This is a genomic window from Furfurilactobacillus entadae, from assembly GCF_045862745.1.
In the GTDB taxonomy this organism is placed as follows: domain Bacteria; phylum Bacillota; class Bacilli; order Lactobacillales; family Lactobacillaceae; genus Furfurilactobacillus; species Furfurilactobacillus entadae.
Genome location: NZ_BQXN01000001.1, coordinates 1 through 40,605 on the forward strand (window position 1 = coordinate 1; position 40,605 = coordinate 40,605).

47 protein-coding genes, 4 pseudogenes and 1 other annotated feature are annotated in these 40,605 nt (G+C 45.0%); of the genes and pseudogenes, 37 read left to right on the forward strand and 14 right to left on the reverse strand.

From position 1 onward, the window contains the following. Both ACKTR5_RS00005 and ACKTR5_RS00010 read right to left on the reverse strand, forming a co-directional pair. A pseudogene (locus ACKTR5_RS00005) lies at positions 1 to 198 on the reverse strand (hypothetical protein); the annotation flags it as partial. Between the two features lie 61 nt (positions 199 to 259). Continuing rightward, positions 260 to 532 (reverse strand): LPXTG cell wall anchor domain-containing protein, encoded by a 273-nt coding sequence (locus ACKTR5_RS00010; protein WP_407878163.1) that lies wholly within the window; start codon positions 530 to 532, stop codon positions 260 to 262. A 284-nt stretch (positions 533 to 816) separates the two neighbouring features. On the opposite strand from ACKTR5_RS00010, the gene ACKTR5_RS00015 reads away from it, so the two are divergent. Together ACKTR5_RS00015 and ACKTR5_RS00020 are read left to right on the forward strand one after the other, a co-directional pair. After that, positions 817 to 1,404: a hypothetical protein gene (locus tag ACKTR5_RS00015; protein ID WP_407878164.1), complete on the forward strand. Its 588-nt coding sequence runs from the start codon at positions 817 to 819 to the stop codon at positions 1,402 to 1,404. A 40-nt stretch (positions 1,405 to 1,444) separates the two neighbouring features. Continuing rightward, the gene (locus tag ACKTR5_RS00020; RefSeq protein WP_407878165.1) at positions 1,445 to 2,212 is read left to right on the forward strand and encodes an SDR family NAD(P)-dependent oxidoreductase; all 768 of its coding nucleotides are present in this window, start codon (positions 1,445 to 1,447) and stop codon (positions 2,210 to 2,212) included. Positions 2,213 to 2,518: 306 nt separating this feature from the next. On the opposite strand, the pseudogene ACKTR5_RS00025 reads toward ACKTR5_RS00020, so the two are convergent. Further along, positions 2,519 to 2,685: pseudogene (locus ACKTR5_RS00025) on the reverse strand (DinB/UmuC family translesion DNA polymerase); the annotation flags it as partial. Positions 2,686 to 2,868: 183 nt separating this feature from the next. Here ACKTR5_RS00025 and ACKTR5_RS00030 point away from each other — a divergent pair. Next, positions 2,869 to 3,828: a phage tail tip lysozyme gene (locus ACKTR5_RS00030; RefSeq protein ID WP_407878464.1), complete on the forward strand. Its 960-nt coding sequence runs from the start codon at positions 2,869 to 2,871 to the stop codon at positions 3,826 to 3,828. Positions 3,829 to 3,837: 9 nt separating this feature from the next. Next, complete coding sequence (locus ACKTR5_RS00035; protein ID WP_407878166.1) at positions 3,838 to 4,422, forward strand: hypothetical protein; 585 nt, start codon at positions 3,838 to 3,840, stop codon at positions 4,420 to 4,422. A 92-nt stretch (positions 4,423 to 4,514) separates the two neighbouring features. Here ACKTR5_RS00035 and ACKTR5_RS00040 read toward each other — a convergent pair. Further along, positions 4,515 to 4,778 (reverse strand): annotated as a pseudogene (locus ACKTR5_RS00040) (IS3 family transposase); the annotation flags it as partial. On the opposite strand from ACKTR5_RS00040, the gene ACKTR5_RS00045 reads away from it, so the two are divergent. The 17 genes from ACKTR5_RS00045 to guaA all read left to right on the forward strand — a co-directional run bounded on the left by ACKTR5_RS00045 (position 4,764) and on the right by guaA (position 24,181). Further along, positions 4,764 to 5,789: a DUF5105 domain-containing protein gene (locus tag ACKTR5_RS00045; protein ID WP_407878167.1), complete on the forward strand. Its 1,026-nt coding sequence runs from the start codon at positions 4,764 to 4,766 to the stop codon at positions 5,787 to 5,789. The pseudogene ACKTR5_RS00040 and the gene ACKTR5_RS00045 overlap by 15 nt on opposite strands. Positions 5,790 to 5,813: 24 nt before the next feature. Further along, positions 5,814 to 6,545, forward strand: a complete 732-nt coding sequence (locus tag ACKTR5_RS00050; RefSeq protein WP_407878168.1) for a flotillin family protein — start codon at positions 5,814 to 5,816, stop codon at positions 6,543 to 6,545. Between the two features lie 138 nt (positions 6,546 to 6,683). Then, positions 6,684 to 7,184 carry a flotillin family protein gene (locus ACKTR5_RS00055; protein WP_407878169.1) on the forward strand — a complete coding sequence of 167 codons (501 nt, stop codon included), beginning with the start codon at positions 6,684 to 6,686 and terminating at the stop codon, positions 7,182 to 7,184. 139 nt (positions 7,185 to 7,323) lie between these two features. Beyond that, on the forward strand, positions 7,324 to 10,017 hold the full coding sequence (polA, locus tag ACKTR5_RS00060) for a DNA polymerase I (protein WP_407878170.1): 2,694 nt from the start codon (positions 7,324 to 7,326) through the stop codon (positions 10,015 to 10,017). 29 nt (positions 10,018 to 10,046) lie between these two features. Further along, the gene (gene mutM, locus ACKTR5_RS00065) at positions 10,047 to 10,904 is read left to right on the forward strand and encodes a DNA-formamidopyrimidine glycosylase (RefSeq protein ID WP_407878171.1); all 858 of its coding nucleotides are present in this window, start codon (positions 10,047 to 10,049) and stop codon (positions 10,902 to 10,904) included. Continuing rightward, a complete protein-coding gene (gene coaE / locus ACKTR5_RS00070) occupies positions 10,901 to 11,506 on the forward strand; it encodes a dephospho-CoA kinase (RefSeq protein ID WP_407878172.1) in 606 nt (201 codons plus the stop codon). Before mutM ends, coaE begins: the two co-directional genes overlap by 4 nt. A 27-nt stretch (positions 11,507 to 11,533) precedes the next feature. Beyond that, positions 11,534 to 12,010, forward strand: a complete 477-nt coding sequence (gene nrdR, locus ACKTR5_RS00075) for a transcriptional regulator NrdR (RefSeq protein WP_407878173.1) — start codon at positions 11,534 to 11,536, stop codon at positions 12,008 to 12,010. 19 nt (positions 12,011 to 12,029) lie between these two features. Further along, positions 12,030 to 13,409 carry a DnaD domain protein gene (locus ACKTR5_RS00080; protein WP_407878174.1) on the forward strand — a complete coding sequence of 460 codons (1,380 nt, stop codon included), beginning with the start codon at positions 12,030 to 12,032 and terminating at the stop codon, positions 13,407 to 13,409. Positions 13,410 to 13,411: 2 nt separating this feature from the next. After that, a complete protein-coding gene (gene dnaI / locus ACKTR5_RS00085) occupies positions 13,412 to 14,347 on the forward strand; it encodes a primosomal protein DnaI (RefSeq protein WP_407878175.1) in 936 nt (311 codons plus the stop codon). A gap of 317 nt (positions 14,348 to 14,664) precedes the next feature. Further along, complete coding sequence (locus tag ACKTR5_RS00090; protein WP_407878466.1) at positions 14,665 to 15,954, forward strand: NCS2 family permease; 1,290 nt, start codon at positions 14,665 to 14,667, stop codon at positions 15,952 to 15,954. 360 nt (positions 15,955 to 16,314) lie between these two features. Beyond that, positions 16,315 to 18,264: a threonine--tRNA ligase gene (gene thrS, locus ACKTR5_RS00095; protein ID WP_407878176.1), complete on the forward strand. Its 1,950-nt coding sequence runs from the start codon at positions 16,315 to 16,317 to the stop codon at positions 18,262 to 18,264. Between the two features lie 259 nt (positions 18,265 to 18,523). Then, positions 18,524 to 19,834, forward strand: coding sequence for a uracil-xanthine permease family protein (locus ACKTR5_RS00100; protein WP_407878177.1), 1,311 nt, complete (start codon positions 18,524 to 18,526; stop codon positions 19,832 to 19,834). 43 nt (positions 19,835 to 19,877) lie between these two features. Beyond that, positions 19,878 to 20,001 (forward strand) — a sequence feature (ribosomal protein L20 leader region). Between the two features lie 59 nt (positions 20,002 to 20,060). Beyond that, positions 20,061 to 20,561, forward strand: a complete 501-nt coding sequence (gene infC, locus ACKTR5_RS00105) for a translation initiation factor IF-3 (protein ID WP_407878468.1) — start codon at positions 20,061 to 20,063, stop codon at positions 20,559 to 20,561. A 26-nt stretch (positions 20,562 to 20,587) separates the two neighbouring features. Next, positions 20,588 to 20,785, forward strand: a complete 198-nt coding sequence (gene rpmI, locus ACKTR5_RS00110) for a 50S ribosomal protein L35 (RefSeq protein ID WP_017261696.1) — start codon at positions 20,588 to 20,590, stop codon at positions 20,783 to 20,785. A gap of 49 nt (positions 20,786 to 20,834) precedes the next feature. Then, a complete protein-coding gene (gene rplT, locus ACKTR5_RS00115; RefSeq protein ID WP_407878470.1) occupies positions 20,835 to 21,191 on the forward strand; it encodes a 50S ribosomal protein L20 in 357 nt (118 codons plus the stop codon). Between the two features lie 255 nt (positions 21,192 to 21,446). After that, complete coding sequence (gene guaB, locus ACKTR5_RS00120) at positions 21,447 to 22,595, forward strand: IMP dehydrogenase (RefSeq protein ID WP_407878178.1); 1,149 nt, start codon at positions 21,447 to 21,449, stop codon at positions 22,593 to 22,595. 26 nt (positions 22,596 to 22,621) lie between these two features. After that, on the forward strand, positions 22,622 to 24,181 hold the full coding sequence (gene guaA / locus ACKTR5_RS00125; RefSeq protein ID WP_407878179.1) for a glutamine-hydrolyzing GMP synthase: 1,560 nt from the start codon (positions 22,622 to 22,624) through the stop codon (positions 24,179 to 24,181). Positions 24,182 to 24,323: 142 nt separating this feature from the next. Here guaA and ACKTR5_RS00130 read toward each other — a convergent pair whose 3' ends face one another. The 3 genes from ACKTR5_RS00130 to ACKTR5_RS00140 form a co-directional block, all read right to left on the reverse strand. After that, positions 24,324 to 25,238 carry a beta-1,6-N-acetylglucosaminyltransferase gene (locus ACKTR5_RS00130; protein WP_407878180.1) on the reverse strand — a complete coding sequence of 305 codons (915 nt, stop codon included), beginning with the start codon at positions 25,236 to 25,238 and terminating at the stop codon, positions 24,324 to 24,326. A gap of 161 nt (positions 25,239 to 25,399) precedes the next feature. Continuing rightward, a complete protein-coding gene (locus ACKTR5_RS00135; protein WP_407878181.1) occupies positions 25,400 to 25,822 on the reverse strand; it encodes an ImmA/IrrE family metallo-endopeptidase in 423 nt (140 codons plus the stop codon). A gap of 11 nt (positions 25,823 to 25,833) precedes the next feature. Continuing rightward, a complete protein-coding gene (locus ACKTR5_RS00140; protein WP_407878182.1) occupies positions 25,834 to 26,193 on the reverse strand; it encodes a helix-turn-helix domain-containing protein in 360 nt (119 codons plus the stop codon). A gap of 233 nt (positions 26,194 to 26,426) precedes the next feature. On the opposite strand from ACKTR5_RS00140, the gene ACKTR5_RS00145 reads away from it, so the two are divergent. The 11 genes and pseudogenes from ACKTR5_RS00145 to ACKTR5_RS00195 all read left to right on the forward strand — a co-directional run bounded on the left by ACKTR5_RS00145 (position 26,427) and on the right by ACKTR5_RS00195 (position 32,829). Next, complete coding sequence (locus tag ACKTR5_RS00145) at positions 26,427 to 26,942, forward strand: ArpU family phage packaging/lysis transcriptional regulator (protein WP_407878183.1); 516 nt, start codon at positions 26,427 to 26,429, stop codon at positions 26,940 to 26,942. 188 nt (positions 26,943 to 27,130) lie between these two features. After that, positions 27,131 to 27,328 (forward strand): hypothetical protein, encoded by a 198-nt coding sequence (locus tag ACKTR5_RS00150; protein WP_407878184.1) that lies wholly within the window; start codon positions 27,131 to 27,133, stop codon positions 27,326 to 27,328. A 9-nt stretch (positions 27,329 to 27,337) separates the two neighbouring features. Further along, entirely contained in the window at positions 27,338 to 27,478 is a 141-nt protein-coding gene (locus ACKTR5_RS00155; RefSeq protein ID WP_407878185.1) for a hypothetical protein, read from the forward strand. A 74-nt stretch (positions 27,479 to 27,552) separates the two neighbouring features. Next, positions 27,553 to 28,092: a terminase small subunit gene (locus ACKTR5_RS00160; RefSeq protein ID WP_407878186.1), complete on the forward strand. Its 540-nt coding sequence runs from the start codon at positions 27,553 to 27,555 to the stop codon at positions 28,090 to 28,092. After that, complete coding sequence (locus ACKTR5_RS00165; RefSeq protein WP_407878187.1) at positions 28,076 to 28,231, forward strand: hypothetical protein; 156 nt, start codon at positions 28,076 to 28,078, stop codon at positions 28,229 to 28,231. Before ACKTR5_RS00160 ends, ACKTR5_RS00165 begins: the two co-directional genes overlap by 17 nt. Further along, the gene (locus ACKTR5_RS00170; protein ID WP_407878188.1) at positions 28,228 to 29,346 is read left to right on the forward strand and encodes a PBSX family phage terminase large subunit; all 1,119 of its coding nucleotides are present in this window, start codon (positions 28,228 to 28,230) and stop codon (positions 29,344 to 29,346) included. Before ACKTR5_RS00165 ends, ACKTR5_RS00170 begins: the two co-directional genes overlap by 4 nt. Positions 29,347 to 29,507: 161 nt before the next feature. Continuing rightward, a pseudogene (locus ACKTR5_RS00175) lies at positions 29,508 to 30,805 on the forward strand (phage portal protein). Between the two features lie 75 nt (positions 30,806 to 30,880). Next, positions 30,881 to 31,174 carry a hypothetical protein gene (locus tag ACKTR5_RS00180; protein ID WP_407878189.1) on the forward strand — a complete coding sequence of 98 codons (294 nt, stop codon included), beginning with the start codon at positions 30,881 to 30,883 and terminating at the stop codon, positions 31,172 to 31,174. A 63-nt stretch (positions 31,175 to 31,237) separates the two neighbouring features. Continuing rightward, entirely contained in the window at positions 31,238 to 31,417 is a 180-nt protein-coding gene (locus ACKTR5_RS00185; RefSeq protein WP_407878190.1) for a hypothetical protein, read from the forward strand. A gap of 238 nt (positions 31,418 to 31,655) precedes the next feature. Next, complete coding sequence (locus ACKTR5_RS00190; protein ID WP_407878191.1) at positions 31,656 to 31,874, forward strand: IS3 family transposase; 219 nt, start codon at positions 31,656 to 31,658, stop codon at positions 31,872 to 31,874. A 190-nt stretch (positions 31,875 to 32,064) separates the two neighbouring features. Continuing rightward, positions 32,065 to 32,829, forward strand: coding sequence for a sulfite exporter TauE/SafE family protein (locus ACKTR5_RS00195; protein WP_407878192.1), 765 nt, complete (start codon positions 32,065 to 32,067; stop codon positions 32,827 to 32,829). A 652-nt stretch (positions 32,830 to 33,481) separates the two neighbouring features. On the opposite strand, the gene ACKTR5_RS00200 is transcribed toward ACKTR5_RS00195, so the two are convergent. The 6 genes from ACKTR5_RS00200 to ACKTR5_RS00225 form a co-directional block, all read right to left on the reverse strand. Continuing rightward, positions 33,482 to 33,808 carry a type 1 glutamine amidotransferase domain-containing protein gene (locus ACKTR5_RS00200; RefSeq protein WP_407878193.1) on the reverse strand — a complete coding sequence of 109 codons (327 nt, stop codon included), beginning with the start codon at positions 33,806 to 33,808 and terminating at the stop codon, positions 33,482 to 33,484. Between the two features lie 391 nt (positions 33,809 to 34,199). Further along, positions 34,200 to 34,739 carry a MucBP domain-containing protein gene (locus ACKTR5_RS00205; protein ID WP_407878472.1) on the reverse strand — a complete coding sequence of 180 codons (540 nt, stop codon included), beginning with the start codon at positions 34,737 to 34,739 and terminating at the stop codon, positions 34,200 to 34,202. A 121-nt stretch (positions 34,740 to 34,860) separates the two neighbouring features. After that, positions 34,861 to 35,070, reverse strand: coding sequence for a hypothetical protein (locus tag ACKTR5_RS00210; RefSeq protein WP_407878194.1), 210 nt, complete (start codon positions 35,068 to 35,070; stop codon positions 34,861 to 34,863). A 46-nt stretch (positions 35,071 to 35,116) separates the two neighbouring features. Further along, on the reverse strand, positions 35,117 to 35,362 hold the full coding sequence (locus ACKTR5_RS00215; protein WP_407878195.1) for a hypothetical protein: 246 nt from the start codon (positions 35,360 to 35,362) through the stop codon (positions 35,117 to 35,119). A gap of 465 nt (positions 35,363 to 35,827) precedes the next feature. Beyond that, positions 35,828 to 36,142, reverse strand: a complete 315-nt coding sequence (locus ACKTR5_RS00220; protein ID WP_407878473.1) for a ribonuclease G — start codon at positions 36,140 to 36,142, stop codon at positions 35,828 to 35,830. Positions 36,143 to 36,352: 210 nt separating this feature from the next. Further along, the gene (locus ACKTR5_RS00225; protein WP_407878197.1) at positions 36,353 to 36,721 is read right to left on the reverse strand and encodes a transporter; all 369 of its coding nucleotides are present in this window, start codon (positions 36,719 to 36,721) and stop codon (positions 36,353 to 36,355) included. A gap of 283 nt (positions 36,722 to 37,004) precedes the next feature. On the opposite strand from ACKTR5_RS00225, the gene ACKTR5_RS00230 reads away from it, so the two are divergent. The 5 genes from ACKTR5_RS00230 to ACKTR5_RS00250 all read left to right on the forward strand — a co-directional run bounded on the left by ACKTR5_RS00230 (position 37,005) and on the right by ACKTR5_RS00250 (position 40,197). Next, positions 37,005 to 37,598 (forward strand): SGNH/GDSL hydrolase family protein, encoded by a 594-nt coding sequence (locus tag ACKTR5_RS00230; RefSeq protein ID WP_407878198.1) that lies wholly within the window; start codon positions 37,005 to 37,007, stop codon positions 37,596 to 37,598. Positions 37,599 to 37,786: 188 nt separating this feature from the next. After that, complete coding sequence (gene larD, locus ACKTR5_RS00235) at positions 37,787 to 38,509, forward strand: D/L-lactic acid transporter LarD (protein WP_407878199.1); 723 nt, start codon at positions 37,787 to 37,789, stop codon at positions 38,507 to 38,509. Positions 38,510 to 38,632: 123 nt separating this feature from the next. Further along, positions 38,633 to 39,166: a hypothetical protein gene (locus tag ACKTR5_RS00240; protein WP_407878200.1), complete on the forward strand. Its 534-nt coding sequence runs from the start codon at positions 38,633 to 38,635 to the stop codon at positions 39,164 to 39,166. 178 nt (positions 39,167 to 39,344) lie between these two features. Continuing rightward, a complete protein-coding gene (locus ACKTR5_RS00245) occupies positions 39,345 to 39,821 on the forward strand; it encodes a nucleoside 2-deoxyribosyltransferase (RefSeq protein WP_407878475.1) in 477 nt (158 codons plus the stop codon). 154 nt (positions 39,822 to 39,975) lie between these two features. Further along, on the forward strand, positions 39,976 to 40,197 hold the full coding sequence (locus ACKTR5_RS00250; protein ID WP_407878201.1) for a DUF5960 family protein: 222 nt from the start codon (positions 39,976 to 39,978) through the stop codon (positions 40,195 to 40,197). Positions 40,198 to 40,300: 103 nt separating this feature from the next. On the opposite strand, the gene ACKTR5_RS00255 is transcribed toward ACKTR5_RS00250, so the two are convergent. Then, on the reverse strand, positions 40,301 to 40,605 hold a 305-nt coding region (locus tag ACKTR5_RS00255), incomplete at its 5' end, for a transposase (protein ID WP_407878202.1).

The window sequence follows — 40,605 nt, forward strand, 5'->3', positions numbered from 1 at the left end:
AAGATCAACACGGAACTTACCAGTAACTTTAGGTGGATTGAGCAATCCTTGGCGGCCAAATTCTTCATAGATAGCAACTAAGACACTGAATAGCTGTCCGGCAATGTGATATCTGTTTCGAACAGCAAGTTTTGAATCCGTTCCTGTTAGATACGGTTCAACAGCAATGATTTTAGTTTCAATAGAAATTTTAGTCATAAGAAAACCCCGAAAGTTTGTTTCAACTTTCGGGGTAAAGGTCAAGGTCGCTGCTTTTTTCTTAGTGATTACGCTTTTTAATTACGAATAAGGTTGTGACACCAGCTAAAATGATAATGCCAATGATACTAGTGGTGTATCCAATTGTGCTGGTGCTTGGCAAGCTAGCGTGATGAGTAGTGTTGTTTTTGCTGTTTTGTTGTGCTGAGGTGTTTGATGAACCGTTGCTTGAGGAACTCTCTTTAACCGGTGTAGCAACAATTGAGTGACCATTACTACTTTGTGAATTTGACTGACTAGCAGACGACGATTGGTCGTTAGAGGCTAACCCCAAAGCACAAGCAGCTTGAGCAAGGAACCTTAGAATATATTATACAAATATTACATAAGAAATTGCAGAGTGGCTGATGCAAATTCAAAGTATAAATTGTTGCTTCTTTTTTTAGAAAAAATATGATGTAGTTAATAAAAAGAGGGAGTGAAATGCGGATTACGAAGAGCTGGCTGGTTTTGATTAATTTAGGGATTTTTATTAGAAATTATTGCTTTTGATGCTTTTTTCGGAAAAGCGTAAGCAAATTGCGATTGTACGACAAAAATTGGATTGAGGTGCTTATTATGACTAAAAATGTTTTAGTAAATGGTACGGAAACAAATTTGACATTACCGAATGGTTTTAAAGTGGTTAGTATAGACTATGAGCAACGTAATCAAGAACAAGTAAAAATAATTCGTTATCAAGAAAACGATAAGATTCAATATGATAATGCACACGTTACGCTTGTTTTTGGCAGTGATGAACGATTAATCAGTTATAACAATGTTGCTGTTAACAATAGAAATATTGATACACTTCCTAGTGAATCTGAGGCTCTTAAGATTGCCAGTCAAACATTCAAAAAGATTGATCCACAATATGCAGCCGGGTTAACTTTTATGCGAATTGATCATCTAACAAGATATTTTACAAATGCACAAGGAAATAGAATCGACATTCCTATCGACTGGGTGAAATTTGCACATACGAATGGATCTTATAACTGGGTTTCAGTTGGTCCAGATGGAGTTATTATTGAATTCGAGCGAGAATCATATTGGGATTACTCTGATGGTCGAAGAGCCACAGAGGCATGGAACTATGATGATTGGGTTAAAGCTCGCCGCGGAGAAGGACCTCAATTACCTGCTCCTCAAGCTTTAGCCTGAGTTAGTATATTTTATCTACCATTAGAAATGAAGGAATATTATGAGACTTGTTAATAAACATATTGTGGTCACTGGAGGAACAACAGGCATTGGCTTTGCACTCTCAAAAGCGCTACTGGATAAAGGCAACGACGTGCTGGCTATTGCCTCTAGCGAAGGTAGTATCAAGAAGGCTTTAGCAAAAGAACCTCGCTTAAAATTTTATCAGGCTGACCTGAGCTCCTCTGAGGCACGAGTTAAAATGATGCAACACATGGATACTATTTTTCCAGGTTTTGATGTTCTGATAAACAATGCAGGGATTCAACGTTGGATCAATCTAAAAAACGCTTCTCAAGACTGGAGCTTTTACAGACAAGAACTAAAGCTTGATTTCGATGCACCGGTTCACTTATCAATGTTGGCAATTAGTGCGTTTAAGACAATTTCGGAAGCTGCTATTATTAATATTTCTTCTGGATTGGCTATTACTCCAGGAAGCTGGGTACCTTTATATACGGCGGGAAAGTTTGGAGTGCATGGGTTTACACAATCATTACGCTTGCAGCTAGAGGACACACACATCAAAGTGTTTGAGGTTTTCCCTCCGTCTGTTAACACAGGTTTAGGGGGGCTAGGCAATCATAATCAAGGAGTACTCGTAGACGAGTTTGTTCCTGCGGTAATTGAGAAAATTGAAAGAGATCAATTTGATGTAACGTATGGAACTTCTCATGATCGTTATAATTTAACGCAAGAAGATAAAGATAAGATCACTTTGACTAATTGGCATCGCTTTAAAAATAATCCAAAATTCTTAAAATCATAACTGTTGAATAATAATTGTCTTATCTAATGAGTGTTGGCGATCTTCTAGCGTTGGATCGTAATAAGTTAGGCTCAGGGAAAGAAATTTGAAACTTTACACAAAAAGCGCCGTGCAAGACTCTGAATGGTCTCTTGCGTGACGCTTTTTCATTATATAAAAAATGACATAGGACGTATTCATTTTCATACTTGAATAAGGGATTGCAAGTAGAAGCTTGGGCGTCATTTGCAGAAAGCAAAAATGGTCACTTTACAAATTCTATGCTAAAAGAAGTTGGTTACTAGTCTTGAATCGTAATCGTCATTTTGCTTCAGCAGCGGCATAAGAGAATCCGATCCCAGGGACAAGCAGCCGGCTATTTTTTGGTGATTACGCAAGCGGGCAGGGACCTATTCACCAATCTCTTTAATAACCGTACGAATTTCGCCCTCCTGGTGATAATCACGGGGGAGAACCTGCGAATTATCAATACTCGACGATTTAAAGCGCACCTGTTATTAAGCGGTGGGAGCGCCGTCACGATTGTTGGTGCGTTGGTGCTGGTGTTGTTAGTTAGTTTGAATGTCTTTATTGCCATGATTTCGAGTTCTAGCAGTTCAAATGATTGTGATACAACGGCGGCTTCTGGTGGTACCGCCGCCGGCGTGACCACCGACATGGCCGCTAACGCGAAGACCATCTATGACTATCTGACCCAGCATGGGGCCAATAGCGCGGGGAGTGCCGGGGCGCTTGGAAATATGCAAAGTGAGTCCGGGATTCAGTTTCATCGATTAGAGCGTGACGTGTCAGAAGCGGTCGGTTTAGGTAATCCTGCGGTTGGTTTGGGGATAATGCAGTGGACGGCGACTCGCCATACCAACCTACTGAATTTTGCTAAGGATCACAATAAGAGTTGGGACGACCCAAATGTGCAGTTGGACTTCATGTGGAGTGAAGTCCAAGGCAACGCCACGTATAAGAAAATCTTGGCAGAGACGGACGTCGATCAAGCCGCCAATGATTGGTTGACCAAGGTTGAAGTTCCGGAGAATTTAAACCAGCCCATTCGGGCTCAGCAAGCTGAGTACTGGTACGCCAAACTGGCTGGGAGTGATCCAGTTACCAGTGGGACCATTGATGCCGGAAATACTGCCAATACCAGCACTAGTATAGACAATGATGGTTGTGATGCCGGTGGTGATCAAAATGATGCGGCCGCTAAAGGTGATGATTATCCGAAACAGTACAAAGACGCCGAAAAGGACTCAACAACTGATTCACTTAGTTATTACAACCGTGAGTGCACCTCGTTTGTGGCCTGGCGATTAAAGCACCAAGGCATCGCGGACAATCTGATTGAAAATAACGGTAATGGTGGTGAATGGGCCGCTAATGCCCGTAAAAAAGGCATGCAAGTGGACCACTCCCCTAGCGTGGGTTGTGTCGCTGAATTTGAGACTGGTGATCCCCGGGATCCCGGACACGTGGCCATTGTAGCCGCCGTCAAAGGCTCAAAGGTTGATCTGGAAGAATATAACTGGGCGACGGCTTCGACACCAGATGGTGACGGTAGTTACCATACCCGCACCATCGATGCTAAAGACGCGTCCAACTATTTACATTTCAAGAAATGAGGCAAAAAAATGAATCAAACCAGCAGTAAACAAGCTTGGCAGTTGGGGATCCTCGTGGTGGTCGCCCTGGGCCTTGGTTTTGTGGGTGGCAACCTATTTACAAAACATGTTCAGCACCCGCGGGTGGTCACTAAGACAGTGACGCGAAAACAAATCGTCCACGAACCCGCAAAGGCCCAGACATCAAGAGACGTGACGGTGCCTGAGGCAACCTTAACTGACCGCGCTACTAAATTAGTTAATGCGGCGTATAGCTACAGTACAAACAGTTATGCGGATCGCCCAAAAGCAGTTGGGCAGTATGGTAATCAAGTGGTCGTAACGGCGTTTACTGGACCTGCAGATCAGCGTAAGCAAAACGCCAAGGTTCAACAAACAACCAGCATCAACTCCACGGTGCAGGACGTGCATGTCTATCAGGGGGCAAAAGACGCTAATGGCAATCTAACCGCGAAGGTCTTTACGACGTACACGGTCACCTCTTCGCAATTTGACAATGGTGAACGTAAAGCTACATCAGTGTATGACTTAACGTTTAACGTTAAACAGCAGAAATTTACCCAAGCCAAATTTAACGGATCATTGGCGAAATAAGGCAAATGCTCCAAAAAAAGCAGGTCGCAATCATTTAATGATTTGACGTTTACCCAAAAAGTTGGAACTAAATAGTTTTGTTAATTAGGCAGTTAATTGCGCTCGAAATCGAGTGGTGATTGACCGCCTAATTTTATTTGAATTCGCTTTTGATTGTAATAATTAATCCAGGAATTGATTGCTTTGGTTAGCTCTGAGGCGTTTGCGTATTGCTGTAAACTACCGATTTCAACTTTTGATTTATCAAAGACAGTCTCACATGCTGCATTGTCTAAACAAGTCGCTCGTCGAGACATACTTTGCCGGATATGCATTTGTTTGAGTAGCTTTCTCCATGCTCGATGCTGGTATTGCCAGCGTTAATCCTGGCGACACTGCTCACAGCTTGTTCGTCAGGCTCAAAAGCTGGTCAGGCGTCTCAATCAAACGGGGACGCAGTTACGGTTCAATCGGGGACCTATGTAAAACCAGATCAGGAAGCAGCGCCAACCAAAGGCCATGGTTACTTAGCCTTAAAAGTTAAGATTAAGAACAACGGTCAAAAGCAAACGTTGATGGATACCGACATGGTGTTACGTGATTCAAAAAATAATAAAGTTAAGACCACGATGGTTTTGGGTGACGGTAACGAATTTTCAACAATTTCTGATGAAAAAATTGCCCACGGTGACTCAACCACCGGTTACATTGTTTTCAACATTGATAAAAGTCAGAAATACACGCTTGAAGTAACGCCACAAACGGAGAGTGATAAGGACGAACCATCCACGAAGGTGGCAATTGATCCAAAGAAGTATTCTGATAAAACGGATCAGCCACGTCAAGCATTAGACGCATACATTTCAGAAGTCTTCTTAAATAAAAAGAATTTAAACTATGACAAATTAGTGGCCAATAACGCGACGACTGACAAGCAACAGTACCAAAGCGCAACCCGGAAATTCCTAGAAGAATCATTTGATGATTCAACAACAGATGAAGCTGCTAACAAGATGATCAGCGAAATTCAGGACGTTAAGAGTAAGAAATCACGGGTAAAATATGCAGTCAAGTCGGTCACACCGACAAGTGCTGAAATCACAGTCACACCGATTGTTCTTAAGCTAACATCATTGTCAGATGTTGTTAACGACGTTGAAGACTCAGCACAGGATGCTGCTGACGAAGATGATGATCCAGATGATGTTGATTTAGGGGCAAAGAACGCCGTTTATGAAAAGTTCCCAGAATTATTGGCAAAACTGCCAATCCGCCAAACCGATGATGTTGATATTAAGATGACGAAGGTTGACGGAAAGTGGAAGTTTGATACATCCGATGATGAATTTAAGTTACTGATAGGTGATTACACCGGCGAAGCTTATTAATGAGCGCCGACGAGGAGAAAGAGGATGGAAATTTTATTAGGCGGCCTGGGGATTCTAATTATCCTGATTATCGTTATCTTGTTAATTAGCTACCGAAAGGCTGGCCCCAATGAAGTGCTGGTGATTACCGGTGGTGCACTCCGCGGACCGTTTGTTCAGGGCAATGAGATTACCCACTCACGGGTTAAAATTGTGAAGGGTGGCGGGGTCTTCGTCATTCCCATTATTCAACAAGCACAAGTGCAAACGTTGGACACGTTTAACATTGATGTCACGGTCGATAACATTATGACGAGTAGCATGGTTCCCGTTAATGCGAGTGCCAATGCGGTGTTGCGGGTTAGCTCAGACCCGGAACTGATTGCGGTCGCTGCGGAAAAGACACTGGGATTAGACGCGCAGGAACGCGATGCCCAAATGACCGAAATTGTTAAGGGTAGCCTGCGTGAGGTCCTAAGTGCGTTAACGCCGAAAGAGGCCAATAACCGTTCGGACTTCCAAAACAAGGTTCGTGATTCGATTGTTTCAACGTTTGAAACGCTCGGACTAGAAATTACGAATTTGCAGATCACCAGTATTAATGATAATAACGGCTATTATGAAAATTTGGCCGCTCAAGAAATTGCGGATAAGCAGGCCAGAGCTGAAAAGGCAAAGGCTGAGGCGGACCGGGTAGCTCGTTTAGCCCGCGCCGAAAACGATCAGGAGGCTAAAAAGGCCGAGCTACAAGCAGATCAGGCGATTGCCGAAAATTAACGAAATACTGATATCGCAAAGGCGCAGTATAACGCGCAGTATAACGCGCAGGTTCAGGCTGAAAAGGCGAAGGCAGACCAAGCGTATGCATTAAACCAAGCTCAGGCAGAGCAAGCGGTTAAGGAAGCACAAATTATTGTGCGGCAAAAGGAACTAGAGGGAACTCAGGTTGCTGAGCAGGAAGCCAAGGCGAAGGTGATTCGGAGTCAGGCAACGGCGGATGCGTTCGCTACGGAAACGCAGGCAGAAGCCAATGCTAAACAGATTCGCATTGAAGGAACTGCACGTGCTGAGGCACAAACACGGTTAGCGGCGGCCTTTGCGGATCATGGCCAAGAGTTATTGGCACAAGCAGTCATTGAGCACTTGCCAACGATGGCTGGTCAATTTGCCACTGCCATCGGGAACATTGATCAGTTGACAGTGTTTGATGGTGCGGACGGCGTGACCAACCAGGCGAATGCCGGGTTGGCGGAAACACTGACGTTTATCAAACAGGCAACTGGTGTCGATATTACAGATGTGATCAACCAGCGCGCCAAAGGCATGACAACGGTCACCGGTAAATTGCCAGTGGAACTGCAACAAGCGGCAGACAAGCTTGTTAAACCGCTGAAGGGTAACGAGCAACACGAGTAAAATTCAATGATGTTCAAAGAGAGGACTGGTTATTAGAACCGGTCCTCTTTTTATATGGGACTAAATGTGGCTGAAAATGGTGTCTGACGGCGTTTTTTGGTAAAATAGAATCATTAAAATAACGGAAAGAGACGGCCTTATGAGTGAACAATTAGAATTATCAACCACGAAGAAATTACTATTGATTGATGGAAACAGTGTGGCCTTTCGGGCGTTCTTTGCGCTCCACCAACAGCTGGATCGGTTCACCAATCATGATGGCCTGCATACAAATGCACTCTATGCGTTTAAAACGATGCTTGATAAGGTTATCAAAGCGGTCAATCCAGATAAGGCATTGGTTGCGTTTGATGCCGGAAAGACGACTTTTCGGACCGGGAAATTTGCCGATTACAAGGGCGGTCGCTCAAAAACACCGGAAGAATTATCGGAACAATTTCCTTATCTACGCGATCTATTAACGGGTTACGGGATTAAAAGTTATGATTTGAAAGATTGGGAAGCCGACGACATTATCGGGACCATGGCTCGTGAAGGTGAGCAGGCCGGTTACCAAGTGATCATTGTGACCGGGGACCGTGATTTGACCCAGCTGGCGACAGCCCAAACAACGGTGGCCATTACCCAAAAAGGGGTAAGTGAAATTGAATACTATACCCCCGCTCATGTTCAGGAAAAGTATGGTTTGGAACCACAGCAAATCATCGATATGAAGGGGCTAACGGGTGACACGTCAGATAATTATCCTGGGGTGACTAAGGTCGGCGAAAAGACAGCCCTAAAGTTGCTTAGTCAGTACGACAGTATTGAGGGCATCTATGAGCACATGGATGAGATTAAGCAAAGCAAAATGAAGGAACACTTGATTGAGGATCACGATCAAGCGTTACTTAGTAAGGATTTAGCAACCATTCGGACAGATGCGCCGATTGCCATTCATCTGGATGAAATTGATTATGTCGGTCCAGATATCGAAAAATTAATTGCGTTTTATCAGAAAATGGATTTCAAAAACTTCCTCAACCAACTTCAAAATGCGGGGCTTGATCCCGATTTGGATGAAGGGTCTACACTGCAACCCGTTAAATGGACTGAGTTAACCAGTGCCAACCTCGAGTTAGTCGATCAGTTTACGGATGAAGTCAGCTTTTTCCTTGAAATGCCAGATGAGAATTATCATTTGAGTTCGTTTGCAGGGTTTGGATTAAGTGACGGGAACCAAACACTTGTTAGTCGTGAAGTGGACCTTTTGCAAACGCCTGAACTCAAAACGTTGATGAGTCAGGTGGCCCTTAAAAAGAATGTGTTTAATGCAAAAGCCCAGTATGTCGGCCTGGCTCGTCTTGGCGTTGACTTACAGGGTGTTGATTTTGACTTGTTACTCGTGTCTTACTTGTTAGATACAAATGATAATTCAAATGACTTGGGCAGCTTAGCACAGCAACACGGGTACACCCAGGTTGAAACAGACGAAGTTGTGTACGGTAAAGGGGCAAAACGGGCGTTACCAGATGATGATCAGGTCTTTTATGACCATCTCGCCCGCAAGACACTTGCCATTCAAAACTTACATGATCAGTTGTTCCATGAACTGGATGACAACGAACAGCGTGATTTGTACACGAACATTGAATTGCCGCTGACGTTTGTGTTGGCTGACATGGAACTGGCCGGTGTCTATGTTGATACGGATCAGTTGATTAACATGCGTGAGAAGTTCAAGGAACAACTGGCGACACTCCAACAAAGCATCTACAATGCGGCCGGTGAAGAATTCAACATTAATTCCACCAAGCAGTTAGGTGAGATCCTGTTTGAAAAGATGAAGTTACCGGTCATCAAGAAAACCAAAACGGGTTACTCAACGTCAGTGGATGTGTTGAAACAACTAGCCCCACAAGCACCAATTGTGGAAGATATTTTGGCATACCGTGGCTTGGCTAAATTGCAGTCCACGTACATTGAAGGACTGCTAAAAGTGGTTCACAGCCGTGATCACAAGGTGCATACCCGTTATTTACAAACACTAACGCAAACAGGGCGGCTCTCTTCAGTTGATCCTAATTTACAAAACATTCCAATTCAAACGCAACAGGGCCGGGAAATCAGAAAGGCGTTTGTACCGAGTCACGAAGGCTGGGAAATCTTTTCTTCAGATTATTCGCAAATTGAATTGCGGGTGTTGGCACACATTACCGGTGACGCCAACTTACAGGAAGCGTTCCGCGAGGATGAAGATATTCATGCAGCGACGGCTCGCCGAATCTTTGGTCTTACGAACAATGATGAGGTCACGCCACTGATGCGGCGTCAGGCTAAGGCCACCAACTTCGGAATTGTGTACGGGATCAGTGACTTTGGTTTGGCCCAAAACCTTGGTTTATCCCGAAATGAGGCCAAGCAATTTATTGACACGTACTTCCGGGAATATCCTGATGTTAAACGTTACACTGAGGAAATTGTGGAACGGGCGAAGGATCAAGGCTACGTGGAGACGATTACGCACCGGCGGCGGTACCTTCCTGAAATCAATTCAAGCAACTTTAACCGGCGATCGTTTGCGGCAAGAACGGCAATGAACACGCCAATTCAAGGTTCTGCGGCTGACATCATTAAGATTGCAATGATTAACATGCAACAAGCGTTAGCGGACGCAGGGTTGCAGGCAACGATGCTCCTTCAGATCCATGATGAATTGGTGTTTGAAGCGCCGCTTGAAGAAATTCCGACACTGGAAAAGTTGGTCCCAAGTGTGATGGACTCGGCCGTGAAACTGGCCATTCCGTTGAAGGTTGAAAGTGCACACGGACAGTCATGGTACGAAGCAAAATAGTGACAAACTAAAGGGTGGAGGCAGAAACAATGCCAGAATTACCAGAGGTTGAAACGGTCCGGCGGGGCCTAACAAAAATGGTGGTTGGTAAGACCATCACAAAAATTGATGTTTTTTACGATAAGATGATTTTAAACGGGGTTTCTGACTTCAAAAAGCGGCTGACAGGTCAACAAATTCTCCGGGTCGATCGGCGGGGCAAGTACCTTCTGTTTCGCTTTACTGATGACCTAACGATGGTGTCCCACTTGCGGATGGAAGGGAAATATTTTGGGGCACCCGCGGGGACACCAGTGGATAAACATACGCACGTTATTTTCCATTTGGATGATGGGCAGGAATTATGCTACAACGACACCCGTAAGTTTGGGCGCATGATCGTGATTCATACCGGTGACGAAGACACTGTGGGGGGCTTGAAATCATTGGGGCCAGAACCCACACCAGAAACGTTGACCGTTGATTATTTAGTGGCGAAGGCCGCTAAAAGTCGTAAAGCCGTCAAAACGTGGCTTTTGGATCAGCAAAATGTTGCCGGGCTTGGCAACATTTATTGCGATGAAGTGTTATGGCTGAGCAAAATTCATCCCGAACAACCCACGAATTCATTAACGCGTTCACAATGGGCAAGCCTGCGTGAAAACATCTTTGCCGAATTACAATTAGCAATCGATCATCATGGGACCACCGTTTTCACGTACAGTGCATTTGGTCATGCTGGTGAATTTCAAAACGAGCTGCATGCGTACGGCCATGTGGGGGAACCCTGTGAACGGTGCGGCACCGAAATGGTCAAGATTAAAGTTGGCGAGCGGGGGACAACATTTTGTCCCAAGGAGCAAGTGCTGACGGTTAATGGGGCGCCTGTAAAGAAGGCCGGCCAATGACAATTATCATTGGTTTAACGGGTGGAATCGCGAGTGGCAAATCCACCGTTTCGAAGATGCTCGCGGCGCAACACTTGCCAATTGTTGACGCAGACCAGGTGGCTCATGAGGTGGTTGCGTCCAACACGCCGACCTTAGCACAGTTAGTGAAAACGTTTGGCAAGGAAATTTTGACAACCACTGGGACTTTGAATCGCCGGCGGTTGGGCCAACTGGTCTTCGCGGATCCAGAAAAAATGACACAGTTAAATGCCATCATTCAACCCGTCATTCGGACTGCGATAAAGGGGCAGTTGGCGCGGCTAACAGCGGATAAGTCACCAATTATTGTCCTTGATGCACCGCTACTACTTGAGCAACATTATGAGGCAGAGGTTGATTTGGTCGTGGTGGTTAACGTACCGCGGTCCATCCAATTACAGCGGTTGATGGCCCGTGATCAGTTAACGACCAGTGAGGCGACACGACGAATCATGAGTCAGCAACCATTGGCTGAGAAGGTTCAACAAGCTGACTTTGTGATCGATAATTCGGGGAGTGTTGAAGCAACCCGTTTACAAGTGGTAAAATTGCTGGACAAAGTCCGCCAACCCGGGGATTAAGCGAGAAACATAAAGGAGCACATAATTATGCAGTGTCCACATTGTCATCATAACGACACACGGGTTGTTGATAGTCGACCAACGGCTGAAGGACAAGCAATCCGGCGGCGCCGTGAATGTGAAAAGTGTGGTTTTCGCTTCACCACGTTTGAACGTGTTGAGGCAACACCATTATTAGTGATTAAAAAGGATGGAACCCGTGAGGAATTTAGTCGGGACAAAATTTTGCGTGGTGTCATTCGCTCAGCCGAAAAGCGGCCGGTGACCATGCAACAAATGAACGAAGTGGTTGAACGTGTGGACGGGAAGGTTCGCGCGTTAGGTGAAAATGAAGTCTCCAGTCAGTTGATCGGTGAATATGTTATGGATGACCTGGTCAATGTGGACGAAATTGCCTACATTCGGTTCGCCAGTGTTTACCGTCAGTTTAAAGACATGACGGTCTTTCTAAACGAAATGAAAGAAATGGTTGACCGGGATAAACGGTTAAAGAAAAAATCGTAATGTAAAAGAGGAGGGCACGATGACGAATTCAGCACCAGTGACAACGCCGCGATCAGGGCTGATCGTGACCGTGCCACAGCACCAGGCGTTTGACCAAGAAAGCTGGCAGTGGTTGTATTTGCCGGTCCTCGGGGCGGACGCCTTTGCCGTCTATGATGGGCTAAAGACATTCAGGACTGATCGGCCGCAATTATCGACCCGGCGGTTGCATAGTGAGCTACTTGGATGGCTCAACATGGACCTCCCAACGTTTATTGCGGCCCGACGGCGGTTAGAGGCGTTAGGCCTGTTAGAAACGTTGTACCAAACGGATGCTGTTGGTGATGTTTATGTATATCAACTTCAGTTGCCACTTTCTGCCCAGGCTTTTTTTGCGGACGATTTGTTAAGCATTTTGTTATTACAATTGGTTGGACAGCCGCGGTACGACACCGTTCTTGATCACTTCGATCAACCAATGTTTGACGTTAGCCACCTGACCAACGTTTCGGCGGATTTTTTGGAAGTTTATCACATTAATGAACAGCAACTCGCTAATCGGCCTGCGCAATTAACGGCACCGATGACGGCTGCGGCGCTGAAACAGACCGGGACGCCAGCGATTGATTTTTCATTATTAGCAAACTATCTAAAACCAGAATATGTCGATGTTGACTCTGTTCTCGCTGAGCACGAACTGCTGACGGCTGAGGCCCAACTGTATGGTTTTACTGAGCGAGAATTGGCGAACCACATCGTTAAGGCAACGAGTGTCACGACCAACCGCTTTGATCCAGAACGATTTAAGCGGTTGGTGGCCGGCAGTTTTCAAATGGAACAGCAGTCCAGTGGTTCGTCACAGGCTGATCAGGCGAGTGTTGCGGCAGCACCAGTTACTGCTAGTGCAAGTGCGCCAGCGACTGTGGACGCCCAGACTGCTGGTTTGTTAGCGGCCGCCAAGGCTTATGCACCAGCAGATTTTCTAGCGGCGTTGAAGCAAGAAAAAAATCAGTACGTGACGGATAATGAGCAGCGTGTCCTTTCTAAACTAATGGAGCGCCATTTGTTTGCACCAAGTGTTGTGAACATGCTGATTTATTATCTGATCAATGATCAGGATCAAAACGTGCTGTACCAAAACAGTGTGGATCGCATTGGTAATGACTGGTCGAAGGTAAAGGTGCAAACACCAGAACAAGCGGTAACGCACATGCGTGAGTTTGCAACGGCACAAGAACAGCGCCGGATTCAGCGGCAAACGGGCCGTGGTGGGCAGACCGTTTCACGGGAGCAACTTCCGGATTGGAACGAACAGGCTTCATCATCAGCGGCCACCCAGCCAGCCTCGCAAACCAGTGATGACATTGCCCGGTTACGTAGTCAAATTCAGCAGGCAAAACAAGAACAGGAGGATCAATAATTATGCAAGATCTTGGTAAATCAATGCGCGAATTACTTGATCGTCAAAACCTCAATTCGGATTATCAGCAGCTGATTGCAAAGGCTGTGAATGATCCTGATGTGCAGGCATTTATTACTGAACATCAGTCAGAATTAGCGGAAGATGTTCTGGAAAAAAACGGGTCGAAGCTGTATGAATATGTGAGTCAACGGGATAAACTTGCTGCAGGCCAGCAGGTGTTTGCCCCGGGATATGAACCCAAGTTGGTCATTAGTGACCATTACATTGAAGTGACGTATGAACCAACGGAAGCAACGCTATTGAACCAGAAGCGAGCTCTCCTTAAAAAGCGGGTCCATGCCGTTTCGATGCCAAAGATGATTGAACGGGCTTCCTTTAACGACTACGATGTGGCCGGAGAAGAAGCACAGCGGAGCGTTGCTTTGCGTGAGGCCATGCAGTTTGTGGCGGACTATGCGCGTCATCCACATGAGTTTTATCAAGGCCTTTACTTATACGGGAACTTTGGGGTCGGAAAAACTTACTTGTTAGGTGCGATTGCTAATGAACTGGCAACGTTAGGGTATCAGAGCACACTGGTCCATTTTCCGAGCTTTGCTGTCGAAATGAAGAACTCCATTGGTGAAAACTCAGTGGCCAAAAAGGTTGAGGCCATTAAACAGGCGCCAATTCTCATGATTGATGATATCGGTGCGGACTCCATGAGCTCTTGGGTCCGTGATGAGGTGTTGGGGGTCATTTTGGAATACCGGATGCAGGAAGAATTACCGACATTCTTCACATCGAATTTCTCCATGCAGTTGTTGGCGGACCAACATTTATCTGTCAACCAACGGGGAGAACGTGAGGACGTGAAGGCGGCACGGTTAATGCAACGAATCCATTTTCTGAGTCGTGAAGTGGTGGTGACCGGACCAAATCGACGGCCACAATAAAAATTTAATTAGAATACCGCCATTTCTGGATGAAATGGCGGTATTTTTGGTTCCAATTGAGGTAAAAATTCACGTTTTACTGATAAAAACACCAAATCTGGCAAGAAACGTTCTGCTTTTGATGGGTTTTAACATAATTTACGTGAATTAGTTCGTGATTTTTGAATTTGTGTTCGTGTTTTACATTTTTCTTCAATGGTGATACGATGTTATTCGTTCTTCAAAGAAGATATATCCGAACAATTGCTAACGGCCGTTAGATAATTATTCTAAAAAGGGAGTCACTTACTGTGAACAAAAAACTGAATCACTATTTTATGATCGATGAATTACACACAACGGTGCCTCGTGAACTATTGGCTGGATTTACAACGTTTATTTCGATGGCCTACATCATGTTTGTGAATCCGAGCGTGTTGGGCGCCGCTGGTGTTGATAAGGGGGCAGTCTTTACTGCAACGGCATTGGCGAGTGCGATTGGGTGTATTTTGATGGGTGTTTTAGCTCGTTATCCCATTGCTACTGCGCCAGCACTAGGAATCAACGCCTTCTTTGCATATTCTGTCGTGATCGGAATGAAGGTGCCATGGCAAACAGCCATGGCCGGTGTGTTTGTTGCCTCGCTGATTTTCATGGTGATTACGGTCTTTAAATTACGTGAGATGATTATTAATGCGATTCCGGTTGATTTAAAGTATGCCATTTCAAGTGGGATCGGTTTGTTTATTGCATTTATTGGGTTAAATGGTGGGGGCCTCATTACCGCCAACAAGGCGACGGTGGTTGGGCTTGGTTCGTTATCCACACCGACCACCTGGCTGACGATTTTCGGGTTGTTACTAACGGCGGTGCTGATGGTTAAACGGGTTCCTGGTGGAATCTTCATTGGGATGGTTGCCACGGCTGTGTTGGGACTGATAACTGGCTTGATTCCGATGCCAAGTCATTTAGTCGCTGCGGCGCCCAGCTTAGCACCGACGTTTGGTGTTGGGGTGACCCATATTGGTGATATCAATTCCATTCAGATGTGGGTTGTTGTTTTGACGTTCCTATTGGTCACATTTTTTGACACTGCGGGAACACTGGTTGGCTTGGCCCAACAAGCTGGCTTTATGAAAAATAATGAAATGCCCCGAGTTGGGAAAGCACTGATGTCCGACTCAACGGCAATGTTAGCTGGTTCAGTGCTGGGAACATCCCCAGTTGGTGCTTACGTTGAATCTTCGGCAGGGATTGCTGTGGGTGGTCGGACCGGCTTGACGGCCATTACAACCGGGGTGATGTTCATCTTCGGGATGTTCTTCTCACCGTTGTTAACGGTGGTGACTAGTCAAGTAACGGCGCCAGCATTGATTATTGTTGGGGTGTTGATGGCCCAATCACTGGCCAAAGTTACCTGGACGAAAATGGAAATCGCCATTCCAGCCTTTCTGATTGTTTTGGGAATGCCCTTAACTTACAGTATCTCTGATGGCCTGGCATTAGGGGTCATTACGTACCCAATCACAATGATTGCTGCCAAACGGGGCAAGGAAGTTCACCCATTGATGTACGGGCTGTTCTTTGTGTTTATTGGTTTCATGGCCATTTTGAATTTTGGCAAATAGGGTTACCTATGTGAACCGCCAGAAAAACTTGTGGTTTAACATTGACATTTATAAAGTTTGTGTTTTAATAAGTTATAGCATCCAGTCAGATATGATCGATTAACATTTACCTCTCAGAAAGCGTCCCGATGATGAGAACGGACGTAGGTGATTTAGTGGGTTACCCCTGACTCAAGCGTTTGGTGATCAAGCCAGACCGGTCGACCGCGTTATTGGTCACAAGAGGCAGTTATTGAGCTATGCCAGCTCTAACTGTGAATTTTGGGTGGAACAACGTTACTGACGTCCCTGATCGCAATTGCGATTGGGGGCGTTTTTTTATTACCGGTGTTAACCGCGAATATAAAAGGAGAGAAGAATATGGCAGATATTAACATTACGTTCCTAGATGGTGCAGTCAAGGCGTTTGCAGCCGGTACCACAACGGAAGAAATTGCTAAGTCAATCAGTGTGAGCTTAGCTAAAAAGGCAGTTGCAGGGAAGTTTAACGGGGAATTAGTGGACTACACCATGCCACTGACCGCTGACGGAAAGATTGAAATCGTCACCAAGGATGCCCCTGAAGCATTGACCGTTCTGCGTCACACTGCTTCTCAAATTTTGGCAAACGCGCTACACCAGCTGTATCCAAACATGCACTTTGGTGAAGGCGAAGCCAATGACGAAGGGTTCTTCTTCGATACTGACAACCCCGATAACCAGGTTAGCTCCGATGACTTGGCAACGGTTGAAGCCAAGATGAACGAAATCGTTAAGGAAAACCTGACGATTACGCGTGAAGTGTTATCAAAAGCGGACGCATTGGCACTGGTTGCTGGTGACCCTTACCAAACACAATTGGTTGAACAAGCAGCAGAACAAGATGGTCACGTGGTTGTTTACCGCCAGGGCGACTTTGTTGACCTGAGTGATGGCGTTCAATTGGCAGCAACAGGGGCCGTTAAGATCTTTAAGTTGCTGTCCGTTGCTGGTGCTTACTGGGAAGGGAAATCTTCTAACCCAATGCTCCAACGGATCTACGGAACGGCTTTCTTTGATCAAAAGGCAATGGACGCAGATGACGTTCGTCGCCAAGAAGCACGTGAACGTGACCACCGTGTGATTGGGAATGACTTAGACTTGTTCTTTGTTGATCCTAAGGTTGGTGCAGGGCTGCCTTACTGGATGCCAAATGGGGCAACCATCCGGCGGACAATCGAACGTTACATTATCGATAAGGAATTACAACATGGTTACGAACACGTTTATACGCCAGTTCTGATGAACCTGGATGCCTACAAGACGTCTGGTCACTGGGACCACTACCGTGAGGACATGTTCCCACCAATGGACATGGGTGATGGTGAAATGCTTGAATTACGGCCAATGAACTGCCCAAGCCACATTCAAGTGTACAAACACCACATTCGCTCATACCGTGAATTACCATTGCGGATCGCTGAACTTGGCATGATGCACCGTTACGAAAAGTCTGGTGCCTTATCTGGATTGCAACGTGTTCGTGAAATGACATTGAATGATGGTCACACGTTCGTTGCACCGGATCAGATCCAAGATGAATTCAAACGGATTTTGAACTTGATGGTTGAAGTGTACGCTGACTTTGACATCAAGGATTACTCATTCCGTTTGAGCTACCGTGACCCTGAAAATACTGAAAAGTACTTTGCTAACGATGAAATGTGGGAGAAGGCGCAAGCAATGTTGAAGGGTGCCATGGATGACCTTGGCCTTGACTACGTTGAAGCCGAAGGGGAAGCAGCCTTCTACGGTCCTAAGTTGGACGTTCAAACGAAGACAGCGCTTGGTAACGAAGAAACGTTGTCAACGATTCAATTAGACTTCATGCTACCTGACCGTTTTGACCTGCACTACGTTGGTGCGGATGGTCAAGATCACCAACCCGTTATGATTCACCGTGGGTTAGTGTCAACCATGGAACGGTTCACGGCTTACCTGACAGAAATCTACAAGGGTGCCTTCCCTACTTGGTTAGCCCCACACCAAGTTTCAATCATTCCAGTTAGTGATGACCACCAGGGTGATTACGCACGGGCCCTTCAAAAGCAATTAGCCGCTGCCGGTGTTCGTGTGACGTTGGATGACCGAAACGAAAAGATGAACTTTAAGATCCGTGATGCCCAAACGCACAAGATTCCATATACGTTAGTCGTGGGTGAAAAAGAAAAGACGGATAACACCGTTTCCGTGCGTCGTTACGGTGAAGATGATTCAACGACTGAAGCAAGCACTGCCTTTATTGCAGACTTACTGGATGACATTGCATCATACTCACGTGCAAACGATTAAGATATTTTTCACGCAAACGTTCAGCTTTTGCTTGACGGACTGATAAAAATTGATTATGCTGTTACCAACATGGAGAACCTTTAACGTAGTCCTGTGAGACTAGTAAGGTAACGGCGGTTATGACACGGAGATGAGGGGAAAGACCATCATCAAGTGTGCTCATAGCGAAAAGACCACTTACCTGAATGGGTGAGTGGTCTTTTTTTGTGCAAATGCAAGCCGTTGGGGTTCACGTGAAAGATGAAGGGAGCGTTCTCAAATGACGCAGAAAGAATTTCACGATGATACAGCAGTGCTCGATATCCACGACCGGCCACGGTTTTGGCCGTGGGTCGGGCTGTCCTTGCAACACATGTTTTCAATGTTTGGGTCGACGGTCATTGTGCCGTTACTGGTTGGGTTGAGTCCCAGCATTGCTTTATTTTCTTCGGGGGTTGGGACACTTCTACATATTATGATCACCCAGCGAAAAATTCCCGCATACATGGGCTCAAGTTTTGCCTTCATCACACCGATGCTGGCGCTCATGAAAACGACCGGGTATCCGGGGATCGGCCAAGGGGTTGTTGCCGTCGGGGTTGTTTACCTGATCGTTGCGCTGCTGATTGGGATGATTGGTTCAAACTGGGTCGACAAGGTGCTCCCGCCGATTGTGGTTGGCCCAATCGTGATGGTCATCGGGTTATCACTCGCCGGGAGTGCGGCAACTGATGCCATGATGAAAAACGGCCATTATAACCTGGAATATTTTATGATCGCCTTGGCAACGTTACTGCTTGCCATTTTGTTTAACATGTTTCTCAAGGGATCGTTGGGATTGATCCCAGTTCTGTTAGCCATTGTGTGTGGTTACGTCATTAGTGTTTTTGCGGGGATTGTCGACCTTCATGCAATCGCCGTTGCGCCATGGTTCAAATTACCAGCCTTCCAAATTCCGGGCTTAACGTATCATTTTCACCTCGAGTGGGGCGCCATCGTCACCATTGCGCCAATTGCATTTGTGACCATGACGGAACACATGGGGCACATTATGGTGCTAGACAACCTGACGCACCGTAATTTCTTCAAGGATCCTGGTCTTCAAAGAACGTTGGCTGGGGATGGGACGGCGTCAATTGTCGCTGGCTTGCTGGGGGGCCCCGCAGTGACAAGTTATGGTGAAAACATTGGTGTGATGGCCATTACTAAGGTTCACAGTGTGTATGTTCTGATGGGGGCAGCCATGTTTGCCATCATCTTCGCGTTTATCAATAAGTTAAACGTCTTGATTATGGCCATGCCGCTACCAGTCATTGGTGGAATCAGTTTTCTATTATTTGGAACCATTGCTACCAGCGGAGTGTCCGTCATGGTTGACCACCAGATTGATTTTGGGAAAAAGCGTAACTTGATGATTGCGTCTGCCATTATGGTCATTGGGATTGGTAATGCTTATCTACAATTGGGGAGTTTCCAATTTACTGGCCTAGCACTCGCAACGGTCCTTGGCATTGTGTTAAACTTAGTGCTACCGGAAACGGCGGCTAGCGAACGTAACCAAGCCGCTGAACCAGTGAAAAAGTCAGCCTAAGTGGTTGACAGAGATGAATAAATCCAGTATCATTATTAACTGTTGAGAAAAGCAGAAGCGCCCGCTTCTCGCCTAGGTAACGTTATTGCCGGGCTAAAGATGAGTTGAACCACATCGTTTCGGTGTGGACAGCGGGTGACCTCGGTCATCCGCTCTTTTTCTGTTTACATCTCTTCATTGTTGGTTCGTTAGAATTTTGGAGGTGAATACCATAGCTCAAGATACTTTGGTAAATAACGCAATCCGCGCCCATGAGGTTCGGTTGATTGCCGATAATGGTGACCAGCTTGGGGTTAAGCTGACCAGAGAAGCCCAACAGCTTGCGGACGATGCAAACTTAGATTTGGTTCTGGTTGCGCCTAAGGCAAAGCCACCGGTTGCCAGAATCATGGATTATGGAAAGTACCGCTTCGAGCAACAAAAGAAGCAGCGTGAAGCTCGTAAGAATCAAAAGACGGTCGAAATGAAAGAAATTCGGCTTAGTCCAACGATTGACGAAAACGACTTTAACACCAAGTTGAAGAACGCAGAAAAGTTCCTGTTAAAGGGAAACAAAGTGCGTGTTTCAATTCGGTTCCGTGGTCGGGCCATTACGCATAAAGAAATCGGACGCGATGTGTTGAACAAGATGGCAGCTGCCACCAAGGAAATTGCCGATGTTCAACAACAAGCTAAGATGGATGGGCGGAGCATGTTCTTAGTGCTCTCACCAAAACCAGAAAAGTAGTTACACATAATTAGGAGGACATACTTATGCCAAAGCAAAAGACAAACCGTGCCGCTGCTAAGCGGTTCAAACAATCTGCAAAGGGCGGTTTCATCGGCGCTAACGCCTACACAAGCCACCGTTTCCACGGTAAGACGAAGAAGCAACGTCGTCAATTACGAGGAACAAAGATGATGGATGCTACGACGGTTAAGACTTACAAGAAGTTATTATTGACCAAGTAATTTTTTAGACTAGAATCTGGCCAGTCTTGGTCAATTATTGGAGGATACAATTATGCGTGTTAAAGGTGGAAGTGTTACACGGCAACGTCGCCGTAAGATGATCAAATTAGCCAAGGGTTACCGCGGCGCAAAGCACATTCAATTTAAGGTTGCTAAGCAACAAGTTTGGAAGTCATGGCAGTACGCTTACCGTGACCGGAAGGCTACTAAGCGTAACTTCCGTCGTTTGTGGATCGCACGGATCAACGCCGCTGCTCGTCAAAACGACATGAGCTACAGCAAGTTGATGCACGGTTTGAAGGAAGCAAACATCGAAATGAACCGGAAGATGTTAGCTGACTTGGCCGTTAACGACCCACGGGCCTTCACTTCTTTGACTAAAGAAGCTGCTAAGGCATTAAAGTAGTCAACAACTAATTATGAAAACCACTCGTCCAATTGGATGAGTGGTTTTTGTTTGCCGTAAATTCGTGTTAACGCGTTGATGGTCAAAAACTTTTTTGTCGAATTCAGTCAAAAAGTGTGTGATAAACGCCCGTTTAACAGCGTTTAAAAACTTCACAGTGAAATATAATATATCGTTCGGATGTGGCTGTTGACGCGTTAGGGGCGAACCTGCTAAATTAGTAACAATTTATTTCACTAGGAGGATTTGATCATCATGACCAATTGGGACGCAAAGTTTGCAAAGCAAGGGTTAACGTTTGACGATGTGCTGTTGATTCCCGCAGCCAGTGACGTATTGCCAAACCAGGTGGCATTAGGCACCCAGCTCGGAAAGAATTTAAAGCTGAACATTCCGATTTTAAGTGCCAGCATGGACACGGTTACCGAGGCACGATTAGCGACCGTTATGGCCCAGCAAGGTGGCCTAGGTGTTGTTCATAAGAACATGAGCATTGATGATCAGGCCCATGAAGTGAGTGCCGTTAAAGCCGCGGTTGTAGACCTGGATGTAACGCCCATGGCCGCTACGGATGAAGCAGGCCACTTATTAGTTGCTGCTGCCGTTGGGGTGACTGCCGACACGTTTGATCGCGCCGACAAGTTGTTCCAAGTCGGTGCGGATGCCATCATTATTGACACGGCTCATGGTCACTCAAAGGGTGTTTTAGACAAGATTGCGGAAATCCGGACCCATTATCCAGATAAGACATTGATTGCCGGAAACGTTGCGACAGCCTCCGGGACACGGGCGCTGTTTGAAGCCGGTGTTGACGTTGTGAAAGTCGGGATTGGCCCTGGCTCCATCTGTACGACACGGGTTGTTGCTGGTGTAGGTGTGCCACAAATTACGGCCATCTCAGACGCCGCTCAGGTCGCTGCTGAATATGGTAAGCAAATCATTGCTGATGGTGGAATCAAGTATTCAGGTGACATCGTCAAGGCATTGGCCGCTGGTGGTAACGCGGTTATGTTAGGCAGCATGTTAGCCGGAACGGATGAAGCACCCGGTGAAGTGTTCACAGCTGACGATGGAAACAAGTACAAGACGTACCGTGGCATGGGTTCCTTAGCAGCAATGGAAAAGGGGTCATCTGACCGGTACTTCCAAAGCGGCGTGAGGGAAGAAAAGAAGTTGGTCCCAGAAGGAATCGAAGGCCGGACAGCTTACAAAGGTGCCGTTGCTGATGTTCTGTTTCAAATGATTGGTGGTTTGCGTTCTGGCATGGGGTACACAGGTGCACATACCGTTGACGACCTGATCGAAAACGCCCAGTTTGTTCAAATTACCAATGCCGGTTTGATTGAATCACATCCACACGATGTCCAAATCACCCGGACTGCTCCTAACTACAAGCGCTCATAACACTTGACCAGGAACGAGGAAGATTAATGAAAACAGTAGACCAATCAAAATTTGATCGCGTCATTGTACTTGATTTTGGGAGTCAGTACAACCAGCTGATTACCCGGCGGATTCGTGAATTCGGTGTTTATTCCGAATTGAAATCACATAAAATCTCTGCCGCAGAACTGAAGGCCATGAACCCAAAGGCAGTCATCTTCTCCGGTGGTCCCAACAGCGTGTACGGTGACGATGCCCTGACCGTTGATCCAGAAATCTATAACTTAGGGTTACCAATCTTAGGGATTTGTTACGGTATGCAGTTGATGGCCAAAGACCTTAAGGGTGGTGAAGTTGCCCCAGCCGAAGATAACGGCGATTACGGTCAGTCCACAATGCACATCTTAAACACGGCGTCACCGTTGTTTAAGGGCATGGCTGAAGACCAACAAGTGCTGATGAGTCATGGTGATTACGTGAAGAACGTTCCTGATGGCTTTGAGGCCATTGGGACAGGAGCTAATTGTCCAACGGCGGCCATGCAAAACGTCGCTAAGGGCTTCTACGGCTTACAATTTCATCCAGAAGTGCGTTTAACAGAAAATGGTAATGACATTTTACGGCACTTTGTGTTTGATATTGCTGGTGCCACTGCTAACTGGACGATGAGTGACTTCATCGACATGCAAATTGCCGATATCCGTGAAACGGTTGGCGATAAAAAGGTACTTCTAGGCTTGTCTGGTGGGGTTGATTCCAGTGTGGTTGCTGTGCTATTACATCAGGCCATTGGGGATCAATTAACCGCCGTCTTTGTTGACCACGGGTTACTTCGGAAGGATGAAGCCAGCCAGGTTCTTGCCAGCTTACAGGGTAAGTTTGGTGTAAACATTGTGGCCACTGACGCGAGTGCGCGGTTCTTAGGTGCGTTGCAAGGGGTTACGAGTCCGGAAGAAAAGCGGAAGATCATCGGTAAGGAATTTATCGAAGTTTTCAGTGATGAAGCGCGGAAACTCGACGGTGTTGAATTCTTAGCACAAGGGACGCTGTACACGGACGTCATTGAATCTGGGACGGACACGGCCCAAACGATTAAGTCACATCATAACGTTGGTGGGCTACCAGAAGACCTGAACTTTAAACTGATTGAGCCGCTGAATAAGTTGTTTAAGGATGAAGTGCGGGCATTAGGTGAACAGTTGGGCATGCCACATGATCTTGTGTGGCGCCAACCGTTCCCTGGTCCTGGTTTAGCCATCCGGACGTTGGGTGAGGTCACACCCGAAAAGTTAACGCTGGTTCGTGAATCAGATGCGATTCTGCGTGCTGAGTTCGCGAAGGCTGGTTTAGACCAAACAGTTTGGCAATACTTTACCGCCTTACCAGGCATCCACAGTGTGGGGGTCATGGGTGATGGTCGGACGTACGATGAAGCCATCGTTATCCGAGCCGTTACCAGTGTCGACGGAATGACAGCAGAGTTTGCTGAAGTGCCATGGGCCGTCCTTGGGGATGTGTCCGCGAAGATTGTCAATGAGGTGCCGGGGGTTAACCGCGTTCTCTATGACATCACGGGCAAGCCACCTGCCACGATCGAGTACGAATAGCCTGATAAAAAACGGTCATCATCTATGGGTTGTTAACCCGTGATGGTGACCATTTTTGCGTTGAATTGAGTAAATTAATTTGGGATGGTTTTGGGGGACATTTTACCCTAGTGAACCTAGCCTCCATAATCAACGCTCTACGTTAATCGTTATTATTATCGATTGGGTCCTTAACCAGTTGATCGATGACCATCGTAATGATTTCTTTATCAACTGAAGAATCGAACTTACGTGCAAAGAGGTGACCCATTTCTTTAGCAGCCTTTAATTTCGAAAGATCTTGGCTACGCCAGGTATAAGGCGATCCGTCCCACCAATTGATGTAGCGTAAATTGCCTTGGAGTTCATCTGGTTTATCATGGACTTTTTCAGCATGGTAGATTTTAAAGTTAGCTGACGCATGGTTGATAACTGCTGGGATAAATAATTCGTCGACTAAGAATCCGTGACTAAACGTTGACGTAATCCATTGTTCAGATTGGACCACAGCGGTAGCAAGGTCATGCGAAATTGAAAACCAGTTTGATCCAAATTCAATTTCATGTTTAATTTTACTTGGGTGACGGTTGGCCGCTAGATTCAAGAATTTTCCTTCGATTTTGTTAAACATCCGATAAAAGACCCGGCGATCGCGATAATGCTTAGATAAATGGTGCTTCATCATGCGAACTTCTAAATCGGATTGAGCCACTTGAGCACTGTATGTTAGAAAATTTTCACCAATATGTTGATCAAAGAATGTGTGGATATAATCTTGATTTGCTAGTGGTAAATCCAGTCCTGATAATAAATGATAAAACGAGTAATGACCTTGTTTTGTGGCAGCTTTTATTAAGTCGATTTCAGCCTGAACTTGCGAAAAATCACCCCAATAAATATTAATCCGCGGGACTAATTTAAGCTGTGAGTGTTGAACAACTAGATGTAGTGAATCCACTTTTGCCTTGTTATCAATCAAAATATAAATATCATTACGAGAGTCATCCAGTAAGGTGACCAATGATTGTAGTTGTTCAAAATTACGATTTGCAATGATAAGGTATGCGTGCTTTTCCATAATAAATCCTCAATTTTCCACAGTGCAGTCCAATAAATAAAGTGCTTTTGAAGCGCAATGTTTATTCAATTTTATTAATGCGTAAAACGGGTTAATAAGAGCCTTTTTAATTCAAGCAACTTTTGTTTATTGACCAGTGTGTCGATGGATAATAATGGTCATTAAATGATTTGTGTGCCGTTGAGCGTTGGAAAGCCATAAGAATGAACCAACTCTTCCCAGTTTTCGGGAAGCCGTTCATTTTCTTCAATAAAGTATTGGCTTAACAAGGCAACGGAAAACTCATCGGCCTGTTCTTCCAGTGAAGAACGTCCGTGTAATGCCGTTGTATAGTAACCAATGAGACCTTCTTGCAGCACAATGTGACCGAGTTCATGGGCCATAACGAAGTATTGCTTGGGTGTGCGGTTAATTGCGTCATTGAGCAAAATAACCGGTGCGTCCTGATCGTAAACAACTTTGCCCAGTGGGTATTTTCCAATGTTGACCCAGTCAACCTGAATATTCAGCAATTCAGCGATCCGAAACGGGTCAGCTGTCTTGTATTTTTTTGTCATGTATTTCGTGATTTCTTTAATGTCCAAGTAATCAGCCCCTAGTTGTGTTTATGGCGCTTCCAGAAGATTGTTTCCATCGCCACGCGTAATTGTGCTTGTTCATCCTCCGTTAAATCATCACCTTCATAGGTCATTGATCCTTCATTAGAGGAGAGGAATTCTGCGAGATCTTGCCGATCCTGCTCATCAGCCCACGCGGGTGTTTGATGATTGTTCAGCAGGTAGTCGACGGTCACGTTAAAGTACTGCGCAATTTTCACGAGGGTGCTGGTGTCTGGTTCATTACGGTTATTCTCAATGTGAGAATAGGTCGCCCGGCTAATGGCTAAATCCGCGGCAACTTGGTTTTGGGTCTTCTGCTGTTCATTGCGAAGGGCTTTGATTCGATCACCAAGCATAGTGTGACTCCTAACGTCTGATAGTTTATGAACTCAGTATAGATACAAAATGTACCAGTTTCAAGTGTAGATACTTTTTGTATCTGATTTTAGTTGACGATACAAAAAGTATCAGTTATGCTAATCAGTGTTAATTAACAGCAAGCTCATTCAAAAATAGAATGACGGAGAAATTTTTTTAAATATTTTTGATACAAAATGTATCCGAAACTAAAACGGAGGTCCTTAAAAAGATGAATGATCAGGAAGTTGACGACATGTACCCAGAAATCGACGATAAACAAACCATAAAAAACGCCCGTGATTTCTTTACGCATAAGTTACCACGATTTCAGCGAATGAGTGGTTGGCAATTAAAGGAAAGTTTGCGATCACCCGTCTTTGATGGCATGCCGAAGGGCCAGTCAAACCAAAATGGTGCAGAGAAGGCGTTGTTAGATCGGTTAGAACAATTGGACGAGGAAGCGGATGGACATTTAGTTAATGCGGGTCGGATCGTTTTGGCGACAGTTGAGGCCATTAAACAATGTGATCCCACCATGCGGACGATGTTAATTGGAACCTATGTGCTACACCAGTCACAGACGTACATAATGACACATAGCGGTTATGAGGAGTCCCAGTACCGGGTGAAGAAACGGGAAGCCTATCTCCAATTTGCGGATTACTTTGAACGGACGCGAAGGGAGTGCCATGCTGGTTATCCCAGTTTGCTAGCTTATGAGGATCGTCGTTCAATCGTCGGTTGACCGTCGCAGGTTCATCGGTTTTTAGGGAAAAAGGGCGTTATATTGGTATCGTACCAAAACAACAAAGGAGCGTCCCTGGCCCCAAACTTCAATTTAAGCGAAACGACTGATTTTCCATGCGGAAAGTTGGTCGTTTTCATTTGCTCAAAAAGGTGATTGGGACACGGGTAATGAGGAGGTGATTAATCATGAGTCAAATGATCAAAACGGCATACGGATATGTCAGTTTAACTGAGGCAGCCATTTGTGCTGATTTGGAAGGATGGCTTCAAAAAAAGCGGCATCAACAACCTTGTTCAAATGAAGAACAACGCCGCACGATTGCTAAGGACCGTTCACAAACTGCGACACGCAATGATCCGTTAAAAAATGAGCAGGGGGCATAAGAATATGTAATGGCTGATAAGAAGCAATTTGAGCTGGCCGAACAAGATTACCAGGCAGGAATGACCTATCCGGCAATTGCTCAAAAAGTATGGCGTGGCTGTGAACACAGTGCGGTCGTGGAAATATCGTCATGGGTGGGCGCATGCTGAGCACGTTTTAGAACAGCAACCGCAGGCCACGACGAAAAAGATTGTTGCTGACGTTGCGGATAACGGCACCCTTAATGGATAAGCAAAAGTTATTTTGCCTTCACTATTTACAGTCGTTTAACGCAACCAAGGCGTATCAACAGGCATACAACGTGGGCTATAAGACGGCGATGGCAAGCGGATCACGGCTGTTGAATAATCCAAAAATCACGGCGGAATTGAAACAGTTAAAGCAAATTCGCCAGGAAGCGGAGGCGCTAACAGCCGAAGATGTGTTACATGAACTAAAGCGGCAGGCGTTTGCTGATCTCGGCGATTACATTGAGTTTGCGACTCGTGAAGAGGCGGCCACAACAAAACGTGACGCCAATGCGGCGACAAAACACTCTTATGTCTATTTGAAGGATCAGGCAGATGTTGACACGTCCCTGCTTAAATCCGTCAAGGTGGGCAAAGACAGTGTGGTTGTGGAGTTAGCTGATAAGCAACGGGCACTGTTTGAACTTCTTAAACACCTGGAGCCAACAGCCACAGCATCAGCACAACCACAACCAATTATTGTTGACGACATTCATGCCGAACAAATGGGAGTTAACGATGATGAAGAAACTTAGTGAGCTTGTGGCGCCATCTTTCTACCGGCTGCACGATGACTTACGGCAACACGCCCACCTTGATTATTGGCTGAAGGGTGGCCGGGGATCGACCAAATCATCCGTCATTTCCTTAGAAATTGTGTTGGGCACATTATGAATGATCGTGACGCAAACGCGGTGGTGTTACGAAAGGTGTACGGCACAATTCGTGAGTCATCGTTTGAGCAGTATCTTTGGGCAATTGATTGTTTAGGTGTGTCCGCGCTGTGGAAAGCGTCGATGAGCCCAATGCAATTGACGTACGTTCCGACAGGGCAGCAGATTCGATTTAAGGGTGCCGATAAACCGGAGAAAATTAAGTCACAAAAATTTCGCCACGGTTATATGAAGTTTAAACAGTACGAAGAGGTCACCGAATTTCGGGGCATGCGCGAGCTGCGTAGCATCAACCAGTCGTTGGATCGTGGTGGGACGGACATCATAACGTTTTATAGTTATAACCCACCGGAATCGCAAAATAACTGGGTGAACCAGGCTGTTGAACAGGCAAAACGACGTGCAGATACACTGGTGAGTGCAACGACTTATTTGACGGTGAATCCAGAATGGCTCGGCAATAAGTTTATTGCGGATGCAGCGCAACTGAAACGAGACAACGAGAAGGCCTATCGCCATGAGTATTTAGGTGAGGTCACCGGGACGGGCGCCGAGGTCTTCGGGAATTTAGAGCAACGTGAGGTGACATTGGCAGAGCGAGTGGTGTTTGACCGCTACACGTTTGGCCTTGATTTCGGCTTTGCCCATGATCCGCTGGCGTTTGTTGTGACACATTATGATAAAAAACACCGGATCCTGTATCTATTGAACGAAGTGTACCAGGTTGGGATGACCAATCGCCAAGCGGTCGCAGCGATTGAATCACTAAATGAAATGAATGATCCCATTATTGGTGATGCCGCCGAACCCCGGACAATTAATGAATTTAATGAACTAGGGTTGAAAATTACGGGGGCAAAGAAGGGGCCAGGTTCCGTTGAACATGGAACCAAGTGGTTGGCCGATTTGACCAAAATCGTGATTGATCCGCTGATGTGCCCAAATGCTGCCCGTGAATTTAGTGGTTACGAACTAGATCGTGACGTGAACGGAAACTTTAAGGCGGGCTATCCTGATCGGGATAACCACGCTATTGACGCAGTTCGTTACGCCATGAATGATGTGATGAACGATAACGGCACGTTAAAAATAACAAACCTAGGAGGCCGATTTTGAGTCAATTTACTTACGGTGGAAACACGTATAGCTATAGTGGAACGGCCACGATCGACGATAATGGTACTTTTTTGGTGGCCGAAACGAATACTGACGGTCAACCGCATGTCTTGACGGCCGCTGATCTGGCATTCTTCTTGCAAGAGCACCAGCACACGGTCATGAGACAAAATGCAAAGTTACGGCGCTACTATAAAGGTGACCACGACAAAATTCGCAATGTCCGCGGTAAGGCGGCATGGAAACCGAACAACAAATTACCAATCAACTTCCCCAAAAAATTGGTGGATACGTTTGATGGTTACTTTGCCGGAACGCCAGTCAAGGTTGACGTTGCGCCAACGGGGGACGATCAACAGGACGTTGTGACAGCGGATAAATTTCTGGCCACGTTTAATAAACTAAACGATGTTCCACAAACAATTTTTCAACTTGCGAAAGAAACGTCCATTGTTGGGCGGGCGTACGCCTACTTATATCAAGGGCCGGACAGTCAAACACACTTGGCTTCGTTACGCGGTGAAGACGGATTTGTGATTTATTCCATGAATATTGACCGCACACCACTGTATGCCGTTCGGCTCGTCCGGATGAATCCACAAACGCAAACATACATCGTGGATGTTATGACGGCTGATGGAATCGTTGAGCAATTTGATGTTGCAAGCCTCCAGATCAATGATGAAGAGACACTTGGATTTGAGCCCGTGCCAATCAGTTATGGCATTGTTCCCATGATCGAGTTTAATGCTGATGATGAGCGAATGGGCTTGTACGAAGCGGCGACGGGATCGACCTTGCTATTTCAGAGAAGGCTAATGATGTCAGCTACTTTGGCGATTCCATGCTTGAAATTATTAACTTCAACATTGCGGATGATGATTTGCATAATTTGAAGGATAACCGGGTGTTTAAGAGAAACAGTCCGGCAGATCGACCAGCAGAAGTGAAGTTTTTGGAGAAGCCTAGTAATGACCAAACGCAGGAAAATTTATTAAGTCGGTTAGTTGATTATCTCTATCAAACCACCGGGGTAGTCAACATTGATGATCAGGATTTTACGAATGCAGCGAGCGGGAAATCACTCGATCACAAGTTACTGACGATGACCAACAAGGCGGACGCAAAGGCAGCAAAGTTTACTGAATCATTGATGCGTCTGTATGGGGCATTACTGCGCTTTAATGGGTTCGATGAACTGGTGACCAACCTGCGAATCAAGTTTATTAAGACGGTTCCACACAGTTTGACAGATGAGGCAACAGCGCTGGTGAGTCTCGTTCCCGTGATTGAAGCTGGCTTATTATCAAAAGAAACGGCGTTGTCCCTGTTTAGCTTTATTGAAGATCCGGCGGCGGAATTAGTTAAAGTTCATAACGAAAAGCAAGAACAGGCACGGATGGTTATGGGGCCAACAGGTGATGACAACCTGTCTGATGGCAGAAAATTAACAGAATAAGACAAAGCACGTAGGAAGCCAAAATCTGATGTGAACCTCCAGAGTTGGACAAAAGCAAACTCTGGGGGTTTTACTATGACTAAATATAATTATGAATTTAAAGCAAAAATTGTTGCTGAATGCTTAGCAGGCATTGGTAGTAAGACATTGACCCACGGATACAACATTCCAAATGGACAAATAATTATCGACTGGGTTAAGAAATTCCAAAAGTATAGCGTCGAAGGATTAGAAGTTAACCATAGGAGACAGATCTATTCTAGTGACTTTAAGCAACAAGTATTAAACTGGATGAAACAGCATCAGACTTCCTATAGAGTAACTGCGTTACATTTCAACATACCAAGTGCTTTAAGAATCCTATCTTGACAGACGTAGTTCGAACAATTTGGCAATGAAGGCCTGCGTGCGCGGAAATGAGGACGTCCAGCAATGGCAAAACATAAACGACCAGCACCAGTTTCTAATGATAATTTAGAAGCGCTAAAGAAGTTAAAGAAGTTACGCGAAAAGAAGTTAATGTTAAGAATTGAGAATGCTTACCTAAAAATAGATGCCTTAGATCGGGAAGAAGAAGCTCGAGAAAAATCGCACAAAACAGCACATAACTAAGGCAAATTTTTCGAGTTTCTTTAGCACTCGTTCTCCGGATAGTTCACCTGTCACGGAGCACTTACTATTACGCTAGACAAGTCGGCACGAATACAACCGATGTGAGTAAATTTCGCTATGGTTGCTAAATAAAGTAGCGGTATGCTCGTACTGCACGGCTGTGCGTACAGACCAGAGCTTTCAATACCAGAATACCGTTTGGCGAAAGGTGCTCAGACAACACCATGTCTTTCAGAGTATGTCCCGGAAGGAAACATGTTTGGACAACGTTTCGATGGAATCATTCTTTCACATCATGAAGGCTGAACTATTTGACCAGACTTATACAACTAAGGATTCTTTGATTCAAGCAACGACTGAATGGTTGGATTATTACAACCAACGCCGAATTAAAACCAAATTAAAGGGCAGGACGCCGGTTCAATACCGACAGCTTGCCCTTCAATCAGTCGCTTAATATACATGCCCAACTTAATGGGTTCACTTTGAGTTGAGTTTTTTAATTTGGCACAGTTAAGCTATAAAAGCTTTGATATCAATTATCAGTCTAATAAATATGTTGACATATTTATAAAAAAGTATTGTTCGGTTGAGACAAGTTTGATATATTAATCCGTTACATATCTTTTTAGAAAAGTGGGTTGAACATGATTTTTATTATTTTTTTATTTATTGCTGGCATTATTGCTGGGATTATCAGTACTGTGACCGGGATGGCGTCTTTAGTTTCTTATCCCATGTTGTTAGCGGCTGGGTTATCACCCGTGGTTGCTAATGTTACAAATACAACTGGTTTAGTTTTTGCCGGTTTTAGCTCGGGAATTTCATCACGCCAAGAATTAAAATATAACTATCGGGATCTGTTTTGGATCTCTCCACTAATTGTAATCGGAGGTGTAATTGGCAGTGTTTTACTTTTAGTTTTTCCAAATGATGTTTTTGAAAAAATTGTTCCATTTATGATTTTTGCAGTTGCGATCGTTTTTGCTGTTCAGCCACGTCTACGTTTGGATGATGCTGTGGCATTAGATGGTTACGTTCCTGTCAAGAAAACGCTAACCACTGTTGTTCTTGTTTTTTTAATTGGCGTTTATGGTGGTTACTTTGGTGCGGCAGCAGGTGTTTTTACTCTCTTGGTTTTTTCAGAAACTCCTGGGCTCAGGCTGACTGTTGCTAACGCAATCAAAAATGTTGCTGGTGGAATGGCTAACCTTGTTGCAACAATTATTTTCATTTTTTCCGGTAAGGTCCAATGGTCAGCAGCTATTCCAATGGGGGTGGGCTTCTTTGTTGGAGGATATATCGGTCCAAAAATTGCACGGTATATGCCAGCTAAGTTACTACGTTGGTTGATTATTATCGGGGCATTAATCTTAGCAGGAAATATGTTTTATGGTGCATTCATTCGATGAATAGAGATGGTGATTTTTTCTTATTGAGGCTTTAGGAAGAAGTTAATGGGCTTCCTCTTGGCTAATCCCCAGCTCAATTCGTTTCATAGTTGACGGCCACTTAGCCTTACCAACTGCATTAAATTCAAACACTAGTTGCGTCTGCTTGTGCATTGGTTGGATCCAGCAATAATGTGCACGGCTTGATGGGATTAAACCGGCAGTCAATTGATGACGTGATTTATCCCGGTCAAGTTTTAGTTAAGTGTTCATAATAAGTCTTAGCCAATTTATGGGCATCGCCGGGCCATCGGGACGAAATATAATTACGGTCAACCACAACCAGTGAATGTTTGGTGTCGGTAGCCGTGTCACGTGTGAAGGGATGACTGCTATGAATGAAATTGGCTGGGTTTGCTAACATCGATTTAACCTCGTTCTCAACGGTCTCTGGATACGTTCGGTAGTAATCACAAAGCCACAACCGCGTTAGCTGATAAGCACTAAGTTTCTGAAGGTTAAGCAGGCTGGCCGTTTTATAATCTGTAAGAACAAAATGGCCCGTGGCGGGGAACGTTGCTCGAGCAGCGGCTATCGTTCCGTGACAGATTGCACCAACCAGTTTTTTAGTTGTTAAAAAACTGTGCGATTACTCGACGTAAAATAGTGGAGTCTAAGTAAACACGTATCCTTTGTCATGACCGCTGGGTAGCAACAGGCCATCATATTTAGCGACACTGATGTCAGCGTATGCAAGTGGATGCTGAAAGGCAGGTGCCTTAATCATTGCTTGATATGCTGTTCGAATCGTGGTGTCAGCCATGAGAAAGTGCTTGAAAATTTCGAAACCACGTCCTGCTAATAACCGGTCGTCGGCCGCTGCTGGTGTTCCATCAGGTGTGGTGAAGATGACTTTAATTTTCCTATCGGTTAAATATTGCCATGGAATGGTTGTCTTGGTGGGGTCAAAACCGTAAGCTGGTAGGGAAATAATGACCATGAGTAAAACCAAAAAAATTTTGATAGGAATTTGGTGTTTTTTTAAAGGTAGCACGTTCGTTAACATATTAATACTTAACATTGCTTATGCGGGTAGTTGTGGTGTGGCAGGAACCGGAGAACATTTTCTAATGATGATTCAGAAACGCTAAAGAAGCGTAAGAAAAGCGCACAAATCGTCACAAAACGAAGGCAGATAGTTCGAATTTCGCTAAAACTACTTTTGATGCCTCTGATGGCCTGCTTATTGATAGCTGACCTGTTTTTCAAAGCATGGTAGATTGACTTGGCGATGATAATCGATGCCGAGTTAAAACCAAATTAAAAGGCAGATCACCAGTTCAATACCAGCAATGCGCCTTTCAATTAGTTGCTTAATTTAATTGTCCAACTTAACGACTTCTCTTCTTAATAACAAAGAACGTCGTTACGCCAGCTAAGATAGCAATGCCAATAATGCTGGTTGTGTAATCAATAGCAGCGGTGCTTGGTAGGCTAGCGTGACGAGGTGTGTCACTTTTATTACTTTGTTTAGGTGATGTTGTTGAGGAACTACTTGAAGAAATACTCTGATATGGAACAACGGTCCTTGCTTGACTGCTGGTAGTGTTTGACTGTGAGCTGCCGGTTGCTGAGGATGATTGACCATTTGATGTCACACTTAAGCTATCAACGTTTTTTGAGCTTGATGATGAGCTTCCAGAACTACTCGAACTTGAAGAAGTAGTAGGGGCGTAAGTGACCGTAACAACGTTGGCACCGTCTTTAGCAACTTTATAGGAAGTTGGTTGATTTGCTGAAATCGTGTAGCCGTCAGAACTTGGTTGATCGATCGTGATGATGCGGCTAAATTTAGTGGCAATCCTCTTAGAACCTAAATTTTTACCATCAGTAGACACGTAGTTAATAGTTACAGTTTCATCGTTAGGAATTAAAACACTGAAGAAGGTTGTGTTCGAACCGCGTCTGCTAAGATAGGGTTATTGAAGCACTTGGTATGTTGAAATGTAACGCAGTTACTCTATAGGAAGTCTGGTGCTGTTTCATCCAGTTTTATACTTGTTGCTTAAAGTCACTAGAATAGATCTGTTTTCTATGAGTAACTTCTAATCCTTCAACATCATACATTTGAAATTTGTTAACCCAGTCAATAATTATTTGTCTATTTGGAATATTGTATCTGTGGGTCAATGTCGTACTACCAATGCCCGCCAAATATTCAGTGACAATTTTTGCTTTAAATTCATAATTATATTTAGCCATAGTAGAACCCCCAGAGTTAGATTTTGTCCAACTCTGGGGGTTCACTTCACCAACGTCGAATTTTCCGATAATAGCCATTTGGAAAAAATTTCATGTGAATTTGATCGTACTGCTTGTTGTAAATGTCCACGAGCATGTCACTTTTGAGACTTTTATTAGGGGCAATGGCGCTCGTGTTGCCGTCCATAATGTCTGCAAAATCTTCAATGGCTGTGGGATCGTCGTCAAATTCACGATCAACCTGCCAGTCAATGAATTGGTCTGACGTCGTTTTTCCTTTTGAGCGTTGCATATGACGATTTAATCGTTTGACAGCTTCCTTGGCGGTAGCCTATGCATTCGCGTTTGAAAAATGACTGGTTGCTTTAACAAGCTCTGTGGCGTCAGCACGACCAGTGGCGAGAGATTCTTTGGTGGGTTCCTCGTAGGCGTTACGAATCCTGTTGATGTCATTCACGATGGTTTGAGTTCGTCGGTAATCACTTCGTCAAATTCGGTACCCGGCGTACTTGGCTGTAGCAACTGGGCCAGCGATTCCAAACCCAAGGGCCAACACAAACATGATGCTCGTTAACGGTAATGCTCAGGCCCCGGTGCGCCCGTTTTTGAATAAGTTCAACAAGCATCCAGATTCCCAGACCGAATGTTGCGAGTCCAAATAAAATGGTGAATAAGATGCAAAAAAGATAAAAGCTAAATGCCATGTGTGCCTCCAAAAAATGCTGGCCCCAAAAGGTACCAGCAAGAAAATTAACGTTTAGTAATCAGATGATGCTGCAGCAATCCCGATAATAACTGCAAAAATAGCAAAGATTAAGTACAGCCCTAAGATTGATACATTGATGATAAAGCTGACAAAACCAGCCCGGTTCCATGTTGCTTGAACTTGCTTAAAGGTGGCAACGTCCGTGTAGTGACCGTCACGCCATGCCCATTCATCTCCTTTGACCCCACAAACGAAGATCCAACCGAGGTTAAAGAAGGGAATCAAACATAATAATGGTAGGTAAGTCTTGTTCCCAATTCCCCAGAAAATGTTAAAAGTGAAGGCACCCCAGTTCCATTTCTTGATTTCAGTAGGAACCTCTGGTGTTTGCTGAACAGGTTGCTGTTTTGGCGTAGCAGCTTGTGATGTAGGGGCCGTGGCTTGTGAAACGGGTGCTTCAGACGTTACGGGTGCTGTTGAAGTTGCAGAAGCAGGTACTTGTGACTCAGGTGTCTTATTCGAATCCATGTGATGTCTCCTTAATAATCGTCGTCAAAAATCATTATTGCGAAAAAACTAGTTTGCTGATGCCGCTGTTTTAGCAGGGCGTTGCATCAAGGTATAAACGGTTCCGATGATCAACACAACAAGTGCAGGAAAGGCAAGGAAGGCAGTGAGACCGAATAAAGCACTACCGATAATTCCTAGAACGGGACCGGTAATGGAAATGCTGTGCTTCCGTGACAGAACTAGGGCAACAATGTTCAAAATAACACCGATCCAAGCAATTGAATAAAAGACAATTGCAGTGCCACTAGTGACGTTAGTTCCAGAAAATGAATCAGAAAAGGCGGTTCCAAAAATCACAGGCCATGAAATTGTGAATAGCACACAATTGATGATATCTAAGATTCCGGTCCACATGTTAATTTTTAATTTGGTCATTTGAGTGACCCCCCTAAAGAATGATTCAGCTTTTTAAGACATCAGTGATTTGGTCAAACTGAATGATGATCATTAACCTGGTCAATCGCTTAACTTTTGTTAAAGAAATCACACAGCAATTAAAAATGTAACATAAAAAATTATGAATTAGTAGTGTTTAATGGAGATATGCTTTTATGATGATATTGATTAGCGACATAGTGGTTAATTCAGTTAACGCTGGTTTTTAGTTGTAACGATCATTAAACTAGGAGTGAGGATTCAAAGGGAGGACGTATTAATCATGAAGTTAGTGATGCTGGGTGATTCGATTACACAGGGATGGGATGGATACAAGGATGTGCAATATCCGGCGTCCGTGACCGTCGCACAACGATTAGGCATTTCAGTGACCAATTTAGGCCATGGGGGTGGCGCAATCATTGGCGAACGAAAAAATGACCTAACAGCATCAGTGGCGTCGTGTTCGTTTGCCGATTACGACATTGTAACGGTGGCGTACGGAATTAATGATTTTAACCAAGGGACGGGGACACTGGCGACGGTGACTGAGACCCTTACCGCCGAACTCGCCCGAATCCGAGCCCAAACGGCGACAATTCAGCTGGTCGGGATTTTGCCAATGTGGGGCAACATTGACGCGGTAAAGGAAGACCAAAACCAGCGAGGGATTAGCTTTACGGCGTTTCAGGATGCACTTGCGACGACGTATCAGGCTGCCGGCGGTGTGGTATTGGATTGGCGGGTGGCCCCCATTGTGACAGCGGCTAATGCTGAAGAAACGCTGGCTGACCACTGGTTGCATCCCAATCAGGCGACGTACAATAAGGTTGGGGCGCGAATCGCTGATGTTATTCATACAACACTCACAATATGATTAGACAAACTCACCAACACGGCTTTTTTTGTGTAAACGATGTGAAGACTGCGCCCGTTCATAAAAAGGCGTAGCGTTTGGGGGCAAGGAACGGTAAACTATTTGAATACTGTCAAATTTAGGCGGGGGGGAATTTGTCCCGAACCGACAACGCGATGGTGAAATTGCGGCAGCAAGAGAAGAATGGGATGGGAAAGTTAATGCATCAGCTATTATCAGAGTTTATGGGAACGGCACTAATGATTATTTTTGGGGTCGGGGTTCATGCCGACACGGTTTTAAACGATACAAAGTATCATGGTTCAGGGCACCTTTTTGCCATTACAACATGGGCTTTTGGGATCACAATTGCTCTGTTTATTTTTGGAAACGTCACGATCAATCCAGCAATGGCACTGACGCAAGTGCTGCTTGGAAACATGAGCTGGCTGACCTTTTTCCCAACCGCGATTGTTCAAGTGTTCGGGGGAATGGTGGGGGCGATCATTGTGTACATTATGTATGCTGATTCGTTTAAACATTCTTACGGCAAACTGGACGGCGTAACGATTCGAAACATTTTCTCCACTTCACCAGCCGTTCGGAATTTACCTCGGAACTTCTTCGTTGAATTTTTTGCAACGTTTGTCTTCCTGTCAGGAATTCTGGCCATTTCACAGGTTAAAACGCCAGGAATCGTGCCAATTGGTGTTGGTCTCTTAGTGTGGGCTGTCGGTATGGGGATGGGGGGTCCAACTGGATTCGCCATGAACCTTGCGCGGGACCTTGGCCCACGGTTGGCACACGCGGTGCTACCCATTAAGAATAAGGCTAGCAATGATTGGCAGTACGGGTTACTGGTTCCAGGAATCGCCCCCTTTGTTGGGGCCATCGCGGCAGCACTATTCGGCAAGTTTTACTTGGGCCTATAAAGAAGTAAACCATTTAATGGAAGAATTTGGTCAACGAGCACGATAATCTCGAACTAAAATGGTTAAGGTGGTACTCGAATTAGCTTTTTTTGTGTATACTTCCTTGTAGGAGGATTTCAACTAATGAAATTTTTAGGAATGGGACTTGGCTTTTGGATTGGTCTATTAATTGCCATTATTATTGTGGGGATCATTACGTATGTGCTGGCTAAGCGGTATACAACGGCGCAAGCACACAAACGTGAATTAGACCGGCAGGCGGCGTTTGTTAAAGCGGCAGGCCGCATTCAATATGATGTTGACGTGATGACGACAATGGTTGACGATCAACGCCGGTTCAATAAACAAATGTGGCTTGAGTCACCAACAGGGAAGGCGCCAACGTTGGTGGATGATCTGTGGTATGAACCCTTAATGGATGATTTGCACGAACTGCGTCAGTTGAACAATGGCGAGTTACCAGATAACGTTATTTCAGAAGCGTTAACGGTAGCAACCTCGTTAAAAGGGTGGCGGCCATCGTTGATTGCACAGGCTACTGATGAAAAAACAGACTACACGATGTGGTTGGTTGAAACAGGCGCCCGGTTGCAACATATTTTAGATTCATTGGCGCCTGCCTTGAATAAGGCGGCGGTGACAGCACCAAGCAAGTAATTAATCAAAAGACTGATCGCCCGTTCACGGGTTGGTCAGTTTTTTTTGTATATTGGTGGGCCCAAATGTGAGCGCTTGGTGAGTGCTTTTTTAGAAATTCTCAGTCAGGCGCCCGATAGGTCTAAAACTTCCTGTATAATAGTTAAGGTAATAAAATAATCGAAACGAGGCCGTTATGATGTACAAAAATCGAGTTTACTTAGCTAGTCCGTTCTTTTCAGATGAACAAAAGCAGCGCATTGAGACGGTTGTGACAGCACTCCGTCAAAACGAAACAATTGATGCGGGTGGGATTTTCATTCCTCAAGAACATCAGGAAGAGTCCTTAGAATTTGGTTCATTTGAGTGGCAAGATTCCGTCTTTGCAAGTGACATGCGCCAGGTAAAACGGGCAGATGTTGTCGTGGCCATTTTGGATTACAAGTACGAAGAGGGGAACCTCGAACCAGACGCAGGAACCATTTTTGAAATTGGGGCCGCTTGGGCCTGGAACATTCCGGTGATCATGGTTCAATTCCATCCAGAAAACGAACTTAACTTAATGTTAGTGCGGTCACTGACAGCAATGTACACAGGTGACAAAATCGCAGCCGGATTGCAAGATTACGACTTTAATAACTTACCAACGAAGTACACGGACATGAAAATCTTCTAACGAACCGTTGAATAAAAGTCCATTACTAACGGCTAAAATTGTTTAACAATTGGAACGTTTATTAAATGAATTTTTAAAAAAGTGAGTTTTAGTGGACATCAAGCGTAATTGCCTGTATTGTGGTTGCCAACTTAGGTAAAAGGGAGTGGCAACCATGATTACAAATACAGACGCCTTCATTACGGATCTGAAGCAGATTTTACGAGGCAGCTTTGATGATGATCAGTATTTAGTGGAAGCAGTGGTCAATCGACTAAACGTTTCTCAGACAACGCACTATGAAGTGTCAAAGTGGCGGGCAAATGATCATAAAGATCATGAGTTTACGTTCCGATTGAATGACGACGCGTCCTATACATACGTGACTTCGCGTTAAGGTCCATTGCAACCCGATTGTTAAACGTTAATAATCACAAAAAGGGATAAAATCTGACGTTTACCCAAAAAGTTGGAACTAAATAGTTTTGTTAATTAGGCAGTTAATTGCGCTCGAAATCGAGTGGTGATTGACCGCCTAATTTTATTTGAATTCGCTTTTGATTGTAATAATTAATCCAGGAATTGATTGCTTTGGTTAGCTCTGAGGCGTTTGCGTATTGCTGTAAACTAACGATTTCAACTTTTAATTTATCAAAGACAGTCTCACATGCTGCATTGTCTAAACAAGTCGCTCGTCGAGACATACTTTGCCGGATATGCATTTGTTTGAGTAGCTTTCTCCATGCTCGATGCTGGTATTGCCAGCCTTGATCAGTATGGAGTGTGATTTGATACCCCGTTTGGG

Excerpts from the sequence above, each read along its gene's own strand:
- ACKTR5_RS00015 (WP_407878164.1), top strand. The coding sequence starts at position 817 with ATGACTAAAAATGTTTTAGTAAATGGTACGGAAACAAATTTGACATTA.
- ACKTR5_RS00020 (WP_407878165.1), top strand. The coding sequence starts at position 1,445 with ATGAGACTTGTTAATAAACATATTGTGGTCACTGGAGGAACAACAGGC.
- ACKTR5_RS00030 (WP_407878464.1), top strand. The coding sequence starts at position 2,869 with ATGGCCGCTAACGCGAAGACCATCTATGACTATCTGACCCAGCATGGG.
- ACKTR5_RS00035 (WP_407878166.1), top strand. The coding sequence starts at position 3,838 with ATGAATCAAACCAGCAGTAAACAAGCTTGGCAGTTGGGGATCCTCGTG.
- ACKTR5_RS00045 (WP_407878167.1), top strand. The coding sequence starts at position 4,764 with ATGCTGGTATTGCCAGCGTTAATCCTGGCGACACTGCTCACAGCTTGT.
- ACKTR5_RS00050 (WP_407878168.1), top strand. The coding sequence starts at position 5,814 with ATGGAAATTTTATTAGGCGGCCTGGGGATTCTAATTATCCTGATTATC.
- polA (WP_407878170.1), top strand. The coding sequence starts at position 7,324 with ATGAGTGAACAATTAGAATTATCAACCACGAAGAAATTACTATTGATT.
- mutM (WP_407878171.1), top strand. The coding sequence starts at position 10,047 with ATGCCAGAATTACCAGAGGTTGAAACGGTCCGGCGGGGCCTAACAAAA.
- coaE (WP_407878172.1), top strand. The coding sequence starts at position 10,901 with ATGACAATTATCATTGGTTTAACGGGTGGAATCGCGAGTGGCAAATCC.
- nrdR (WP_407878173.1), top strand. The coding sequence starts at position 11,534 with ATGCAGTGTCCACATTGTCATCATAACGACACACGGGTTGTTGATAGT.
- ACKTR5_RS00080 (WP_407878174.1), top strand. The coding sequence starts at position 12,030 with ATGACGAATTCAGCACCAGTGACAACGCCGCGATCAGGGCTGATCGTG.
- dnaI (WP_407878175.1), top strand. The coding sequence starts at position 13,412 with ATGCAAGATCTTGGTAAATCAATGCGCGAATTACTTGATCGTCAAAAC.
- ACKTR5_RS00090 (WP_407878466.1), top strand. The coding sequence starts at position 14,665 with ATGATCGATGAATTACACACAACGGTGCCTCGTGAACTATTGGCTGGA.
- thrS (WP_407878176.1), top strand. The coding sequence starts at position 16,315 with ATGGCAGATATTAACATTACGTTCCTAGATGGTGCAGTCAAGGCGTTT.
- ACKTR5_RS00100 (WP_407878177.1), top strand. The coding sequence starts at position 18,524 with ATGACGCAGAAAGAATTTCACGATGATACAGCAGTGCTCGATATCCAC.
- rpmI (WP_017261696.1), top strand. The coding sequence starts at position 20,588 with ATGCCAAAGCAAAAGACAAACCGTGCCGCTGCTAAGCGGTTCAAACAA.
- guaB (WP_407878178.1), top strand. The coding sequence starts at position 21,447 with ATGACCAATTGGGACGCAAAGTTTGCAAAGCAAGGGTTAACGTTTGAC.
- guaA (WP_407878179.1), top strand. The coding sequence starts at position 22,622 with ATGAAAACAGTAGACCAATCAAAATTTGATCGCGTCATTGTACTTGAT.
- ACKTR5_RS00130 (WP_407878180.1), bottom strand. The coding sequence starts at position 25,238 with ATGGAAAAGCACGCATACCTTATCATTGCAAATCGTAATTTTGAACAA.
- ACKTR5_RS00140 (WP_407878182.1), bottom strand. The coding sequence starts at position 26,193 with ATGCTTGGTGATCGAATCAAAGCCCTTCGCAATGAACAGCAGAAGACC.
- ACKTR5_RS00145 (WP_407878183.1), top strand. The coding sequence starts at position 26,427 with ATGAATGATCAGGAAGTTGACGACATGTACCCAGAAATCGACGATAAA.
- ACKTR5_RS00150 (WP_407878184.1), top strand. The coding sequence starts at position 27,131 with ATGAGTCAAATGATCAAAACGGCATACGGATATGTCAGTTTAACTGAG.
- ACKTR5_RS00155 (WP_407878185.1), top strand. The coding sequence starts at position 27,338 with ATGGCTGATAAGAAGCAATTTGAGCTGGCCGAACAAGATTACCAGGCA.
- ACKTR5_RS00160 (WP_407878186.1), top strand. The coding sequence starts at position 27,553 with ATGGATAAGCAAAAGTTATTTTGCCTTCACTATTTACAGTCGTTTAAC.
- ACKTR5_RS00165 (WP_407878187.1), top strand. The coding sequence starts at position 28,076 with ATGATGAAGAAACTTAGTGAGCTTGTGGCGCCATCTTTCTACCGGCTG.
- ACKTR5_RS00170 (WP_407878188.1), top strand. The coding sequence starts at position 28,228 with ATGAATGATCGTGACGCAAACGCGGTGGTGTTACGAAAGGTGTACGGC.
- ACKTR5_RS00180 (WP_407878189.1), top strand. The coding sequence starts at position 30,881 with ATGACTAAATATAATTATGAATTTAAAGCAAAAATTGTTGCTGAATGC.
- ACKTR5_RS00185 (WP_407878190.1), top strand. The coding sequence starts at position 31,238 with ATGGCAAAACATAAACGACCAGCACCAGTTTCTAATGATAATTTAGAA.
- ACKTR5_RS00190 (WP_407878191.1), top strand. The coding sequence starts at position 31,656 with ATGTCCCGGAAGGAAACATGTTTGGACAACGTTTCGATGGAATCATTC.
- ACKTR5_RS00195 (WP_407878192.1), top strand. The coding sequence starts at position 32,065 with ATGATTTTTATTATTTTTTTATTTATTGCTGGCATTATTGCTGGGATT.
- ACKTR5_RS00200 (WP_407878193.1), bottom strand. The coding sequence starts at position 33,808 with ATGGTCATTATTTCCCTACCAGCTTACGGTTTTGACCCCACCAAGACA.
- ACKTR5_RS00210 (WP_407878194.1), bottom strand. The coding sequence starts at position 35,070 with ATGGCTAAATATAATTATGAATTTAAAGCAAAAATTGTCACTGAATAT.
- ACKTR5_RS00215 (WP_407878195.1), bottom strand. The coding sequence starts at position 35,362 with ATGCAACGCTCAAAAGGAAAAACGACGTCAGACCAATTCATTGACTGG.
- ACKTR5_RS00225 (WP_407878197.1), bottom strand. The coding sequence starts at position 36,721 with ATGACCAAATTAAAAATTAACATGTGGACCGGAATCTTAGATATCATC.
- ACKTR5_RS00230 (WP_407878198.1), top strand. The coding sequence starts at position 37,005 with ATGAAGTTAGTGATGCTGGGTGATTCGATTACACAGGGATGGGATGGA.
- larD (WP_407878199.1), top strand. The coding sequence starts at position 37,787 with ATGGGAAAGTTAATGCATCAGCTATTATCAGAGTTTATGGGAACGGCA.
- ACKTR5_RS00240 (WP_407878200.1), top strand. The coding sequence starts at position 38,633 with ATGAAATTTTTAGGAATGGGACTTGGCTTTTGGATTGGTCTATTAATT.
- ACKTR5_RS00245 (WP_407878475.1), top strand. The coding sequence starts at position 39,345 with ATGTACAAAAATCGAGTTTACTTAGCTAGTCCGTTCTTTTCAGATGAA.
- ACKTR5_RS00250 (WP_407878201.1), top strand. The coding sequence starts at position 39,976 with ATGATTACAAATACAGACGCCTTCATTACGGATCTGAAGCAGATTTTA.